This window comes from Rhodococcoides fascians NBRC 12155 = LMG 3623, from assembly GCF_001894785.1.
GTDB lineage: Bacteria > Actinomycetota > Actinomycetes > Mycobacteriales > Mycobacteriaceae > Rhodococcoides > Rhodococcoides fascians.
Genome location: NZ_BCWW01000010.1, coordinates 57,672 through 115,342 on the forward strand (window position 1 = coordinate 57,672; position 57,671 = coordinate 115,342).

Genomic DNA, 57,671 nt, shown 5'->3' on the forward strand with positions numbered 1-57,671 from the left:
GCCGGCAAGGGCGTTCTGGCATACGGCGTAGGCGAGAACGATGGTCGCGATGACGAACATGAAGAGGCCCGTGTTGACGAGGAGGAACATCGGTATCGCGAACACGGCACCGAAGGTGCAGACCGCGATGTAGAGGGGCCGTCGCCCGATCCGGTCGGTGAGAGCGGCCCAACCGGTAGTGGCGAAGATCCCGATGAACGAGGCGATGCACAGAGCGGTGATGGTCTCGGAGGTGCTCGCCAGTTCTTGGGTGTGCAGGTAGGAGATCATGTAGGTGACGGACACTGCGTATCCTGCGGTTTCGGCGATGCGAAGGCCGATGCCACGCAGGATGTTTCGCCAATCGTGCTTGATTGCTTCCTTGATCGGCGACTTGGAGACACCGGCCTCTTTCACGTCGTCGAACACCGGCGACTCGGGCACCTTGGATCGGATGATCAGGCCGACTGCGACCAGCACGATGCTGAAGAGGAAGGGAACTCGCCACGCCCAGTCTCCGCCGAGGTGGACGCTTCCGAGGAATACGAGGTTGGCCAGTAGTAGTCCCACCGGGAAGCCGGCCTGCACGATGCCGGTGAACTTGCCCTTCTTGCGCCACGGCGCGTGCTCGTAACTCATCAGGATCGCGCCACCCCATTCGGCACCGAAGGCGAGACCCTGAATGATGCGCACCACCACGAGCAGGATCGGCGCGACGATGCCGGCCTGGGCGTATGTGGGTAGCAAGCCGATGGCGAAAGTGGCGAGGCCCATCAGGATCAGGGAGCCCACGAGTACCGGTTTGCGGCCCACTCGATCTCCGAGATGGCCTCCGACGATTCCGCCGAGAGGGCGGGCCGCGAACCCGACGCCGAGCGTGGCGAACGCGGCGAGCGTGCCGGTCACCGAGTTGGAGCCGGGGAAGAATGCGGTTCCGAAGTACAGGGCGGCGGCGGTGCCGAAGCCGATGAAGTCGTACGTTTCGATGACGGCACCGACCGATGATCCGACGGCGACGCGCTTGGCGTCCTTCGTGCCGTGAACCGGTCCGCGCATCTGCAGAGCATCTGTGCTCATGGGGACTCTCCTGCTGGGGTGTTGGTTTCAAACTCGTCCAAGTGACCGTCGACTGTCAACAGCATTGAGTGTGACCCAATGCACTGTCACTGTCAACAGTCGACCGGCGACGGTTGACTGTTGAGCAACATCGTGCCTACTGTGGTCCGCATCACGACGACAGGACGGAGGGCGCTGATGTTCGATTCACGCCTGGGTTGCTCGACGATCTCGTTTCGTCACCTACCCCTACGCACCGCACTCGACGTCATTGCCGAGCTCGGATTCGCGGAAATCGACCTGGGTTCGCTTCCCGGGGTGTGCGACCACGTACCCCTCGACCTGGACGATCGTGGTGTCAGCGAGGTTGTGGAGGCCGTGCAGCGCTCAGGCCTGGCCGTCCGTTCGATCAACTGCGATATCGGAGATCTTAACAATCCGGCTACCGACCTCGATGCGTCCATTCACCTCGAACGACTGCTCGAGCTGGCTTCACAGGTGGGGGCTCAGGCACTCGTGCTACCGAACGGTGCCCTCGGGCATGAGCCCATCGAGTCGCTCGACTCCGATCTCGATCGGGTCGCGGCCAACCTGAACTATGCGTCGACACGGGCCCATCGGCACGGCGTGAACGTCTGGACCGAGTCGCTGCATGTGTTCCGGCTCTGCTGCACCACCGACCGTGCAGCCGCGTTGGCCGAGCGCATCGATCCGGCGATCGGCATCGTCATGGACTTCAGCCACATCGTCGCCTCCGGCGGCGACCCGACTCACTTCGCGCATTCGGTGGGCACTCGAATCTCCCACGTGCATGTTCGCGATGCGACGCGGGGCGACGTCCGGCTAGGCGGAGCCGACGGCGTCGACGAGCCGGGCAACATCAATATCAGCGTCGGCCGCGGCGAGGTCGACTTCCGCGGCGGCATCGATGCGCTCCGATCCGTGGGATTCAACGGCCATTTCGCGCTCGAACTCGAAACGAGAGACATCTCCGACGAACAACGTCCGGCGGCGACCACTGCCGCCGGTGACCTGATCACCGAACTGCTACTCGACACACACCAGGAGACATCATGACAACCACCACCCGTACCGCAGTGATCACCGGGGCTACCTCCGACAAGGGAATCGGCCGCGCCACCGCGGAGCGCTACGCCGAGGACGGTTGGGGCGTCGTCATTCTCGACCTCGACGGCGAGAAGTCCGAAAAGGTCGCCACCGAGATCGCCGCGGCCTACAACGTCGCTGCGTTCGGGCACGCCATCGACGTATCGGACGAGGACTCCGTCCAGAAAGCTTATGCAGCAACGAAATCAGAGGTCGACGCAGGGAACTTGCCACCGGTCGGAGCCGTGGCGAACATCGCCGGCATCACGTCCCCGGTCCCGTTCCTCGAGACCACGGTCGAGCTGTGGAACAAGGTCTTCGCGGTCAACGCCACCGGAACCTACCTGGTCACCAAAGCATTCCTGCCGGACATGATCGAGCAGCGGTGGGGTCGCATCATCACCATGTCCTCGGTCTCGGCGCAACGCGGCGGCGGAGTGTTCGGAAAAGTCCCGTACTCCTCGGCCAAGGCCGCTCTGCTCGGCTTCACCAAATCCCTTGCCCGTGAGCTGGAAGATACGGGCGTGACGATCAACGCGGTCACCCCGGGAGCTGTGGACACCAACATCCGCGTCGGCAGCACCGACGAACAGGAAAAGGCCATCGCCCAGGGCATTCCGCTCGGACGCACCGCCACCACCAGAGAAGTCGCCTCCGTCATCACGTTCCTGTCGTCCGAAGACGCCGCGTACCTCACCGGCACCACGATCGACATCAACGGTGGAAGCCACATGCACTGAGAACCCCAGGACGGAACACCATGAAGTACAAGTCACTCGACGTGCAGCTGCCCGCGCCCATCGCCGGCGTGTGGGAATGGCAACTCCGAGCCCGGTGCAGAACGATGCCGATCTCGGTGTTCTACCCGGACAGAGGATTGCGTGGCCCCACCCTCCGTCGCCTCGAGGCCGAGGCAAAGGCCATCTGTCGGCAATGTCCGGTAGTCGAGTCCTGCCTGGCCCACGCCGAGCGATGCGACGAGCCGTACGGAATCTGGGGCGGGCTGACCGAGCGCGAAAGAACTATGAGGGCGCGAAGCTTGTGATGCGAAGGACTGATGCCTGTCGCCTCAGCCTGGAGGAGGTGCCGGGTTGTCGTTACTAGGGCGTTTTGTGGCACTCAATGGGTAGTGGGCGGGTGTCAGAACCAGCTGGATTGATTAAGAATTTGCGCGCGAGGCGCTGCTTTTCGATCTGGGCCCATGCCTCGGCAAGTTCGTTGAGCCCGCGTGCGAGAGGGAATGCGTGGCCGGTGCGTTCTGAGGTGTTGCCGCTGAGTTTCACTGATGCGGCTACGTCCTCGGGGTGCACGATATCGGGCCATGTCGGGACGACCAGAGCCTTGTGTGTTGCCGCGTGCGAATCGAATCGGTCTTGTAGTTGGTCGCGTTCGGCTCGCACGGCGCTGACAGTGGCGTCGACGTCGACTACGCCCGCAATCCGAATCCCTTGTCGTTCTATCAAGTCGGTTGCTGCGCATCGTACGATGAAACGGTCCTTCGTCAGTACCTGGATCTTGTCGGTGTCCTCGCGGTCGAGTACCCAAGCTCCCGACAGTCGCGACAGACCGATGTCGGGTCCGACATCGACGTGCCAGATGCAGATTTTTCCTGCGGGCTCATCGACTACGGCGAGCGGACGGAGATAGGTCGGATGCGAAGTGGTCACGAAACTCCTGAGACGTCGGTCATCATCATGTGGTTGCCTTTTCAGGGATAAGAACCCGTTGAGTGGTGTGAGGAGCGTTGACCGCGGATATCACAGTTTACAACTCGAGCATCCGGAGGCTATGTCGCTCAAGCGTTGGGCGCTGACCCGTTGGCATCTGCGGCATCGAACGTGATGGGGGTCGTGGGGTAGTGAGGGCGCGGTCAGGAGCCCCAGATGCTCGAAGCCGTGCTGGTCGCAGAAGGCCTGAGCGTTCGCGATCGAGATCGGTATGCTCCGGGCCCCTACGTTCTCGTGTACTCGGGTGCTGGTCGCCCATCGTCGCCAGAAGCAGGCTCTGCAGGTCGGTTCATCGTAGGTGTTCTTGTCGAGTGTGTAGGCAAATCTGTAGTGCGCGCGAATTGTGCAGTGGAGGCACTCGGTCAGTTGCCAGTCGTCGGGGTGAGTGAATGATTCGAGCGGTTCGAGACCCCCTGCGTGCTGTTGTTCGATGATATGGCGCTCGCACCATGTGGGTTTGCTTCTTGTCTTGAATGCTCCCGGGTCGGAACAGTGTTCGCTGGTGCAGATCTGGTCCGTCGGGACGGCCGCGCGGCGTAACGGTCTCGGCGGCTCGAGCAGTGCTGGCGGGCGCGGCGGTTGAGGTGGCGGGCGCCGGTCGGGCGGGAGTGATCGGTGTGCAGATGTCGTAGTCGGTGGTAACGAAGCATCGAGCGTTGCTTCGCCGAGGAGTGATTCTGGCTGTTCGAGTGGTGTTCCGCCGAGGCATCGTAGGAAGTCAATTTCGGTCATCACTTCGATGTGCTGGCCGCCTTCCTGCAAGTCGAATGCCTTGCGGGCTTTGCCTGTTATCTCGGAGCCGGGGCGGAGGGATGCCGGGTTGATGTCGCCCACGACGAGGACGTTGGTGCGTTTGGTCGTCGACTTCTCGGCGGTCGCGCCGATGCGTGCGCATTCGTCCCACGCGACCTGGCGGGTCATCGACGTGAGGGTCCCGGTGAAGACGACGACTCGGCCGTAGAGGTACCCGTCAGGGTCAGCATCGGCGTTCGCGTCGGGCTGATTCAGCACTGTTTGGGTGCTCGTTCTCCGAACCGTGCCGCCCGCCGTTGTTCCAGCAGTCATTCGGCCGATGGTGACGCCTACAGAGCTCGCAAGATCCTCGAGATTGTGGCAATCGGATAGGTCGGCAAGCCCGCGCACGATGTCGACGACACCGCGAGCATCGGCCAGGGCGTCGTGGTGATTGAGCGCCGGGCCGCCCAGCGCTTCGACAACGTAGGGAAGGCGGTAACTCGGCAGGGGCAGTGAGCGGCGGGAAAGCACCATTGTGCACAGAAATCTGATGGTCGGCCACTCGATATTGTCGATCGTGCATGCATGGCGCAGAACTCCGATATCGAATCCGGCGTTGTGTGCAACCAGTACATCTTTGCCGACGAAGTCCAGGATGGTTGGCAGGATGTCTTTCCAGCGTGGTTCGTTTTCGACCATCTCTGCAGTGATTTTATGCAAGGCCGTGTTGAACGCTGAGAAGTGGTCAACCGTTTCCGGAGGGCGGATGAGCCAACTCCGTTCGTCGACCGGCCTTCCCCCGCGGACTCGTACGAGTCCGACCGCGCAGGGAGACCCGCGGTTGGAGTTGGCCGTCTCGAAGTCGATTGCGGTGTAGTCGAACATCAGGTCCTGCACCCCAAATTGTGTTTGGCTCCAGCCGAATACGGTGCGCATGTTGCGTCTTCAGCAACCACTGGATCTGGCGCTCCGTTCGGTGGGGTATGTTCTTGTGTGCAAGGTAAGTGATTCGACCGCCGCGTCGGAGACTACTGGTCGGTATTAGTCCGTTTGAATGACTGGCGGGAATCCGGGTTCGATCTTCCGGGTGCAGGTTTGCGACGAATCCGGCGGTCCCCGCCCGAGTGACGAGACGCTCGTTGCGTTTGTATATCGCGTCGCAATATCACAAGAGTTAGCTAGGCGAGGGCGTGTTGAGGACAGGGGTGGAGCAAAGATGCTTTCGTTGGACGGTGATGCACGAGAATTGTCGAAAGTTTACGAACGACGCGTCCTGTGTTGTTCATCTTCATTGCCCTCTGAGGCTTGTAGATTGCACTGTGTCGATCTGAGTCCGATCGGGGTGCACAAGTCTGCCTGAGGCATGGTGAAGGACAAGGAGAGTGTTGGTCGACGTGGCTGCCTGCGTGTCCGACGGTTCCGCTAAATCTTGCCACGCGTCTACAGGTGAGTCCACGATGACTACGCCGGTTTGCAATTGGACATAAAAGTGCTGCGTTGCAACTGGTTTTGGCAGTCCGGCCCAGATCAAGCCCACCCGCCGAGGTCGAAATTCGGTGAGGAAAAATGCATCCCGCACTTTCTATGCCGAAACACCGGTTCAACACAGTTCTCACTCCGCACAGCTGCCGGGGACGTGGGCTACGCTGCATAGAGTTCCGGCCAAGCCGCGCACCTGCGAAAAGATTGCGGGCATTGCCGACGCGGGTAGGCCGGTCACTGTCGAGCCGGAGATCCCGCCGTTACGAAGCGGATCGCGGGCACCGTGCGATCCTCACGGGCCGAGGGAACGCGCAAGACCTAAGTGGCAGCGTGGAGGCCCGTTATCAGCTGGTGCGGGCGAGTGGTTTCACGTGACGATGCCGGCTCACCCGGTTACTGTGGCCGCCTGCCGTGTTGACGCCGCCGACACCCTAACCGAGCCAGGGGAGCGGGCCTACGCGGCCTCCACCTTCGGCACCTGGATCGCCGCAATCAATCACCACCAGCGCGCCACCGGGCACCTTTCCCCGTCAGCGCACGAACTCGTCCGCGGACACTGTAGGTGATACGACGCGAATATGCCGCGGCGAGGAACAGGCCCTGCGGCCCGCGAGGCCCACCCCTTTTCGACGACATCAGGTTGCTCGCGGCGACCGCGTGGGGACGGTGCCGAGAGGCTGGGCCGACGGGGTGCTCGAACGCCTTGATTCAGCGATTCTGCTGCTTGTTCGCTGGGGCAATCCGACGAAGCGAACTTTTCGACCTGGTGCGCGAGGGCCTCGCCGTCTACCGGCACGACGGCCTCTAAGTGCGGCTAACGAAGTCGAAGGCGGACCTGGGGCAAGGTGGCGGTGAAGGTACCGCCATACACCGAGTCCCACGAGACCTGCCCGCCCTGCGCGTGCGCTCGCTGGGTTTAGGTGGTTGCCGCGTTCGACGCTAGTGGTCGACCTTCAGTGATCTGGCTGGTCTGCAAGCGGAAACTAGCGCGGCCCAGAAGCACATTTTTTCCACCACTGCCTCTTAACAACGTTCAAGCCATCTCGTAAGGTGGTAAAAATGAGCCGCGCATCGTCGTCGAGTTACCAGGATCAAAATGGGCTTGAGCGTGCGGTGATCGACCTTGTGCGAGTTGGAACGCGTGGTCATGGCGCGGGGGTTCGTCAGTTAGCCTCGCGTCTGCTTCGCGCAGTTCCGCCCAGCGTAGAGGATGTCGAAGCTTTTCGAGACGCAGTCCACGGTGCAATTGCCTCAGGATCTCAAACAACTGAGCTTCGGTATACCCAGGGCAGCATGCCCACCGAGCGTGACACGACACACCCCCTGGTCGACGTGGACTCGACCCCCGACGCCGCAGGCTTGTGCTTGGCGGACGCTGCAATGAACGCACTCATGGAGATCCTCAAAGAGCGCGAACGAGCTGCCGAATTAACAAAAGCCGGCGTCGGCTTGAGTCGCAGCGTGCTCCTGAGCGGCCCGCCTGGCGTGGGCAAGACGATGGCCGCCAAGTGGCTCGCTCAAAATCTCGACGTCCCCTTAGTTTCGATTGACCTCTCATCCGTCGTATCGAGCTATCTCGGCACGTCCGGGCGCAACATCAAGGCTGTACTCGACTATGCAAAATCTGGACCATGCGTTCTACTCTTAGATGAGTTCGATGCTATAGCCAAGCGTCGTGACGATGAAAGTGATATTGGCGAACTCAAGCGCATCGTAAATGTAATACTCATTGAACTCGATCGCTGGCCCGACACCAACCTTCTAGTTGCAGCAACGAATCATCCACAACTACTCGACTCGGCAGTCGAGAGGCGCTTCGATATAAAGATCGATATACCGCTACCAGGCGTAGCGCAACGACGCTCAATCCTGGCCAGCTTGAGTGGTTCGGCCGGCGACGTGGACTCAAACGTCCTTGACTTGATCGCCTCTCTGACCGCAGGTTTCAGCAGCTCAAATCTCACACGATTGTGGATGCAGTCCCGACGGCGTGCCATTCTCGAAAATATCAACGTCACTGATGTACTGATACGCGAATCACCGTCGCTCGCCCGCGATACCGGTGAAGAGCGCGACAGGCTGTTTCTAACGTTGCATTCCGTTCTCGGACTGTCGAATCGGCAGATTGCTACGTTGACGGCAGTGAGTCATCCGACTGTTGCCGCAGGTATCAGCCGAGCTAAGGGGAAACGCGTTGGCAGACAAGCCAGCAAGCAATAGCGTCAGTCGACCACTGCTGGTCAATGGGGAGGCCCTGCGTCTCGACGTGCGAGCCCCACAGCATGGCGGGGGGACGAAATACGAGCCACGGACTCCGGAGGAGGCCCAAGCACTTCTCATCCCGCAGGTTGAGGCAACCGCTGAGGCTGCCGCCGCCATACCCCGGAATCTGCGCGCCCGTGATCGACTCTACATCGAAGCGAAGTTGCTCCCGAACTATCTAGCTCCTTCATATTTCCCAACCGAGTTGCTCGCGCACGTCGGTGCAATGCCCGTCGGATCTAGAGCTGATGTGGGGGAATACGCCACTAAATCCAAGAGCACCTCGGAACAAACGCGGCGCTTAATTTTCGCGGTCACCGACGAAGGACTCACAGATCTCCGTCAACTGATCGTCGAAGGCGGACGCACGCGGTCGGCCAATCAAGCGTTTGCCCAGATCCGAGAGCTCGATGAGATTTCGTTGCCGAGGCAGTCCGATGTCTTGCGTACATCTCAACACCGGGAGATTGAATCGCCGGACAGCGAGATGTGGGAGGCCGTACTGCACCCTCGGACTTCCCGTCTCGGCGAGCAGCTCCCTCTGGATGACTCCACACTTCTGCTGTGGGAGGAACTGATTGCCTCGGAGGAAGGGTTGTTCCACCGTGACTACGTGCGCAGGGTCGGTGGGCTGACCTTCACTCCTGTCACGCTCAGGTCAGAACGGGTAGGTAACCTTTCTCGCTTCAATCCTCTGCGAGTGCTACGACCGATGCCGTCTATAAGACCCAGGCCTAGGTTCGGGACTAGGAGTCGTAACTCTCTCATTCCGCCGGCGACACAACAGCCGGTCTTGCAGACCGTCTCCGTCGGAGTTTTTGACGGGGGTGTCGACAGCGCCCGTGCAGATCGATCACTCTTTGAAATCGCAACATATGAGTTGACCACCGAGGGACCCGACCAAGAAGATCTTGACCACGGAACCGGCGTGACCGGGGCCGTTCTCTACGGCTTAGTTAGGCCCGGCCAACAGGCTCCACAGCCACCGCTGCCCGTCGAGAGTTACCGAGTCTTACCCGCACCGCATGTCCCCGGCGATCTGGAGGGGTACTGGGTACTTGACCGGATTATCGAAGAAGTCGAGTCCAAGGGCCACAAGCTCGTGAATCTCAGCTTAGGCCCCACACTCGCAGTCGAAGACGATATGGAACCAAATCGATGGACAAGCGAGCTAGACCGGCTCGCGTGGGAGCGAGATGTCCTATTTGTCGTTGCAGCTGGCAACGATGGTGACAAAGACCGCGCAGCAGGTCTCCATCGAGTACAGGTCCCCGCAGATATGGCAAACGGCCTCACAGTGGGAGCATGCGATGTACCAAGCCCTACTAGTCCGTGGGCCCGTGCGCCATATTCGTCTATGGGACCAGGTCGACATGGATCACGTATCCAACCGATGGGAGTTCAATTCGGAGGATCCGACACTAAGATGTTCGACGTTTTGCGCGCCGATGGAACGTTCCTGGAGGCCACGGGGACAAGCTTTGCCGCACCTGTCACCACTCACGCAATCGCCGAGCTGATCACGAAGCTGCCGCGGGTCAACAGCAGCATCCTTCGAGCCTTTGCAACCCATTTTGCGGAGCGACCTCGAAATCACAACGTCCTGCGCGATGAAGTGGGACATGGTCGCCAGCCGCTCAGCTTTGATGAAATGTTGGAGTGCGGCCCAAACAAGACACACGTTTTGTATGTTGATGAAATAGAACGCGGGGACCTGCTGGGCTACGAAATTCCGGTCCCTACGTCTCATTCCGGCGAATTAAAACTGCAGGCCACCATTGCCTACGCGTCACCGGTTGACCCCACGCAGCCCACAGAGTACACGAGCGCATCCCTTGAGATTTTAGTAAGACCACACCACCAAATGCATCAATTTCGCCCCCCGGCCGGACTCGCAGAAAAGTCGGAAACTCTCAACATCGCAAGCCAGGAGGCCCGAAGCCGCCTTACTCAAGGATGGACACCTAGCCAAGAACCGGTAAGTAAAACACTTGCAGCCCACAAAGGGGTATCGGAGAATCGGCTACGTGATAGCGGAAAGTGGGAGACAGTTCGTCATTACCGAGCGACTTTCAAAGCCGGGGAAGTGCAATCTCCGCGGCTTGAGCTTTCCTATATCGCTCGGAGAAGTGGAGCAATTGATAATTCTCCTACCCAAGTTCCATTCGCGGTTCTGCTCTCCCTCGTCGATTCTTCCAGTACTTCAGACTTTTACGACGCCGTAGCACGCCAGTACTCAAATTTGCGCCCCATGCAGCGGGCCAGTGGCCGGTTGCGTACACGGTCGTCGACGAAGCCGCACTGGCGATAGGATAACGAGCTGTTCATGTGTGGTCAACTGTCTTAATGCCCTCTCGAAGTCGCGCCTATAGGGTCCAACGTCGAGCGGGTTCAAACACATGCTTGGAGCACCGGACTGGGCGCGCTAAATGCAGACAGCCGAGTTCTGGTTGAGGCGACGAGTCATCGTCGCGTGCCGCTACCGACTGTGCCGTGACGGTCTGGCATTATCGCACCATGGCCAACAACAACACCGCCCCGACGCACTGGAAGTCTTTCTGGTTCTGGGCGTCTTTACTTGCGGTATTGATCTCTTTCTTGGGGCTTATTTCCCTGATATGGATTGGTGCTGCGAAAGAATGGTTCGCGGAGCGATTCGCAGCTGTATACACACCCACGGGTGCGGTGCTAGTAGCGGCCCTAGCCTCACTCGGCACGGCTCTGAATTACTATCACCAGGCCAAGGATCGATACGAACGTGATACCGAGGAAGCAAACCATAAGCGCGAGGAGGCTTTGTGGGAAAGATTTCACAAAGCCGCTGAGTCATTTGGGACCAAGGATCGTGATCTCGTCGGAATTCGCCAAGCTGGTGTATACGCATTGTGCGGAGTAGGTGACGACTGGATTCGTTACCGACGCGGTCGAGGTGACGACAACACGTTGCTCTGTAGCGAGGCTGAGACTATTTCTGATTTACTTTGCGCTCAGCTACGGCGAAAGGGGCATGTACCGCAAGCCGGGATCACGGCTGGCACGTACCATGAAAATGAAGCGCAGGTCAATGATGCAATTATTAGCCAATTAGCTGTCCGATTTAACAAAATTCACGGCGCTTGGAGGGGACAAGGAATGGTGCTAGATTTGCGCGGAGCAGATCTAAGCGCGTCCCTTTGGTCGGATATGGACTTGAGGAAGGCGGTTTTGGCGAAGGCGGATCTGACCAATATTGACTTGCGTAGATCTCTACTTAGCGATGCCAACTTTACGCGGGCAATACTCGACGAAGCGGATGTATCGAATAGCACGATAACGCCAGATCAAATCGCACAAACCGCTTCTGCGGTAAATGTTACAGGCCAGCCAACTTCGACTGGGCCATAGCCGGGCACAGGGATTGCGTCGATATCCTTGACGGTGCGTTAATTGTCGTTTGCGTACTTCCGGCTTGGTGGTCCGGAGGAGGGCTGTAGGAACGGCCGCGTTAGGCGCGACTGAGGGCTTCGAATCTTTGGCGTATCGGTGAAGCAGGTGCGAGACTTCGTTGACACAGATGTCGGACTCATTAGATGTGCACAGAAGATCGTGGTGTTCTCCAAACCGGGCACCGGGTCCACGTGGATACGGGATGGAACATCCTGGTCCGGGTGGGTCTTATCGGCTGCTCTCGTTGACACAAGAGTGACACAAGTCGGTACGGATCGGCATGGATTGGTGTGGACCGGTGAGCACGAAAACGGTTGCACTGCAGGAAAAGTTGGATTCATTGGGGTCCATCAGAATCCATACTTCCGGACTTAAAATCCGCACAGTGTCGGTTCGAGTCCGACTGGGGGCACTGGAGTCCACATGGATCCACAATCTCGCTGTCGAGCAGCGTATTTCGTTGGTGGTCGTGGACTGCAGTAGACTGTGTTGTATCTGAATGGACAAGTGAGGCAGCGGATTCAAATCCGCCTCGAGGCTCTCTTGGCCGTGCCGGTGGTTATATTTCTGCAGGTCAGGGTGTTGCGCGTCTTGGCTGAAATTCTCGGTGGCACAAGTCTGTCACAACTCGGTACGAACTGCGCCATGGCGTACAGGGAGTGCAACGAATGTAGTTGCTCGACTACGTAATTCGGGATTTTTTAGCCGCATTGCAATGTGTCAAATGCTTCGAGCACGCCACGCTTGGTCACCTGGTCCGATCGGCGTTGTAAATTTCATTTTCCGCGCCGTCTTAGGAGAAAAGCCAGCTCAGCACAGTTTTACTCTGCAGACGTGTCGGTGACCTGCGTTAGGCTGCTCCTATGGACTTCCGGCCTGGCCGCACACCTGCCACAGCTACTTCCGTCGGCATCCCCGAGGACGTTAGGCCCGTAGCCGTCGAGCCGGTGATCCCACCCGCTGTCGCAAGGCGGATCGCGGTCGCCGTGCAATCCTTTCGCTCCGAGGGAACCCGTAAGACCTATGCGGCGGCGTGGAAGTGATTCACCAGTTGGTGCGAAGCGAATGGTCACGTGACGTTGCCAGCGCACCCGGTCACTGTCGCCGCCTACCTCGTCGACGCCGCCGACACCCGCACCGAGACGGGGGAGCGGGCCTACGCTGTCGCCACTTTCGGTACCTGGATCGCGGCGATCAACCACCAGCACCGCACCACCGGACATCTATCGCCGTCTGCTCATGAACTGGTCACCGCGACCCTGTCGGGGATACGACGCGAGTACGCCGCGGCGGGGGACCGACCCCGCGCCCCGCGAGACCCGCTCCTGGTCGACGACATCAAATTACTCGTCGCAACCGCTCGAGAACGTCGCCGAGGCTGGGCCGACGAGGTGCTCGAACGCCGCGATTCGGCGATTCTGCTGCTCGGGTTCGCCGGCGCATTCCGACGAAGCGAACTCTCCGATCTGGTGTGCGGCGACATCACCGTCCACCGGCAGGACGGCCTGCACGTGCGGCTGCGGAAGTCGAAGACCGACCAGGACGGCCGGGGAGCGGCGAAGGCCCTACCGTACACCGACTCTCACGAAACCCGCCCACCATGCGCCTACGTCCGCTGGGTGCAGGTCGTCGCCGCGTTCGATGTCGGTGGACGACCGTCTGTTATCCGACTGCTCAGGAAGCGGGGAGCGTTCGACGCTCACGTGTGTCGTGGGGGATTACCTCGAACCGCCGCCCGTGCACCTCTGTTCCGGGCCATCGCCAAGAACGGCAACCTCGGAGCGACCGCGTTGTCCGGGGCAGCGATCCACCAGAGCGTCCGCCGCCGCGCCGAACACGCCGGCTACGACCCCACCGCGCTCGCCAAACTCGGCGGACACTCCCTCCGCGCCGGCTTCGTCACCCAGGGAACCCGCAATGGTGCCGACGGATCCGCGATCGCCCGCCAGACCGGCCACGCCAGCCTCGACTCCGTCGAGGTGTATCGCCGCGAACACGCACCCCTTGTCGGAAATGCGGTCAACGACATCGGTCTCTAGTCGTCTCGATCGTCACGAGGCAGCACATCTGGAAACCCGTTCTCACCTAGACCTTAGCTAGGCTGACGTGCCGACTCGTCGCCGCTACCGCCGCTATTCTTTCGCGTCGGAGGTACTACTGGCTCAGTACAAGGGGGCAGGAAAGATCCGTCTGTGCGTTTCAAACCCATCGCGTCACTGATCGCGTCGTTCGCCAATCGATCAAGTGCTCGAAAGCGCCGCGCGAGGTCCATTAAGCGACCTGCACTCCACCCCCGTATGTCGTAACCACCGTTCTCCGGTCGCTTTTTGGTCGACTTGCCGCGCAGCATCGTCACGTAGACGCTGCGTCCGCTAGGGGGACGCAGCCACAAGCCATGCACCACGTGATGGCGCAATGGCAGGAGGGCGCGAGCTTCGTCTGCAATCGGCCGCAGAGTCGGATCGCCGATGTCTTCCAAGGCTCTAACAAGGGTCTCTCCGCTTCGCGACCAACGCGGGTCAGGCGCGTCAATTCCGGTACGGAGCACGATCAGTTCCCCCAAAGAGTCCTCTGCGACGGACGCCTCCAGGACAACGTATCCAACGGCACTGGCTAACTCGCTTGCGTCGATACTTTCGGCTCCCTCCGTCACATCGGGGAAGCTACACCAGCTATGGGTGCGACCTATGGCCGCCTGATTTCCTCATTTCGCTCCGTACAGGTACCCGCATGACAAATACGCCTCTGTAACCGCACGTCAGCGGTACGTGAACCGACCCGCAGGTCGCTTTGCGTTCCTGATCACCTCGCCGTCGACGTAGTCCGCCGAGAATGACCTTGATCCGCCCCAAAAACTGAGCCGACAGCAGCTTCTCGGCGTGGGTCGTCGAAAGTACGACGAACAGTGCCATGCTTGCTTCCATGGCATATGACCTCTCGAACCGTCTGGTGATAGGGGTCGCGTCTAGTGCGCTCTTCGACTTGGCTTCCAGCGACGCCGTGTTCAAGGAACAAGGAGAGAGTGAGTACCGCCAGTACCAGGAAGACCACCTGAACGAGCCATTAACCCCTGGAGTGGCTTTCCCGTTTGTGCGACGTCTATTGGGCTTAAACAACCTGTCGCCGAGCGCAACTGACCCGCTGGTCGAAGTGGTGATCATGTCGCGTAATGACCCGGACACTGGTCTCCGGGTCATGAAGTCGGTGGCGCACCACAAACTCGGCATCACACGAGCGATATTTAGAGCCGGACGCTCACCGTACGAATTCATACCCGCACTAAACATCTCACTCTATTTGTCTGCGGATGAAGTCGCGGTGAGAGCGGCGGTCGACGCGGGATTCCCTGCGGGCCTCGTGCTCGACTCCATAGCCGAGGATGAGGACGACGACGACCTGCGAATCGCGTTCGACTTCGACGGAGTGCTCACCGATGACAGTGCCGAGCAGGTGTTCCAGACGCAGGATCTGGCCGCATTTCACGCAAACGAGTCCGATCACGTCGATGAGGTACTGCCCGAGGGTCTCCTTCTGCCGTTCTTGCGTGCGCTGTCTCGGATTCAGCGTGCTGAACAAGCGAGGTCGGCCGAAGACACTAGCTACGGAAAGCGGCTCTTTGTCTCACTCGTGACTGCCAGGAACGCGCCCGCCCACGAGCGCGTCATACGAAGTTTAAAAAAATGGGAAGTCACTGTCGACGACGCATTTTTCTTGGGCGGAATCGAGAAGGGTCTCATCATGGAGGTCCTCAAACCACACATCTTCTTCGACGATCAGAAAATCCACTTGGATCGGACGTCGAAATATGCGCCTTCGGTGCACATCCCGTTTGGCGAACTCAACCGGATGTCGTCAACGGTTGAAGCCGCCGGGGATCAGGCAAATCCGACATGAGTCAGGGTTGATAGCGTCGACAGCTACGAATGTGAACTCGGCCTTATCGAAGCTGTTGGTGTCACAGATGCGAGTTGGATTGGGTGACAGACGGTGGCGGCTCGGACTGACGTCGATGAGGGTGTGGCCAGCCAAGTGACCTGCTGATTGAATGAGCGAGTGTGTCCGGCATTGTGGCGGGCCCAGGGAACCTGGCGCACCGTCGGCCCAATGTCTGGCAATCGAACCGCAGGGAATCGGCTCCTATCCTCACACGACACCCAATCTTCACGCAAGGTCGGTATCCACGTTCATTTCAGCAACTCGTCAAGCTATCTTGACGGTGCGGTAACTGCCGTTTCCGCACTACGTGGTCAGTGGTTGATTCGACGAAGGCGGTCTGTTCAGCGATCACATGGACGACGTCGGGGCCCGGCACGTCCAGTCTGACAGTTGCCATGTTCGCTCACCCCCACAGAGTCGTGAGGACGGCTCGCTTTTTCGCGTTCGGGTAGCGCCTCCGCTGGCCTGCGGAGCAGTAGTCTGGGTTGGAGTTGAGGAGGTGTCGATTGTCGATAGGCCGACCGTCTGTGGATCGTGTACGGGCTATTGATGCTGCTCGTATCAACAGTGCTCTCGAGGGTGCTCGCAGTACCGAGGCGTCTCCTGATTCGGGTCGCGTTTGAGCAAGAGGGAGCTCATCACTTTGAATCGTGGTGGAGTCGAATGTCCATGGCGGTCCGTTTAGACGATGGGGGACCATGAGGGACTGAGATGGACCGGGAGCAGGTCGCCGGTGGTCATCGTTTACTCATCACTTTGAGGCGCACCCGGGTGGATTCGTGTGGACGCCGATGGTCACTCGATTCGCCAAACACCCTGCTCAACGGGCCGATGATGGACGTGAGTGCATCCACTTGAATTGTTATCTCTTGTACAGCGGGTCCGGGGTTCGAATCCCTGATGGCGCACACCGAGTGCCCCTGAACAGCATATTTGCTGCTCAGGGGCACTTTTTGTTGTCCGGGTACGTGTGGGCGACCGCAATCTTGGCAAGAATGGACAACTCTGTGACCTGCGGGTTCGCAAGCGCCGGAGGGCGTTTCGGAGACTTGACTCTTAATCGCGAATACCGGGAGTCAGGTTCCGGCTGCTATGCCGCTGACCTGCGAGTTGTGTGCCGGATTCGCACCGCCGGGTAGCTGATGGACGCCTGTGGACGCTCCAGTCATCACTTACTCATCTTTTTGAGCATCTACAACCGAACGCGGCCAGTATCCGTAGGCATTCCGCGGGAGGTGCTCGAGCAGTATCGGCATTGAGACGACGGACGAGCATGAGACGAAATTGGCAGTTCCTGCGGTGTCGAGACGGTTCTGGTGTTCGGTGGTGCCCACCTCGGGAAGTTCGAGGGTGTTGTTCAGTCCGCAGTCACCACGTGGAAATGATGGCTGCACCGACGGCTCGACGAGCTACATGTCGACAGGTGCCGCCGCGAGAACGACTCCAGGCACCGGGCTTCGAAGATCGAGTGGCGAGGTAGCTGCCGACGTCCGGGGTCAGTGCCCAGGTCAGGAGGAGGTCCGGAGCTCAGCGAGGCCGACCGCCGGGATCGAATCGTGGTTATCGGATCGGATCGGATCGGACTGGCAAGAGGTGCCCTGCTGGTGCACCCCTCGACAGTGACTCCCCGACACGGGGTTTTGGCGATTGACTAGTCGATGTGAGTCGCGCTGAGCGCGAACGATCCGACGCGAGAATAGGACTGTGTGATGACCGATCAACCCAGGCAGGTAAGAGGTGGGCGGTCGATGTTCGGAGATTTCGCTCCGAAGCTCGCTGAGCTCACCGACGACGTACTTTTCGCGGACGTGTGGAACAGGCCCGAGCTCGCCGCCCGTGACAGGAGTCTGGTCACCGTGGCCGTACTCGCGGCGGGAGGCGACACCGCGCAGCTCGAGTTCCACCTCGGCCACGCGATCGAGAACGGCGTGACGCAGAGCGAACTGATCGAGACGTTGACGCACGTGACGCTGTACGCGGGCTGGCCCAAGGGTATGGCGGCAATGGGCGTCGCCAAGAAACTCTTCGATGAGAGTGCCAGCTCGGACGCATCCTGAGGTACAGCCGCTCCCTGGTAGGTATACGACAGAAAGTAGGCCCTCGATGAACATCGAACCCGCAGTTCCCACCACCAAGAACCCCGCCGAGCAATTCGCCGGCGATGTGTGGCTGGACCCGATCGCGATGCCGCACGAAGCGAATCAGACGATGGTCGTTGCGACCGTTCGATTTGCACCCGGCGCTCGCACGGCCTGGCATTCACACGAGAACGGACAATACCTGCGTGTCACGCAGGGAATCGCGCGATTCGGAAGCCGCGACGGCACGATCATCGAGGTTCACTCAGGCCAGACCCTCTACACCCCTCCCGGCGAAGAGCATTGGCACGCAGCAGCTCCCGGCGTGTACATGGAGCACATCGCGATGCTTCAGAACGGTGAGGATCCGTCCACCACGACGACGTGGGCCGAGCACATCACCGATGAGCAGTACGAGGGCCGCTGATCGCAGCGGGCTCCGACAGTCGAATCGGTCTCGTCCAGGACGGGAGGGTTCCCCGACATGGGATCCCACTGTCCGGTTCGTCCGAACACCTCATATCTAATCCAACCGGAAACGCAAAGAGGTAAGCACGGTGAAGAAACTCTTGATCTCCGGGGTCGCAGCAGTCGGACTGTTGATCACGACCGCCGCCTGCTCGCAAGCATCGGACCAGGCAGGTAGTGACGGTCTGACCGGCGAGTGGCGGATGACCTCGCTCGAGGTCGGAACAGAGGGCGATCTGACGCCCACACCGTATTCAGGGCAGGTCATCTTCACGGACGAGACGATGTCGGTACAGGCAATGAACCCGGACACGTCCGCACCGGACACCCCCTTGACGGTCCAGGGATACGAGGCGTACTTCGGTGACCTCACCACCAACGCTGATGCCGGAACCCTCACCGTCACAGTGGAATCAGCGGCAGCGCGGGACCTGATCGGGCAGACGTTCGAGCGAAACTACGAGGTCGACGGTGACACCCTGGTGCTGACACCGAGCGATCCCGCCGAGGGGTTTCGGGTGACCTACGAACGACAGTCCGCGTCGTGACGGCATCGGCCGTGCGAAGCCGAGTCCTTTCCGGTCTGGTCGCGGCGTCCTCGGTTCTCGCGCTGGCGGCCTGTTCCGCCGGAACCGCCTCGGAGTCGACGGCTGAAAGGTCCAGCTCCACCAGGGCGAGCGTCATGATCCCGAATGTCACCAGTGCAAGTGTCCCCGCCACGGTCGACGCTGCGAACGAGCAGGTCGAGAACGGAGAAGCCATGCAGATTGACATCCAGGTCGGTGAACGGATCGTCGTCGGAACGTTGAACGACACCGCGGCCAGCCGTGACCTCGCGGCCCAACTCCCGCTGACGCTGAATCTCTCCGACCACGGTTCGGTCGAGAAGACTGGGCGGCTGCCGGCAGAGTTGTCGACCGACGGAGCGCCGGGCAGTGCAGACCCGAACCCGGGAGACATCGGCTACTACGCACCGGGTAACGACTTCGTCCTCTACTACGGTGATCAAAGCGAGTTCCCAGGCATCGTCATTCTTGGCAGCATGGACCGAACAGGTTCGGACACTGTCGGTTCCATCGACGGCGATGTGACGGTGACCGTTTCCCGTTCGGAGTAGCTCACTGTGCAATCGGCACATATATTCCAACGACCAGACGGCTCCCTCGGCCAGATGGGATATGACGCGTCGGGCCTGGTCCGGATCCAACGAAACGGCTTAGTATTCGGACAGCAAGCTGCTGACCGCCACGCTCATGGCCGCGGTGCCACCCCGCGGTGCACGACGAACGATTCCAGAACGAACTGCTCGCTGCTCTCGCGCAGCACACCGGACTCGACCTGCGGCACAATTGGATCGACCTGAAGGAAAACACCCTCATGACCGTCACGTACGACTTCACCGGCAAGACCGCATTCGTCACCGGTGCCAGCGCCGGAATGGGCGCGGCAACTGCCCGCGCGTTCGCCGAAGCCGGTGCCCAAGTTGCCATTGTCGACCTCGACGGGGACGCTGCACGGCACCTCGCAGACGAGTTGAACGCCAACGGTTCCACGGCGATTGCGTTGCAGTGCAACGTCTCCGACGAGGATCAGGTTGCCGCGGCAGTCCAGGCCACCGTCGAGGCTTTCGGCACTGTGGATATGGCCTTCAACAATGCCGGAATCATGCTGCCGCCCGTCGATTCCGCAGACGAAACTGCCGACGCCTTCGACAAGATCGTTGCCGTGAACCTACGGGGTGTGTGGGCGTCGATGAAGCACGAACTCGTACAGATGCGTGAGCAGGGGTCCGGTGCCATCGTGAACTGTTCCTCTCTCGGTGGTCTGGTCGGCGGAGCTGGTCGTGCCACCTATCACGCAACCAAGCACGGCGTCATCGGTTCCACCAAAAGTGTTGCGCTGCAATACGGACAGCATGGAGTGCGCGTCAACGCGGTGTGTCCCGGAACCATCAGTACGCCGATGGTCGAACGGATGATCGCGGGTGGAGAGCTCGATTCCGACGCTGCCGCGAGTGGTGTGCCGTTGGGACGGCTCGGGCGGCCGGAGGAGATTGCGGCGGCGGTGCTGTGGCTGTGTAGCGATGCCGCGAGTTACGTCACCGGCGTGGCTTTGCCCGTCGATGCGGGGTATACCGCGCAGTAGAGCTCGGCCAGCGTCCACGGACTCGTGAGGTGGTCCACAGACCACTGCTCAGCTCGACCTTTCGGGACCTTTACAAGTCGACCAACCCCGAACGTATCGCGCAGAATTTCGACTGGTTCGATTTCGAGCTCGACGACGAGCTGGCCGCCATGAATGCTCTCGACCGAGGTGTAGGCGGGGACCCGACCCCGACGACGTGGACTCGACAACATTCGACGTCGAGATCACCGAACCCTGACCGACATGCGTGCCGGGGGCTGCGCTCTCACGCCTCTGCGTGTTGCGCCGCCCAAGATCCGAGTAGATGCAAACGTTCGGCGCTCGGCGAGCCTGGCTCCGCGGTGTAGACCATGAGGATGGATCCGGGGTCAGCGGTGACGACGAGCTCCTCGTAGGCGAGGTGAATTTCGCCGACGACCGGGTGGTTGAAACGCTTCTTGCCCGCCCCGTGCGTCCGGACGTTGTGGGCACCCCACAACGTCCGGAATGTCTCGTCGCGCGTGGAAAGTTCACCGACGAGATCCTGGAGGCCTTTGTCGTGAGGGTCGCGTCCGGCCTCGGCGCGCATGATGGATACACACATTGCGGCGAAGGTGTCCCAGTCGGGATAAAACTCCCGGGACAACGGATCGAGGAATTGGAATCGAGCGAGGTTGGGCGTTCGTCCACCGTCTCCGATGATCGGGGCGTAGAACGCCCTACCGAGTTCGTTGGTCGCCAGCAGGTCTTGACGCTGATTGCGAACGAAAGCCACGCCTTCCGTTATCGAGTCCAGCGCCCACTGCAGACTGATTCTCTGGTTGGTCGGGCGCGAGGCCTTGCGACGCGGCCGTCCGGACGTCGGAATTCCGTCAGCGGCTCGTGCGAGGTCGAGTAGATGTGCGTGTTCGGTATCGTCGAGCTGCAGGGCGCGTGAGAGTGCATCGAGCACGGACGCCGACGCACCGCCGATCGCGCCGCGCTCGATGCGTGCGTAGTACTCGACGGAGAGGCCGGCCAAGGACGCGACCTCGCTGCGTCGCAGTCCGGCGACCCGGCGGTTCATTCCGCCTACGATGCCGGCCGCGTCGGGCGTCAGCCGGGCCCGGCGCGTCATGAGGAACTCACGTACCTCGGCTTTGTTGTTCATACATCCAAGGTTAAGGCTGAGCCTGACCTGACGCGAGGCCCTGTCGGGGCACCCTTCGCGACGACGCCGGCAGTGAAGCCCCGGGGGAGTGAGGCTCCTGACGTTCATCGGTGCGTTGGGTTCACGGCGTACGCACCGCGATCGTGTCGAAAGACTCAATGCTGCAGGGATTTCCGCGCAGGCGATCTAGCGCCTGCAGTCACCTCTCGGCCTCGATCTGGATGCGCAGTCGCGGGAAGAAACCGCGGTATCCATTTCGGCGCAGAAAGCCGCCTGTGCACATACATCGTGTGCGTGGACAGGCGGTATTCGTTCTATCGTTGTCCGGGGCCGATCAAGCCAGAGTCGCCGTGTCGATGACGAATCGGTACCGGACGTCGGAGGCGAGCACGCGCTCCCAGGCGTCGTTGATCTTGTCGGCGGAGATGACCTCGATCTCGGCACCGAGATGGTGCTCGGCACAGAAGTCGAGCATTTCCTGGGTCTCGGCGATGGAGCCGATGGCCGATCCTGCGAACGTCCTGCGAGAGGGAATGAGCGAGAAGATTTGCAGCGGAAGTGGTTCCGCAGGAGCCCCCACGTTGACCATCGCGCCGTCGACGGCGAGCAGCGACAGGTGTGCGTTCAGATCGATTGGGGCGCTGACGGTGTTGATGATCAGGTCGAACGTGGACGAGAGTGTCTCGAAGGTGCTGGGGTCGCTGGTGGCGTAGTAGTGGTCTGCTCCCAGCCGAAGTCCGTCTTCCTGCTTTTTCAGCGACTGCGAGAGCACTGTGACCTCGGCACCCATGGCATGGGCGATCTTGACGGCCATGTGGCCGAGTCCGCCCATACCGACGACGGCGACCTTACTGCCGGGTCCGGCACCCCAGTGGCGCAGGGGTGAGTAGGTGGTGATGCCGGCGCACAGCAGGGGTGCGGCGGCGTCGAGTTCGATGCCCTCGGGGATCTTGACGACGAAGTGCTCGGTGACGACGACCTGCTGGGAGTAGCCGCCCTGGGTTGTGGTGCCGTCGCGGTCCGTGCTGCCGTAGGTCTGAATGTTGCCGACGAGGCAGTACTGCTCGAGTCCTTTGACGCACTGGGCGCACTCGCCGCACGAGTTGACCATGCAGCCGACTCCGACGCGATCGCCGACGGCGTGTTTGGTGACCTCGGAGCCGATCTCGCTAACGATGCCGGCGATTTCGTGTCCGACGACCTGGGGGTAGCTGATCGGTCCCCATTCGCCGCGTGCGGTGTGGATGTCCGAGTGGCAGATGCCGGCAAATTTTATGTCGATGCGGACGTCATGAGGTCCGACGTCACGGCGCTCGATCGTGTTGGGGGAAAGTGGCTTGTCGGCTGCGGTGGCGGCGTAGGCCTTTACGGAAGTTGTCATACTTCGATACAACAACAGCGGACCCGATCGAACCAGTGTCTGATGAGAGGTGTACCGAAAGGGCACCCCATGGTTGTCTCAGTCCGGGAACAGAAAGGTCCATGATCCCCGGTGCCGTCATGACGTTGGAGACTACGGCGAGCAGGTCGAGGTGATCCGCGGCATCGTCGGTGACCGACAGCTTCCAGTGTGGTGGAACCATCAACGGGGCAACACAGTTCGAGGGCTAGCTGACGTGCGTCGGGCAGTGAGATTCGTTCGGCGTCGTCATTTCCGCAGAAGTCATCGATGGCCGGGCGGATCTTTGTCGCTGCTGCCGACGCCACGCCTTGTCACGGAAATCCTCGGTATGGAAACGGGGGAAGTCCTGGTCATTGCGTGCAGTCGGATATTCGAAATACACAATGCAGCAAAGATATTGGGGCTCCTCAACGGTCGAATTTGCGGTGATCCACAGCGTCTCGTTCAACTCGACATCGTCAGGGACCAGGGAGGCGAGGTCGCCTTTCTCGCTGCGTATAGGCGCGGTTGAACACCGGTGCCGTCGAGGGATAAGTACTGTGGTCGCACTATTGGCCCTGTCGGGCGGGGGCTGCTGCGTTTCGGGCCCTCTGGAGCACAACGTTGGACGTGGTTCGACACCGACGTCGGACCACGTCCAACCATCCTGAGCTCCGGATCGTCGTCGGCAGTTTCACAGTCCAGACGACCGCCGCGCTGCGACGCGTTCGGTCAGCGAACTTCGACTTCGTGGCCGGCGACCGACTGCGACGGTGCAGACGCAGCATCGCTATCCCGACGTGCCCGGTCGATGATCACGAGCGCGGCCAGCGGAACCACGAGCAACACTGCGAACAGTGCACCTACGACGGGAATCGCGGCGGGTCCGTATTCGCTGATCGCTTGCGCTGTGACCCATGTGCCGACGGCGGTGCCGAGGTTGAACATCGACGTGCACAGCGATGTGGCCAGAGTCGGCGCGCCCTCTGCGAATCGGACGGCCATCGACATGAGCACGGGGTTCGTGCCCAGGCCGGCCATTCCCGCGACAGCGAGAAGGGCGATCGATGGCGTAGCGAAAGATGAAAAGACGCTCAGTAGTCCGAGTGCGATCACGACGATGACGCCACCGTTCAGCGCGGTGACGTAGGGCGCGCGGTCTGCGAACCGACCGCTGTTGAGGGTGCCGGTGACGGCACCGACGCCGAAGATAGTGAGACCCAGGGGGAGGAGTCCGACGGCCAGGCCGGAGCGTTCTGTGAGCAGTGGTGCGATGAACGAGTAGGTGGACATGACGGCCGTCGAGATCAGCACGCACGCTGCCATGACCACCCAGAGTCTTCCGGTGGCGACCGCTGCGAGTTGCGAGCGAAGAGGGATGACCGTCGATACCGAACGACCACTGGGAACGAAGCGGGCGATAGGCACCGATGCGAGTACGGCAAATACCGCGAGGATCCAGAACGGGCCGCGCCAACCTACGAGCTGGCCGGCAACAGAGCCGAGGGGCACCCCGATCACCGTCGCGAGAATGCCTCCACTGAGGACCAGACCAATGGCGCGCGCACTGGCGTTCGGTCCCGCAACGCGGGACGCGACAGATGCGGCGAGCGACCAGAATGCGCCCGTTGCGAGCGCGGTCACGAAGCGAGCCACGAGGATGACGGACAGGTCGTCTGTGAGTGCGACGACGATGTGTCCGGCGGAATAAACAGCGAGCGCGAGCAGAAGTGTCGTTCGTTCGGGCATCTCGAGTGCCGCCACCGCGATCAACGGGGTGGCGATCATGCCGATCGCGAACGCAGTGACCAGGAGTCCGGCCTCGGAGATGCCGATGGCGAGGTTGGAGGCGATATCGGGCAGGAGTCCGGCAACGACGAATTCCGACGTGCCCATGAGGAACGTACCCATTGCGAGGACGTAGACGAGGAACGGCAAGGACTTTCGTTCACTGGTGGAATTGGACACAGCTGAGTTCTTTCGGGTGGGGTTCTGTTGTTTCGAGCTCGTACCGAGCGCAGGCGAGATCGGCGTCCGACTCTGGGTGCGATGCTTACTCATTGCCAGTAGGCGCAAACGTCCTGGATTGATCCGTCTTCGACACTATTGCCCACGACGCGCAGCTAGAAGGCACTGACAGGGAACCCCACCTGTGTCGACCGAGTAGATGGAGCGCAGCGCGGCGGGTGGCGGGGATGCCGAGATTCGAGTTCGCTTCATCCGCTCGGATGATGAGAGCGCAATCTGTTCGCAATCAACAGTTTTGACCGGACAGTGCTTATGATCTTGATGACCGGGAGCAGATCGACGGAAGTCATCTTCTACTCATCACTTTGGGTCGTACTCGCATAAACGCAGACGGACGCAGGTGGTCATTCGATTTGCCGAACACTCAGCTCAACGGGCCGACGATGGACGCCGATACATCCACCTGAATTGTTATCTCTAGTACAGCGGTCCGGGGTTCGAATCCCTGATGGCGCACACCAAGTGCCCCTGAACTGCTTAATTGCTGTCATGCGCACTTTTTGTTGTCTGGGAAGGTCAAGACGTCTGGAAGCAGGACGAGGAGTTTCCGATCGACGCCGACCTCGACATCATCACCGCCCACGGCTCCCTCGATGTGCGCGCTGCGTCGATCGATTGGGATGACGACGCCGCCCTCAGCGCCGGCGATGGTCGATTTCGGGACGGCGGTTTCTGCTCGACGCGGTGGTGATCGTGACCGTCATGAGGAAAGTGCAGTTGTCGGCCAGTGGGCCGGCTTGCTCAGCCCCCGGACGTCGCGGCTGGCCGCTAGCGGCGCGAGGCTGGCGACCAGAAGTGCCGAGCCGATGAACATCGACGCCGGTCCGCCGGCAGCGGCGACCGACAGCCCCGCTGCTGGTGGGGCCAGCGGCGCAAGTCCGAGCGAGAAGACTCCACCGGCGGCGTTGACGCGTGCTTGGAGGTGTGTGGGCGTTACCGACGCGATGAAGGCGGAGATGCCGGCGTTGTTGGCGGGGAGCAGCACGATGCCGGCGGCGAACAGCGCACCGATCAGGACCACATTTGTCGTCAATCCCATCGGGGCGACGATGACGGCCAACGCCAAGCCCGTGGACATCGTCAACCGCCCGGTGCGGAAGGTCGCAACAATTCGCCCCGCCGCAACTGCGCCGATCAGACCTGCGGCGGCGGCTACCGTGTCGATGAGACCGATGGCCACCGGGTTCACGCCATCTCGGATCAGCCGCAAGGTCACAGCGGTGAAGACGTATGCCAAGGCGAAGTTGAACATTCCTCCCCACATCAGGATTGCGCGCACCGAACTGTGTCGCCACACGAAAACGAAGCCGTCGCGTGCGTCGCTCAGAAAGGACCTGCTCGGTTGATCCGACGTTCTCGTCGTCGTCGGCAATCGGCTCGAGAGGAGCCCAAATGTCAGGTAGCTGATCGCGTCGACGATGAACGGCACACTGCGCGCAATCGAGTACAGCGCCCCACCCAACGGTGGGCCGATCAAAGTCGCAAGGTGCTCCCGTACCTGAATGCGTGTGTACGCCAACGGAAGCTGGCCTATCGGAACCGCGTGCCGAATTGCTGCTGATACCGCAGGACCGACGAACGCGTCGGCCACCCCGATCGCCAACCCGGCGAGCACCAGATGGATCAGACTCAGTGCGTGGGTGAGCGAGGCGGCGGCGACGCTCGACATCGACACGGTTGCAGCAACATTGGCGACAGTGAGCGTCCGACGGTGAGGCCACCGGTCGACGAGCGGACCGGACACCAGCCGCCCCAGCAGCTCGCCGGTCAGGACGCCGGTGGCGGCCAGGCCTGCCAAGAACGTCGAGCCGGTCAAGGCAAAGCCGACCAGGGGGAATACCAATGTGCTCATCGACGAACCCACACCGGAGAGCACACCGCCGGTCCACAGGATCAGGAAGGACCGGTTCCGGTGCAGTGCAGACTCGTCGACGCCCTTGCTCGAATCCACCAGGTCTGTCCTCCTGTCGCCAGTGCACCGTATACCGGTATGCCGGCCAGGGCACCGCCGATCACTCGCCCGCGGTACGAAGCCAGGCTCAGACGCTAGTGCGCTCTGTGTCAGGTTCGAGGATTCTGCGCGGCGTGGCCGCACCGCATGCTCGCTCAGGTATCAAGAGGCTCTCAGTTACCAAGAGGCTCAGGCATGGCCCAGGATTGCTGGTTTCTCAGGAGTTGCTGGACGGTGTGGTGTGGACCGTGAATGACCCGAGCCTCGGAAGCATCACTGCCATGAGCACGGACGCGGTCCCGAGTGCGATCAGTGCTCCGGTGAGCCCGCCGAACACGGCACCGAGGGCGACGACGACGAGGGGGCACAGGAATTCGCCGGTGAACATGGCGGCCGTCCACGCTCCGGTGCCGCGGGCTCGCTGAGCGTAGTCGAGGTCGCTGACAACCCAGTGGAGCAACGTCGGAAGCAGCAGTCCACATCCGGCCGAAGCGATGATGCCACCAACCGCGACGAACAGGGGATTCGATGCCAGTCCGACGACGGCCAGGCCGATACCGGATGCACCGAATGCAATGGGCAACAACATCTTCGGACCGGCGTCGGAAAGTCGACCGAAAGTGAGCGCGGCAAGTGCCGTAGCCAGCGCGACTAGCGCACTCACGATGCCGATGGTAGCTGTGTTGTTCACACCGACGGCGTCGAGTTTGATCGGAATCTGCACGATCGGTGTGTAGAACACGGCCCCGCCGAACAGTGTGACGGCCAACGGTTTGAGCAGAGGCCGCCATCGAATCGACGCAACCAGGTCTTGCATCGTGGTCGTGGAACGAGGCTGCCACAGCATGATCGGGGTGAGGATCGCGAAGACGACTCCGACGGTGTAAAGCCAGAACGGAGTTCTCCAGTCGTTCTGTGCAAGTGCGCCGCCGAGACCGATGAAGACCACGGCCGACAAACTCGTGAACACCACCTGCAACCCGAAGTAGCGAGCGCGGTCCTTGCCGGAGAAGTAATCAGCGATCAGTGTGGTGCAAGAGGTCATGATGGCGGCTTCGGCAACGCCGACACCGAGTCTCGACGCCACGATCAACGGGAGTGAGTCCAAAAAGAACGGGGCGATTCCGAACAGCGAGTAGACGACGAGCGCGACAGTCAGCAGTCGGATGCGGCCCACCTTGTCGATCACCCGTCCCGCGCCGAGCGCGAGCAAACCGATCATCAGCGCAGGCGCAGTGATGGTCAGGGGAACCAAGGCTTCGACGCCGGGTGTGTCGGCAAACTCGTCGAGCATCTGCGGTTGAATCGGGGCGAGCAACACCGCACCGAGCACCGGCAGGCAACTCATCGAGACCAACAGAATTCCCTGGGTGCGACCTGGCGTCCTCTGCTGCACACCAGGTTCGGAACCGAGTTGAGTCATGTAGATCTCCCTGAATCGTACGAAGGACCTCGAGTGAGGTGGGTCACGCATCGCCGCTAAGTGTGTGTCGGTGTCGGTGATCAGGGAAATCGAATGTGTTGACACCGCATATCAGTCCGAGTGATACATCTCGAGCCTCCCCACGTCAGCGACGTCGAGGTGGGGTGCGGCGGGTCGGGTGCACAGCTGAGCACCCTTGTTATGATGGACGACATAATCAGAGCCGACCCGAGAGGTGGCACCATGCCGAGACGGTCGACCGCACGCGAAGACATGCTGCGCAGCGCCATCGCGTTGTTCAAACAGAGGGGCGTCGAGGCAACGTCCGTCGCCGACGTCCTGGAACATGCGGGTGCTCCGCGAGGCTCGGTCTACCACCATTTTCCGCAGGGTCGACCACAGCTGGTGGAAGAGGCGACCCGAGCGGCCGGTACCTTCATGGGTTCGATGATCTCGGCAGGATTGACAACCCTCGGTCCGCTGCGGACGGTTGAAGCGATCATTTCCGGATTTCGCGGCGAGTTACTGGCCACCGATTTCGCATCGGGGTGTCCGGTGGCCTCCGTCGCTATCGAAGGGCCTCAGAGTCCGGCCGCACTCGCTGCCGCGGGGGAGTCGTTCACCTCGTGGGAGGACACGATCGCGGCGTCACTGTGGCAGCACGGTATCGATCAGGAACGCGCCCATGGGTTGGCCACCATGGCACTCTCGGCTATCGAGGGCGCCTTGCTGCTGTGCAAGGCACAGCGGAGCACCAGGGCGCTGGACCTTGTAGAGAAAGAAATGGTGCTCTTGTTCAATGGAGTCGTCGACTCGTCACGGTAGCCGAGCGCCAGAGCCTGCGATCACTTGCCGAACCGCATCGGCGACAGGCGTTGTGCCGTCGGTGAGTTCGACGATCGTCCGGGTCAGTGCGGGTTCGGCCAACGCTGCCGCGATGAACGATGCGACGTTGTCGCGCCGTACGTCGCCGTGCTCGATGGCCAATCCGGCGGTGACGGTGCCACCCCCCGGCTCGTCGAGTAGCACTCCGGGCCGGACGATCAGCCAATCCAACTCGGTGTGGGACAGGTAGACATCGGCAGTCTTCTTGGTGGCCATGTAGTGCTCGAATCCTTCGGAAGGCTGTTGGCTGCGGCCCGATTCGGGGAACGCCGAGACCAGTACGAACCGCTTCACGCCCGCACTGTGCGCTGCGTCGGCTGCCTTTTCCAAACCTTTTCCGTCGATCGACGTCGTCTTGTCCATGCCGGTACCGTGTGCGCCTGCACTGAAGACGACGGCGTCGTGGCCGGCGAACGCGGTTGCCAGCGTGGCGGCGTCGCTATCGATGAGGTCACCGAAAACAGCTGTAGCGCCGGTTGATTCGACTCGGTCACGGTGAGCGAGGTTGCGGATCATTCCGGAGACCGTGTCACCGCGAGCGGTCAGAACGGTGCTCAGTCTGGAGCCGATGCCGCCGGCAGCTCCGATGATGAAGATCTTCATATGGTCTCTCCTGGCTGTCGGTGAACACTGTATCGGCCGAGCCTTCCTCGGGCGTTGTGCATGCGCACACCTTCCTGCGTTCGGACGTGTTGTGGCAGCTATCGCGACGACGAACCTTCTCGACCACGATGGTGCAGAGAATACGTCGGCGAAGGGGTGAACACTGTGATCATGACGATCCGCTGGCTCGTTCGCATGCGGTCCACGAGGCGAAAAGCCACGGTAGGGGAGGCTTTGGAAACGCGGTTCCGGGTGCTTCTCGTGGATCTCGACGTCCTGATGCACATGACGAACGGTCGATACCTGTCCGTTCTGGACGCTGCGCGAATTTCGTACTACGCAAGAACAGGTCTCTGGGCGCAGTTTCGCAGCCGCGGGTGGAGCCCGGTGGTGACCGCCCAAACCATCACATATCACCGTTCTCTCACTTTCCCTCGGTCGTACCGCGTGCGAACACGCCTGCTGGGCACCGATGCCAAAAATCTCTACTTCGAGCAGGTATTCCACATCGGCGACATCGACTATGCGACCGCGTTCGTGTCTGTTCGCCTGACGAGCAAGACTCACGGTTCGGTCGGTCCCGCTGAAATCTTGACCCTCGACGGCGCGTTCGCACTGCCCACTGAGTTGCCGGCTTCGGTCACCTCGTGGTCTGAATTCTCCCGAAAGCCTCACTCACAGAACGCGAGAGAATCATGGTGAAAACCGGGTCCGACGCCGATCCCGATCATCACACCCTGGCAGTCATCGGTTCGGGGTTCGCCGGTCTCGGTGCCGCTATCCGGCTGGAAAAATTGCACAGCGGCAGCGTCGTCATCTTCGAGCGGGCGTCGTCGCTGGGGGGAGTGTGGCGCGACAACGATTATCCCGGTGCCGCCTGCGACGTGCAGAGCTTGCTGTACTCGTTTTCGTTCGCCCCGAGCCACACCTGGCGGCACACGTATGCGAGGCAGTCTGAGATTCGCTCGTATCTGCACAATCTCGCGCGCGATCACGGTCTGATCCCGCGTCTCCGAACCGGTTGTGCCGTGCGATCTTTGGCGTGGGACTCGAACACCTCACGATGGATACTCGACACCGCCCGGGGAAGGTCGACTGCCGACCATGTCGTGCTCGCCACCGGATCGCTCGCAGACCCGTCGCTGCCTGCTCTCGAGGGAATAGACACCTTTACCGGCCCCGTCTTCCACTCCTCTCAGTGGCGCCATGAGGTCGATCTCTCGGGGAAGCGAGTGGCCGTCGTCGGTACCGGTGCATCGGCAATTCAATTCGTGCCGAAGATCCAGCCGGTCGTGAAGTCTTTGACGCTGTTCCAACGCACTGCACCGTGGGTTATGCCTCGCAACGATCGGCCGATATCCGAGAGAACCCGTAGGCGTTTGCGGTCGGTTCCGGGTTACCAGCGTGCATCCAGAGCAGTCGTCTACGCCAAACGTGAGATCAAGCTGCTGGCCTTCCGGCACCCGGCACTGATGCGAATCGGAGAAAAGGAAGGACGAGCACATCTCGCGCATGCCGTGAGCGATCCTGCGCTGCGGGCGAAGTTGACGCCCGATTATCGGATGGGCTGCAAGCGAATTCTGCTGTCCGACGAGTACTACCCGGCGTTGGCTCAGCCGAACGTGACCGTCGAGAACGGGGGAGTAGCGAAGGTGACACCCACGGGAGTCGTGGATGCAGCGGGCGGAGTGCACGATGTCGATGCGATCATCTTCGGCACCGGGTTCGATACGCGCCGACTACCGTTGACCGACAGAGTATTCGATGGACAGGGTCGATCGATGGCCGAGAGTTGGGGCGAGAGCCCACGGGCCTATCTCGGTACCTCTGTCTCGGGTTTTCCGAACCTGTACCTGATGCACGGCCCCAATATTGCGCTCGGGCACACCTCGGTCATCATGATGTTCGAGTCGCAGATCCAGTACATCGGGAGGGCCATGAAGCGTGCAATCGATGCCGGTGGCTTCATCGAGCCGACGCCGCAGGCTCAGGCGAAGTACTCGACCGACATCGATGCACTGACCGAAGGAACAGTGTGGACCAGCGGCGGCTGTCGGAGTTGGTATCTCGATCCTTCCGGCCGCAACAGCAACCTGTGGCCCGGCAGCGTTCTCGGTTATCGCTCTCGTGCAGTTCGATTCGATCCCGAGGACCACCTCGTGCGTACCTCCGAGAGGCCACGATGACATCCGAGGCAATCGTTCTGCTGCATGGTCTCGGCGCTTCGGCCGCCACCTGGGATCGCGTGGAACCGCTCCTGGCCGGAAACGTCCTCGTGCCCGACCTGTCGGGAAGCGACACCATCGAGCACGATGCACTTCATGTCGCCCGTGAGATACGAGTAGCAGGTTTCGAGTCCGTCACCGTGGTAGGCCATTCGCGAGGCGGCCTGGTCGCGACATCACTGGCCGAGCAGTACCCCACGCTCGTTCGACGACTGGTGCTCGTCGCGACGACGCCGACCGTGTCGAGTCGACTGACCTCGCGCGGTCTGTCCGAGAGAATTCTCAGGACGCCGCTAGTCGGCAACGCAGTGTGGGCAATGCTTCCCGCGAGAATGCTGCGTGCAGGGCTCGGCTCTGCGTTCGCTCCGAGTGGTCCGGTGCCGGAGTTCGCGGTACAGGACCTATTGGCCACGGGTATTCGACGGTTCCGTACCTCGACCTCCTCGATCGATCACTACCTCGAGGAGCGTTCGCTCTCGGAACGTCTACCTGCACTGAGCTGCCCGGTGTCGGTGGTCTATGGACTCGACGACCGACGAGTGAACTCCAGTGACATGGCGTTGTCGGCGAGTGATCCGAGGATCGACGCCTACCCTTTGCCTCACGAGGGGCACGGTGCGCCCTGGAGTTCGGCGGGTGCCATCGCCGCGGTCGTCAACGGTCAGGCCTCACCGTCGGCGGCCCGTCTTCCGGCGACGACACTCAGTCCGAGTCTGCGGCCCGTCCGGTGGACACCGCCGAAGTCGACTGCCCGTGCGAGAGCGAAGTACAGCGACACCCCGATGGGCTCGATCAGACGCGTCGAACTGCCGGGCCGGGGCCCGGAGGACGTTCGGCTGGATTCCCAGGGACGGATTCTCACCGGACTCGTGGATGGGAGGGTTCTCCGGGTGACACTGATCGACGACAGTACTTCTACTGTCGAGACTCTCGCCGACACAGGGGGTAGGCCGCTGGGCATCACCGTCGTCGACGATTCGACGATTCTGGTGTGCGACAGCGAACGCGGTTTGTTGCGTGTCGATCTCGGCAGTGGCTGTGTCGACGTAGTGTTGGACCGCCTCGACTCCGTCCCGATCACGTTCGCGTCCAACGTCGTTCGGGCACCATCGGGAAATATCTACTTCACCGTGTCCTCGCGTAGGTTTTCGTTCGACGACTTCTTGGCGGATCTGCTCGAGCACTCGGGCACCGGTCATCTGGTGAAACTGACACCGGACGGTGCGGCGCGAATCGTCGTCGATGGCATTCAGTTCGCCAACGGCCTGACTGTGTCGGATAACGAAGAGTTCGCAACGGTTGTGTCGACGGGAGACTTCGAAATCACTCGGTATTCTCTCGTCGATGGGACAGCGGTCCCGCGAACTCTGATCGACAACCTGCCCGCGTTCCCCGACAACATCTCGGTCGACGGCGACCTGACGTGGGTGTCGATGGCGACGCCCCGGAATGCGCTGCACGATCGAGTGGCCCGCTTGCCGGGAATCATCCGCCGAATCTCCTACTCCTTGCCGGAGAAGCTCCGACAAGGAGAACGGACCACGTGGGTCATGGCGATCGACCGAAACGGGTCGATAGTCCATGACTTGCAGTCGCCGACGCCCGACTTTGCCATGGTCACCAGCGTGGTGCGGCGCGGATCGCAACTGATCCTGGGGAGCATTTCGGAATCGGCCCTTGCCGTAGTGGATCTGCCCGACCACCCACAAGGGGTTGTTTCGTGACCGCTTCGCCGCTTTCCGGACAAGTCCTGTTGATCACCGGCGCGGCGGGCGGGCTCGGGTCCGCTACCGCGTTCGAGTGTTCCGCTCGCGGAGGCATTGTCGTTCTCGCTGATGTGGACGCAGCCGGTCTGGCCCGCGTGGCGGCCACCATACCGGGGGAGTGCGACACATACGAGTTGGACGTTCGCGATGCCGAGGCCTGCAACCGAATGGTCGAGCAAATTCTCGCCACCCGTCGCCGGATCGACATCGTCTGGGCGAACGCTGGGGTGTCCGATTACGGTCCGATCGACCTGCTTCCCGAGGGAACGTGGCAGCGCATCATCGATATCAATTTGATCGGCGCGCACAATATCGTCCGAGCAGCCTTGCCCGCTGTCATGAAAGCGGAAGGCTATGTTGCTTTCACCTGTTCGTGGGCTTCGTTCGCTCACCAGCCCGGGCACTCGGCGTACGCAGCGGCCAAGGCGGGTCTCGAAGCCTTCGCCAACTCGCTTCGACTCGAACTGAGCGGAACCGGCGTACGGGTCGGGTCCTTTCACCCGGGGTGGATCGACACGACGCTGGTCACGAACAAAATGAGCCAACCAGCGTTCGTTGCGCTGCTACAAGCTCTCCCCGGGCCTTTCGGTGCTGTCACACACACGGACAGAATCGTCCCTCACTTCGTACGCGCACTCGAAAACCGTTCCTCCAGAATGATCTATCCGCGGGCAGGCAGGCTTCTGCTCGCTCTACGAGCGGTACTGACGACGGCACCTTTCACCGCCCGCAGTCGTGCCATCGCACCCGAAATTCGACGGCTGTCGGCTCGGGATATGACACGATCGTAGCGACGGAAGGTAGCTCGATGCAGGAAGACAGTGACACCACCAGGGAGCGGGCGATCGCGGCACGGATTTCGTCGCTGATCGCCGGTGCCGACGTAGAGCTCGACTCGGTGGCATCGCGATTGACGGATCTGTATCGCCAGCGGATTCCGTTGTACGACTCCGTCGCTCGCGAGGAAGTGGAACGCAATACCAGGGCCGTGCTCGATATAGTGGTGTGGCGCGTGCAAAGCAACTCGCCGTCGGTGGACGAAAGCGACGTGACCGAATTGGTCCGGCGCTGGGCGGATCAGACGATCCCACTCGAATTGGTTGCCCACAGCATCCAATTGGGGGCGCGGGAGCTGTTCAAGATAATCAGGCACAATGCGGCCGAGCAGAATCTGCCCACGGACGCAGTGGACGACATGCAAGACATGATGTGGGAGTGGGCGACGTCCTATTCGGCAGCCGTCAACACCGTGATGCAGGAGCGGGCAGTCACCGGTGCCATCCGCCGCTCGGATCTGATCCGGCAACTCGTCGAGAATTCGTACCTACCCTCTTCCCTGGCCGGCGACGCACAGGAGCACGGCATAGACCTGTCGCATTCGTACCGGGTCGCCTGCATCGTGTGGGACGACACGGTGACAGCGTCGGACGCTCGTGCGTTGCTCCGGATGCGTTGTAGAGGAGAGGTTCTCGATGTGGTCGACGCGGTCATCGACGGTCGATTGATAGCCTTGTTGCCCATCGTCCCGGAACGGCTGGAGTCCGAGATTGCCATCGGGGTGGGTGACGCACGCCAACCCTCCGACGCGCGCTCCTCGTACCAGCAGGCCCAACGCGCGCTCTCGTTGGCCACGATGTTCGGCAGAACCGGGTTGGTGGATCTCGCGGCGCTCGGACCACTTCCTCTGCTGGCCTTCGCCGACGAAGTCGCTGAGCAGATAGCCGGCGTTCACCTGAGCCCTCTATTGGTTCGCGGCGCGACCGGTCGAGAGATCATGGACACTGTCGCAACGTATCTCGACAACGATCGCCGCGTCGACGATACCGCCGCTGCGCTCTTCGTGCACCGCAACACCGTCCGCAACCGCGTCGCCCGTTTCGGCGACCTCACCGGGCTGGACATCGACTCGACCGCGGATTTGGTCTTGGTGTGGTGGTTACTGACCCGTGACCGAGCGCTGCGTGCGGGCCCGAAGAATCCCGTCCTCTAGAGCGGGAACCGTCTTCTTCACCCGCGGACGCAGAATGGCGTCCCACAGACGGCCTGTGAACACTCCGCGCACGGTGTCCACGCCGCGAAGTGCACCGGGTACATAGACCTTTCGACCACGTTCGACGATCGTGTTCACGAATGCCGCTGCGCAGTCGTCGAGTTCTGTCACGACGCTGAACGGCCACGGCATTTCCTCGATACCTGCGCGCACCGCCGCTATGCTGTGCTGCGACTCGAACATCGGTGTGCGCACGAATGCAGGGTGGGCGACGCCGACGCCGACGCCCTTGTGAGCCACTTCGAGCCGTAGCCCGCCACCGAACGCCTCGACACCGGTTTTGGATGCGGCGTAGGCAGATTGGCCCGGGATGTTCTTCAGGGCTGCAGCAGAGGAAACCAGGAGGTAGTAACCTCGCTGGGCCGTCACTGCAGGCAAGGTTGCGTGAACCGTCCGGATGACTCCTATGAGGTTGACTTCGACGATGGCGACCAGCGATTCGACATCGCTGATCGCGACGGTGCCGGCCTCGGCGATGCCGGCGTTGGCGACGACCACGTCCAGGCATCCGTATTCGGTCAAGACAGTGGACACGGCCAGTTCCAGCGACGCGGTGTCGGTGACATCTGCCACGACCGACATGTGTCGACAGTGGCGGGTCGTGTCCAGGGTCTCCAACACCGATGCGGAAATCTCGGACCGATCGACGAGGACCACGTGCGCGCCGAGCGATGCGAGTCGGCGACCTGTTTCGAGGCCTATGCCAGACGCCCCTCCGGTGATGAATGCGACTTTTCCCGCTACGGACGTCATTGTTCACAAGCCCTTCGAATCGGTCGGTCACAGGGGACTCGATAGATTGTGGATGGCAGCAAGGGCCGGGCGGAAGGTGCGAGTGTCCACTCTTGGGCCAGAGACGATGTGCGCGTGCACAACCGGCAAGGGTAGATGGCATTTCCATCGATGTACGCCCAAAGTTGCTATCTACGTTGGCTATTCGTATGTAGTATGACGTTCGGCATAATTGTGGGCTGGAAATCAATGACGGACGGAGTCTCGTGACGTACATCGTGGCCGAACCTTGCGTCGACATTCTCGACAAGGCATGCATCGAGGAGTGCCCGGTGGATTGCATGTATCAGGGCGATCGGATGTTGTACATCCATCCGGACGAATGTGTGGATTGTGGTGCGTGTGAGCCGGTTTGCCCGGTGGAGGCGATCTTCTTCGAGGAGGACGTACCTCCGCAGTGGACTGGCTACGTATCCACCAATGCCGAGTTCTTCGAGGAACTCGGTTTCCCAGGGGGTGCTGCCAAGACTGGACCTACAGGTAAAGACACGATGCTGGTTGCCTCGGTTCAGGCTCGTTCATGAACTCGCCGTTCGCTACGTCCACTGTCGCCTTGCGGTCGGTGGAGGAGCACTCTGCGATGGTTGCCGGTCTGATCGGGATCACTGCGGTCAGGCAGTCCAATCTTGTGGCGGCATCCGGCCTTGTCCTGGCAGAGCCTGTGTTCGCACCGGATCCGCTTCCCCTGTTCGATACGTCCGCAGTCGATGGATACGCGGTGCATGTATCCGATCTCATCGGTGCCTCGGCCGAATCTCCCGTCCTATTGCCTGTTGCACAGCATGTTCCGGTGACATATCGCGCGCCGGTGGTGTCGGCTGTCGGCACGGCTGTCGAAATCTCGGCCGGGGCTCCCGTTCCCGCTGGGTCGACCGGGATAGTGCCCATGGACGAGGTGCGAGTAGATGAGGGCCGGGTGGAATTTCGTGGGAGATGCGCTTTCGGCGCTCACATCCGGCGTAGGGGTGGGGATGTGCGGGAAGGGCAGCGACTTCTCGCGCCGGGAACGGCCCTGTCCCCGGTGCATACAGGTCTTCTGGCCGGAGTCGGCGTTCGAAGCGTGTCGGTCCGAAGGCGATTGCGCGTAGCCGTGATTTCGACTGGTGACGAAATCATTTACCGATCAACAGTTCTCGGCTTCGGTCAGATTCACGACTGCAACTCGGTGATGCTCGCCGCCGCCGTGGTGGCCTGCGGTGCCGACGTGACCATGTGCGTTTCGGTGGCGGACTCGGTGGACGAATTTCGGGCCGTTCTGGCGACGGCGTGCGCCGGAGCCGACGTCGTCATCACATCCGGGGGAATCGATGCGGGCCGTGACGGAGTAGTCGACACAGCTCTGCGCGCAGAGGACATGGGATTCGTGGACGTCGCTATGTGGCCGGACCGACCAGAAGGTGCCGGCCGCATGTTGGGCACTGCGGTGCTCAGCTTTCCCGGTAATCCACTGGCCGCGTACGAATCCTTCGAGTTGTTCGCCCGCCCCAATTTTCGGTTGGCCATGGGGTTGAGCGCCGAGGAGCGTCGACAGGTGTCTGTGCCGCTTGCTCACGGCGTCGACCCGCGGCCTGGACATCCTTCGTTTCATCTCGCACACCTGAATACGAACGGAACGGTCACCTTGCTGACCGGGGTGGAACGGCATGGCCTCGAATCGGCAGCCGGCGCAGATTGTTTCGTGCGTCTGGACGATACGAGTGCGTCACTGGCGGCGGGACACCTGGTGGCAGCCGTCGCTCTGCGGTAGTCATCGTCCGCCCGCAACATATCGGTCCATGGCCTAGGCCATGGACCGATCTGCGTGCTATGCCGATGCTTCCGAGTACTGCCGGGCGGTCATCTGCTCGACCCCTGTGCCGAGTTCTGGATCGGCTCGATTCGAACCGGCACGTTCTTGTGCCAGGGAGTGCCGAAGAACTTGTCCCGACGAGTGATCGATGTCAACGTGTTGAGAGGCACCCCGACGACTGTCTCGTTGCCGTCACCCGTGGGGTAGGTGACGCCCATTCCGTTCGGAAGCGACACATGGCCGGCTTGCATCATGTCGCTGACTTCCACCACGGTCGAGGCGCTACCTGTCTCCGTGATCAGCCGAACGGTGTCACCTGTGGCCACCCCCATCGATTCCGCATCGGAGGGACACATCCGCAACGCTCCCTCTTTGTCCCGTCGTCTCCATTCGGGATCACGGATAATGACGTTGGCGGTGAAAGCTCGTCGCTCACCCGCGGACAGGATGAAGGGGTAGTCGTCGCTGGTGTAGCCCGGTTCTTCTCGGTCGAGCAGCCGCAATTCCGCGAGCAGCTCCGGTATGGCGGCGTGGATCTTGCCGTCGGGGTGGCGGATGTAGCGCCATGCGTCCTCGTACCGGTCTTCGGTGAAGGTCACGCCCTGCGGATCGGCGAGAATGGCGTCGAAGAGTTGATCTCCTTGCGCGGCACCGTCTCGGTCGAATCCGGCCCGCCGCGCGGCATCCGGGTTGGCGATGCAGGCGAGCTGTGCAAGGCCCCAGATCAGCGCCGTGGATTCCTTGCCTACGTCGAGCGTGGCTCCGAGTGTGCGGTACAGGATGTACGGCAGGAGCCCGGCCAATTCCGGCTTCTGCTCGATGGTCGAGAAGAGTGCCAGGTTGAACGTCGCCGAACCCGTACGTGCCGCCGCACCGAGGGCCGACAGCACGTTGTCGTCCACGACGCCGAGTCTGTCGATGATCTCGGCGTAGATGTCGGGCTCGGATCGAGTGCCTGCCATCGGCTGCATGAGCGGCACCCGTAGCTGGAACACGTTGTGCGGGAAGTGAAGAGTGAACAGTGACGCTTCGTACTTCTCGAATTGGCTCGAGGCAGGGAGAACGTAATCGGCCTCCCGCGCTGTCTCGGTGAGTGCGACGTCGACCACGACCGTCAGTTCGAGACTGCGCATCGCGCGACGGAATCGGTCGCTGTCCGCCAGGGAGTGCAGAGGATTGGACGAGTCGATCCACATGGCGCGCAGTCGATCAGGGTGATCGTTCAGTATCTCGTCGGCGATCGAGTTCCCCGGTATGAGGCCGGAGACGATGCGAGCGCCGGTGACCGGTGTGAAGCCCGTCTGATACGGATTACCCATCGTGCGTGCTATCGGATCGGCCACGGCTACCGACACGGAGGAGAAAAAGTTGTTCAGGGCGAGCTGCGCCGCGCGCTCGACGATGCTGCGAGTCCTGCGATGGCCTCCCATCCGAGTCGTCAACGACCGCACCGCACCTGCACCTGCGCGCATGGCGCGTAGTGCGGCGATTCGACGTGCCGCATCGAGCGGCGGTCTGTTCTCGCGCGGGATGGGGAACCAGGCACCGGCGAGAGGGAAGACCCACGAATGCATGTGCATACCACCGGGCTTGGCGAAGTTCCCAGTGAGCACCCACATCAATTTCTGCAGATACGCGCACACCGTGCTGTTGGGGGACTGCTGAATTCCCAGGTCCTCGTACGTCGCGACGCTGCTTGCCCGTCCGATGCGACGTGCGGCCGCACGAATGTCGTTTTCCGGCACACCGCACCGACGAGCGTAGTCGGTGATGTCCACACTGCGGAGTAGCTCGAGGACGTCGTGCACCCCCACGGTGTGGGTCGCGAGCCACTCGTGGGCGATCAGATTCTCCTGCACGAGAGTGGCATCGAGAGCTGCGAGGCACCACGCGTCCGTCCCGGGCTTCACTTGCAGGTGGTGGTCCGCCAGCTCCGCTGTCTCGCTTCTGCGCGGGTCGATCACGATGATCGACCGCTCCGGATCACGGGCGATCTCTTTGAGTGTGGGCCGTGCTCGAGCCAGTCCGTGGGACTGCCACGGGTTCTTGCCGACGAACACGGCCACTTCGGAATTCTCGAAGTCGCCTGCGGTGTGACTGCCGTAGAGCTCACCGTCGACGAACGCTTCACCCGTCTTCTCCTGCGCCAGAGCATTCGACGTGTATTTCGCTCCGACTGCGTGAAACAGGGATCGACCGTAGGCAGCGCCGAGATGATTGCCCTGTCCGCCGCCACCGTAGAAGAAGATGCGTTCGCCTCCGTGTCGTTCACGAACTGCCCGCAGACGTTCAGCGATCTCGTCGAGCGCGGTAGTCCAGTCGATCTCCTCGTAGGTGCCGTCCGCACGGCGTCGCAGAGGCGAGTCGATGCGGTGAGCGCCGTTTTGATAACGGTCCAACCGGAGCGGCTTCTCGCAGGTGTAGCCCTGCGATCCGGGATGATCCTTGTCGCCTCGGATCTTGAGAAGCGCCCTGTCCTCGACCTTCACCTCGATACCGCAATTGCACTCGCACAGAATGCATGCCGTCTTCTGCCAGTCGCCGGTGGCGCCGTTCTCGACCATGGAGCTCTCTTTTCACTCGTTACATGTCATCGGATGTGATCGCGCGGGTCAGAGCACTGTCGCCGTGACCGTCTCGCCGGCGTCGAGGGAAGGAACTGCACCGTTCAATTCCACGAGATAGCCCGCCTCTCGCGCCGCGCTGAGCCCGTGCTTTCCCGAGCCGGTGAGCATGGCGATCGACCCGTCGGGGCGTCCGATCGCGAGGTCCAGGGTGTGTCTTCCACACTTCCTGGGTAGTGGATGTGCCAACGGCACCCGCAGGGTAGGACGGTTGTCCGGAACCAGGCCCATAGCGCGTCGGAGAATCGGACGCGCGAGAAGCTCGAATGAAGCGTAGGCGGCAAGGGGGTTTCCAGGAAAGGTCAATAACGTTGTGCCGAAAGCGGTTCCGGCACCTTGGGGTCGCCCGGGCGACATCGCGACGCCGGCGAAGCGCACGCCGTAGGGCATCAGCGTTTGCTTGACCACCTCGTGATCCCCGGCGCTGACTCCGCCCGATGTGATGACGACGTCTGCACACGCTCCGAGCTCTGCTAGGTGCGATCTGAGTTGGTTCACCGAGTCCGGCAAGGCAATACACGCCACGAGTTCGGCACCGCAGTCTTCGACCGCGGCCGACAGGAGTGCCGAGTTGGAGTCGTGAATACGACCGTGACGCAGAAGAGTGGCAGCGTCGACGATCTCGGCGCCGGTCGACACCACGGCGACCCGGATCCGACGGTGTACGAGAACCCGTCCCAGACCGGATGCAGCCAGTAGTCCGATACGCGACGGCGTCAGGACCGTTCCCGCATCGAAGAGGCGCTCCGGAGGCATGACGTCCTCCCCGGTTCTCCGCATATTCGCGCCGGCCCTGCTCGGGCTACCGAACACCGCCTCTGTTCCGTCGTACCGGGCATCCTCGACCGGAACCACGGCGTCGGCCCCTGCAGGTATCGGGGCACCGGTCATGATGCGGGCAACCGTTCCCGCACGTAATTTTTCTCGTGTTCCATCACCTGCGGCTATCACGCGTGCAACAGGGAGGTGTACGACCGCGTCGGGTCCGGCACCGACCAGGTCGGCGACGTGCACCGCGTACCCGTCGACTGCGGAGTTGTCGAAGGGCGGAAGTGGGATCGGAGCATCGACCTCCGCGCCGAGGGCGCGTCCTGCTGCCTGCGACAGGGGCGTCATCACCGTGGGGGTGCGCGAGATCAAGCCGTCGATGAGCGCACGATGTTCTTCCACCGTCCGCAGGCCGGGTACCGACCGCATCATGAGCGCAGGAAGTCGATGACGACCGCAGTCGAAAGATGGATGTCATCGATGTACGTCACGAGCCCCAAGTCCTATGCATTCCGTCATAGTACAGAGGATCGTCTGCGGCGCAACGAACTTCGGTAGAACGGCCGAAATGCCGTGTGAAGTGTGCGCGTGCACAATGATTCCGGCGGAGGTATGTACTCCCGTACCTTGTCGTCGATACCCGATCGCGCGACACTCGCCATCACGGCCGATCGCAGTCGAGGCATCGAAATCGTTTCATCACCTCCTCATTCGACTGCACACCGACTCGATTGTGCAGCAGGCGTACTATGCAGTTCCACATACAATTACTGGAGACGAATGTGACGGACGAGAGCAGTGTGGACTGGAAGAAGACCGCCTGCATTCTGTGCGAAAACAACTGTGGTATCACCGTTTCCACGGAAGGTCGGAGGATCGCCAAGATTCGTGGCGACAAGGACCACCCCAAGTCGCTCGGATACACCTGCAACAAAGCGCTCAGGCTGGACCACTACCAGAACGGCGGGTCGCGACTGGATACTCCGATGCGACGCGAGGCCGACGGCACGTACATGCCGGTCGACTGGGATACGGCGATCGCAGAGATCGCACGGCGTCTGGGCTCCGTTCGTGACAAGCACGGCGGTGAGAGCATCTTCTTCTGTGGCGGCGGCGGACAGGGAAATCATCTGGGCGGTGCCTACGCCGGTGCGCTGATGCGCGGACTGGGTGCGCGGTATCGATCGAACGCCATCGCGCAGGAGAAGACCGGAGAGGCGTGGGTCGACGCGCACCTCACAGGTAGCCACACTGTGGGTGATTTCGACCGTGCGCAGGTCAGTGTGTTTCTCGGCAAGAATCCGTGGCAGTCGCACGGTGTCGCCCGAGCTCGTACCGTGCTGCAGGAGATCGGCAAAGACCCCCTCAGGTCGATGATCGTCCTGGATCCGGTGCGAACGGAAACTGCAGAGCGCGCCGACATACATCTACAGATCAAGCCGGGAACCGACGCGTGGTGCCTTGCAGCCATTTTGGCGATCATCGTCGATAACGGGATGATGGACCACGCCTTCCTGCACGAGAACACAGCTGGTGTCGAACAGGTAGTGGCCGCAGTTCACGGACTCGACGTTTCGGCCTACGCAGGTGTGTGCGGAGTGGACGAGTCCGCGATCAGGCGCGCGGCGCATCTCATCGGGACAGCGGACAGCGTCTCGATCTACGAGGATCTCGGAGTCCAGCAGAGCCCCAACAGCACCTTGGTCTCCTACCTCGAGAAGCTCATCTGGCTCGTCACCGGAAATTTCGCGAAAAGTGGTGCCATGCATAATCACTCGTGGCTCGCACCATTGTTGAACTACTCACTCGACGTCAAAAGCACACCGGTTCACGGTACGCCGATGTTCGGTGGGTTGGTTCCGGGTAACGCCATCGCAGAGGAGGTGTCGAACAACCACCCCGCGAGGTTCCGGGCAATGGTGATCGAGTCGTCCAACCCTGCGCATTCGATGGCCGACTCTGCAAGCTTTCGCACAGCGATGGACGAACTCGAATTCAGCCTGGTGATCGACGTTGCGATGACCGAGACTGCACGACGCGCCGATTACGTGCTTCCCGCGTCCAGTCAGTTCGAGAAATGGGAGGCGACGTTCTTCTGTCTCGAATACCCGCGCAACAGCTTTCAGTTGCGGGCACCGATACTCGACCCATTGCCGGGAACGTTGCCCGAACCCGAGATCTATGCACGATTGATCAACGAATTGGGCTTGGTGAAACCCCGCTGGATCATCTTGCTGCGTGGGGCGCTCAAGCTGGGCCACAAGGTGTACGCAGCAACGTTTCTTGCCTTGCTCGGGCTCGACAAGAAGTCCGTCCCGGTCGCCGCGTACCTGCTCTACGCAACGCTCGGCCCCACGCTCCCGAACGGCGCGACATCGGCTGCGGCGCTGTGGGCGCTGTCCCACAAGATCTACCGCGAGCACCCCCGATCGGTCCGCGCAGCGGGCCATCGCAATGCCGAAGCCTTGTTCGCCGCAATTCTGGAGAACCGATCAGGCGTCGAGATGACCGTCGACGACCTCGACGGCGGAGCGTGGGACTATGTTCCCGCCGCCAACAGACCTATACAGCTGGCCATCGCACCCCTGCTGGGCTCCTTGAGAAACCTGAAGAACAGCGATCCGTCTCACACCAGCGATGACTTCCCTTTCGTACTCTCCGCAGGCGAACGTCGCGCGTTCACTGCGAACACCATTTTTCGGGACGACACCTGGCGCAAACGGGGCGGGAACGGTGCATTGCGTATCTGCCCGGTCGACGCCGAGGCGCTCGGACTGTCCGAAGGCTGCAGTGCCAAGATCACGACCGCCAAGGGGTCGGCCGTGGCACAGGTCGAGATCACGAACACGATGCAACCCGGCCATATCTCCCTTCCCAACGGCTTCGGACTCGACCTTCCCGGTTCCGCGGCCCGCGTCGGAGTTGCACCCAACGAATTGACCGATGCCGCTCGCCGCGACGAGTTTTCCGCGACTCCGTGGCACAAGCACGTGCCCGCGCGCGTGGACGCAATGCCCGCCCTGGAGTGAGCAGGGGGGCTCGGCAGTGCGGGTCGGACAGCACCGAAGAATGCAGACGCTGTGTGGCACCTCCAGTATCGTTCGCTTCGCTCGACCATTCATGAACTACTTTTCACATGGAGGAACCATCGTGCGACTGTCCACCCGCAATCAGCTCGTCGGCACCATCACCGAGGTCACGCTCGGCAGTGTGATGGCGACGGTGAAGGTTCGTCTCGACGGCAGCGACCAGACAGTCACCTCCTCGATCACCCGCGAGGCCGCCGAGGAGCTCGGGCTCGCGGTGGGGCAGCAGGCAACCGCGTTCGTCAAATCCACCGAGGTGACGATCGGCGTCGAGTGAGAAGTCCAGCGGGTCAGTCCATCTTGTCGGTCGCAGTGTTCGACGCCATCTCGGCGGCGAATTCCTTAGCCATGGCCCGGGAGAGTGCCTGTGCCGCCGACAGCGGACGCACCATGACGGTGAAGTCGTCGATCAGGCCGTCGGAATCGAGGTGCAGGATGTCGCAGCCATGGACGGTCACATCGTCGATGCGGGCCTCGAAGAACAGGACGTGATCGCGACCGCCGATGTCTTCGACAGTTCGGACGTATCGCAAGTCGCGGAACACCCGCGTGACGGCCCGCAGGATCGCCGCGGTCATCGGTTTGCCGTGGTACGGCTTGAACGCAACTGGCGAGCTGAAGACGACGTCGTCAGCAAGGGTGGAGGCCATGGCGTCGTGGTCGTTCGCCTCGACGGCTTGTCGGAACCGCTGCACGCGTCATCTCCTGAGTAGGGTCGGACCCGGGTTCGGGTGTTATCGCGAACGATACACAACTTTGTGACTATTGATCGGGTAATGGCGGTCAGCGTCGACCAGCGCGGACCTCGAGTACGTCGAGAATCCGGGCACCCCAGCGGAGAGATTCTTCCTCGAACATTCGTCCTCGCATCAGGGTGAGGTATGGGCCGATGCGATCTGCGGTCGTCAGGAAGTCGGTCTCGGTGCGTCCGTCGAGCAGGCGGTGCGCCATCCGGTCGTACCTGGCCAGTTTGTCGCGTGAGAGCTGCATCCGTTCGCGGATCGCGGCAGTCATCGGCTCGAGGTCGCCGGCCTCCAGTGCGTGCACTGCCAACAGGTGCTCGTCGCGAATCGCGGGAAGCTTCGGGCGGCGGTGGCTGACCTGGCGCAGCGCCGCACGACCCTTGTCGGTCAGGCTGAACAGCTTCTTGTTGGGGCGACCGTCCTGCTCTACCAGTCTCGCGGTGATCACCTCGTCTCGATCCATTCGATCGAGCTCGCGGTAGAGCTGTTGAGGAGTGGCAGTCCAGAAGTTGGCGACCGTTGCATCGAACGCCTTGGACAAGTCGTAGCCGGACAGCTCCCCGTCGACCAGTGCGGCGAGCACGGCATCACGTAGGGACATGATCCGGCACAGTACCCGTCGCGCAGGAAAAGCGTCTTCATGCACAACTTGTTGTATATTTCTGCTCGACGAAGGAGCGGTGATGGAGAACCGAGAAGGTCAGTTGCGGTACGTAGCTCTCGGTGACAGTCAGACGGAGGGGCTGAACGACGGCGACGACATGGCGGGCTTTCGTGGCTGGGCCGATCGGCTCGCCGAGCACATGGCCGAGAGCGACGACACGGTCGTGTACGCGAACCTCGCGGTGCGTGGTCGCAAAGCTGCTGAGGTCAGAGCAGAGCAATTGCCCGCCGCCGTGGCGTTGCGACCCACCGTCGCGTCCGTCGCTGCCGGCGTCAACGACATCTTGCGACCCCATTTCGATGCGCGCACTGTGGCCGGTGAGCTGGGCACAATGTTCGGCGCGCTGCGAGCGGCCGACTGCACCGTGATCACCATGACGTTTCCCCGCCTCGCACACCCCGTCCCCGGTCGAGCGATCATCGCGAAGCGTATGACCGAGCTGAACGCCGAGATTCGGACGGCTGCAGAAGAATTCGGTGTCATAGTAATTGATCTTGAGAAGCATGACGTGGCATCGGATCCGCGTCTGTGGAGCTGGGACCGCTTGCATCTGAACGAGAAAGGACACGCGCGGCTCGCCGCGGCCGCCGCATTCGCTCTCGGCCTGCCGGGTGCCACCGACGCATGGGATCGTCCTCTGGCCCCACTCGGGCGCCCACATCTGGTCTCCCGGGTTCGCGGCGACCTGAACTGGGCCGGAATGTTCCTTGCGCCGTGGTTGACTCGCCGCGTCCGTAGGCGCTCCTCGGGCGACAGTCGGACGGCAAAACGGCCCCAGCTGCTGTCGGTAGGCGGGTAGGGATGTCGACTTGCGGGCACCGCAAGGTCAGGGCGACAGTTGTCCGAGCTTCACGCTGCACAAACAGTGAGCAGATCTTCAGGTAAGACGCCGGACCGCCGATATTCCCGCGCCACTCACCGCGAGACCGAATGCGAGCATGAGGCCGGTTTCGATCGCTTGAAAACGCCAGAACTCGTCGTCGGCAAAGTATCTGATATCGAAGCGGGCGACGCCTTGGTCGCGTAAGCAGTCGTCGAATCGTGCTGCTCGGTCCACGGTTTCGAGTCGAGTTCGCTCCGAACGCTGTTCGTTCGTCTCCCCGGCAGGTGGATTCCCGTCCCGGTACGGCTGCGCGCACCGCGCTGTGTCGGGTCCGACCTCCGCCCCGCTGCTGTCGACGTACCCGGCGTCGACGACCCACGTTCCGTCGGTGGTGTAGTACGGGTTGGGTGGATATTCCGATTCGCGATACAAGCCGCTGATCGGCTCACTGTCGATGCTGGGCGATCCGTAGTGCTCGCGCGCAATCCAGGTGAACGCCACCGGTGCAAAGAAGAGAAAGACGACGAGGGTAGCGAGCATGGAGACGATCCCGCGTCGGAACACCAGTGCCAGAGTGCTGCCGACGAGAAGCATCAGCAAGGTGTATGCACCGAGAGCGACGCCGGCCGTCTCGAAGTGAGGAAAATCGAACCACGAGAAACCGACGGACGGGCCGTGGTCGGCACTCGAAGAATCGCGCGACCGGCCCGTGGCCCAAAGCAATGCCAGGCCGAGGCACGTCATAGCAGCCGAAATGGGCAGGAAGACAACGATTACGGGTGCGAAGTACCACCGCAGTCGACTCCGCGACTGCGTCAGCGCCAACACATGGGTACGAGAGTCCACGTCACGAGAAAAAGCGGGTACCCCGACGAACATTCCGAGCAGCAACGGTAGAAGCAGTGCACCCAGCGTCGACAGGGTCAGTGCGGTCTCCGGTCTGCACGGTCCCACATCGTTCCATCGAGAACACATTCGAGGGAACGACCACGACGTCTGCGGATAACGCGGAACGTAGGCTCCGGCCGTCGACGTCGCCGTGATCAGGATTGCGATGGTGATCAGCGAGATCAGCAGAGGTGCCCGGTTCGACCGCCACGCGAGCCAGATCACGGCTGGGCGGACCGCTCGGTGTTCGCCAGCGCATCGAGATATGTCGTGCTCGCCGCGTCGGATACGACAATCATGGATCCACCACCGGATGGCATCGGGACGGTGAAATCCCCTGAATGTGGCTCGAACGCGCCAGAAGTGAAGTGCAGCAGAATCACTCGACTTTCACTTCTCCGGCCGTTCTCTCCGGAGCCCGAGATTGCGCGGACGGGCGGCGCAACTGCCGACCCCGCGACGACTGCCGATCTCGTGAAAGCTCGTGCCGTCATGACCGGGGACACTACAGGCCCGACTATTCGGGCGGCCGAATCTTCGCGATGCCGGCCGGTGTCGGGACCGTGGTGCATGATCGCGGTACATCGGTTGCTTCGGTCGAAAGGACCTGTCATGCCAGTCGAACCCGGCGTCACCGTCGTCGTAACTCATAAGACTCTGCCGAATCGACGCGACGCCGTCCGGGCTCTGTGGGAAAAGCGCCTGGCACCGGCCGTGCTCGACAACCCTGGGCATCTCGCCTACTACTACTGCCTCGATTCCGACGATCCGGATGGCATCACAGCGTTTCAGCACTACAGAACCGCTGAGGACGCAGTCGGGTTTCTTCGGCATCCTGCATATCTGGCGTACGAACGCGAAGTCGCCCCACTACTGGCCTCTGCACCACAGGTACGCAGGCTTTCCCCGGCGTGGATCAAGTCGGCAAAGTAGGGGAGAGCTCGCGCTACACCGCTACCGCACAGCCTGTGGCGGAATGCGAATTGTCACGTTGAGCCGCATACTTACTCGCGAGATGAGACTCCATTCCGTCACGTGCGCCGCGCTGGTCCTTGTCGTGTCCTGCGTTCTGTCGATTGCACCCGCTTCGGCAGCACCCGCTTCGGCAGCACCTGCGACAGCCGATTTCTACGGTGCTCCCGTCGCCGATCTCGAAGCCTTTGCGCCCGGGGCCGTCGTGCGGCGAGAAGCCGTGCCGCAGCTCGATTTTCTGGGCTCACGCACCGAGCGCATCCTGTATCGATCAGTGGATCCCCGTGATCGTGCGGTGGCGGTGTCGGGGCTTTTGATCACACCTGATCGCGCATGGAAGGGTCGAGGGCCACGGCCCGTGATCGCCTATGCGCCAGGCAGTTACGGCATATCTGATCGTTGCTCGGGTTCGTCCGAGCTCGGACTGACAACTACGATGCCGGCTTTACTGCCTCTACTGGCCCAGGGATATCAGGTGGTCACCACCGATTATCAGGGGCTCGGAACCCCCGGCGAGTACGAATTCCTGGGCCGAGTCGCGGGCGCGCGTGCGCTGTTGGACTCGGCTCGTGCCGCGGCGAGCCAGACCGGTGCGCCGATCGTGCTCTACGGATACTCTGCGGGCGGCGTTGCCTCGGCCGCCGCCGCCGAACTCGCCTCTACCTATGCGCCCGACCTGTCCGTGGTCGGTGCCTTCGTCGGTGCCGCACCGACCGATCCTGTGCTGCGTGTCGAGGGCCAGGACGGAACCGAGTGGGCCGCAACAATGCTGTACACGGTCGACGGCTGGATCGGAGCGCATCCCGAGCGTGCCGGCGAGATACGTGCCCTCTTCAACGAACGCGGGCGAACGGCCCTGGATGCGGCACTGAACTTTTGCAATACCGACGCGCTCGCACATGGGTCGCTGCGGTCCGAGGACTTGACGGCCGACGGCGCATCGCTGGGCTCACTCATGAGGGGTCCCGTATTGGGTCCACTCACGGATGCGAACACCATCGGGTTCACCCCGCCCGCGCTGCCCGTCATGATCGTGCAGGGCATCAACGACCGCTCCGTCGACATCGAGCAGAGCCGGCTCCTGACACAGCGCTGGGGTGCCGTCGGTTTCACGGACATCACAGTCCGGGAGCTCGACTTCGGAACCGAGCTGGTTCCGGCAATCGACCATCCGGCTGCCAACGCCGTTGCCTACCCCGAAGTGATCGGATGGATCTATCGACTCGTCGAGGGGCGGTAGCTCGGGAGCCGGCACGCGGTCCGTGACGTAGATCACGCCTGACCGATGTGTGCTTGCTCGTTCCCGATTCGACTTATTCGGCGCAGTCAGTACGTACCCGGCGTACCGCCTGGATCGGCTGCCGACGAGAAAGGGAACCGAACCGACATGACCATCACCGAACACGAGGACACCGTATGAGCGGCCGCAGGAGTCTTTCCAGTCGACTCTTCGAGGGACTCGGACGCATCACCTGGGGGTACGGCAAGAAAAAGCTCGACGAACGACGCGCTCGCAAACGCGGACGGCGTTAGGGGATTCATCGAGCGCACTTCTGACGATGCTCGTCGGTGATAGTCGGTAGATGGACTTCACGGGGAAGAATCGAGACGCGGAGTCGAATAGTATTCGACTGCTTTCTCATCCGGAATAATTGAAGCTTCACCTACGCTGACGACTACGTCCACCACCGATCGAGAGGTCCCATCGTGCATCTGGGCGTCGACAGTTTCGTTTCTTCCGTGACCGACCCGACCGACGGTCGCGTGATCGCTCCGGAGGAGCGCATGAGTCACCTGCTCGAAGAGATCGCTCTCGCCGATCAGGTGGGGCTCTACTCGTTCGGCATCGGTGAGCATCATCGCAGCGAGTACTACGACTCGGCCCCGTCCATCATTCTGGCCGCCGCGGCTGCGCGAACCGAGAACATCAGGCTCGGTAGCGCGGTCAAGGTACTCAGTGCGGACGATCCGGTACGGGTGTTCCAAGAGTTCGCCACCCTGGATCTGATCTCGAAGGGACGGATCGACCTGGTTGTCGGTCGCGGCTCCTTCACCGAGTCGTTCCCACTCTTCGGCCTGGATCTGGCCGATTACGACTCACTCTTCGCCGAAAAGCTGGACCTGCTGCTGCAGATCCGGGACAACGAGGAGGTCACCTGGTCGGGTCGTCACCGGCCGGCGCTGAACCGGCAGGGGATCTATCCGCGTCCGCTGCAGGATCCGCTGCCCATTTGGGTCGGTGTCGGTGGAACGCCCGAATCGTTCGCTCGCGCAGGACTTCTGGGACTCCCGCTCATGATCGCGATCATCGGCGGCGAGCCACGCCAATTCGCCCCGCTCGTCGACCTGTACCGGCGTGCCGGAGCCCAAGCGGGCCACCCGCCGGAACGATTGAAGGTGGGTCTGCACGTGTTCGGCTTCGTCGCCGAGACGACGGAGATCGCCGCAGACACGATCTATCCCGGCTGGAACGAGATGTTCACCAAGATCTCTCGTGAGCGTGGATTCGCCCGCCCGAGCAGGCAGCAGTTCGACGCCACCTCCGGTCCGAACGGTGCGTTCTTCATGGGCGATCCCCAGACGGTGGCAGACAAAATTCTGCGAGTCGGCGAGCAACTGGGCGGTGTGGATCGACTCTCGCTTCAGATGACGAATCCACGCCTGGCGCACAGCGATCTGCTGCGCGGCATCGAATTGCTCGGTACCGAGGTGGCACCCCTCGTAGCGGGGAAGTAGGGCTCAGCTCAGTTCGAGGCCCATTCCATTTCGTCGACACCGGCAACCGGGGTAAGCAGTGACCGAATCTCGGGTGCGTACATGGTTCGCTTGATCTCGCCCAAGACGTCGCCTCGCGTTCCGGCGAGTTCGCCGGCGCGTGCGACAGCGGTGTCGAGGAGCGAATCTGCGGCCGAGACGTCGTGGACCAGGCCGAGTGCCATAGCGTCGTCTCCGCCGTAGCGGCGTCCGGTGGTGAGTGCCTCGTGAAAGGCGTTCGGTGCCATCTTCGCTCTCACCATGTCCACGGTTCCGGGGCTGTAGGTAGCGCCGATGTTGACACCGGGGAAGCACAGGAAACCGCGATCGGATCGCATGATCCGGTAGTCGTGCGCCATTGCGAAGAATGCGGCACCGCCGAAAGTGTGCCCCTGCATGGCTGCGACTGTCTGCATCGGAAGCGTGAGAAAGCGCACCAGCATCTCTTGCACGGTGCCGATGAACCGATTGATCTGGTCGAGGTTTTCCGCGCCCCACGACAAGTCGACTCCAGTGGAGAAGTACTTGCCTGTCGCTGTTGTGACGAGCGCAGCAGAACCGGAGCCGGCCTGGACCTCGTCGAGCAGGGTGTTGATCTCGGCAACCCAGTTCGGGCTGATGCGGTTCTCGGTGTCGTCGACCCCGCGGCTTCCGAGGTTGAGAACGAAGACATCAGCGGTGCGTTCCAGGTATGGCATTTCCCGAACGTACCCACATCTTGTTGTTCTCACTCACAACTGCGGTCCGGTTCGTTCCGAATCAGGACGACGGCGTCGCCGATTGCCGTCGAATCAGCTCGCGGTGACCGTACGTGGCACCGAGGATGTCCTCGCGGTCTGCGACCGAGGACCCGACGGCACCCGCCACCGTACCCAGCGAAGCTGCGAGCCACGCCAACGAGAAGTAGTCGCCGAGGGTTGCGGTGCGGTCTATCTGCACAGCGAGAAAGACCGGTGAGATCACGACCGCCGCCGAGAGCAAAACGACAGCGAACAGCAGGGCGTACATGCACAGTGCACCGGTCAGCACTGTTCCCAGAGTGGCCGCGTTGTACATCCAACGGTCGATCGTCGAGCTTCGGAACGACCGTTTCTCCCACAGCCCGTTGGGGAAGATGACCCACACCGTCATGGCCATCACCGCGGCAACTCCGATCATCGCCAAGCGCATCACACTCATCGACGCCGCCATCTGACAGATGCTCGCGTAGAACACGCCGAAGGCGGACGCCGCACTCGCAGCTGCGAGCGCGCCCGACAGTGTGGGAACCAACCGCCACGGGCGAATACAACGAATCATTCCCGATATCAACCTGATTCGGCCGAGGATGCTCGACGTCACCAGTACTTCGTCGCCTTCCCCGGAATCGCTCGGAATCCAGCTCGACTTGAAATATCGTCTCGGCGGTCGAGACGAATCGTCGGCCTCGATCAACTCGTGCAACACAGCGAGAGCAGCGGTGGTGGCACGGCGACGTACAGCCAGTGTTCCGAAGGACGGCACGTACACCGCGCCTGTCGTACCGTCGCGAAGCTCGGCGATCACCGGACGCGACCCGAGCCGGCGAGGAACCTCCGACACACACAACACGATGTCGTAGTCGTCGGTAGCTCGCACCGCTGCCAGCCATTGACCGAGTGGGGCGGAGCCGGTTGCTGTGGGCGGCAGCGGAACGGATGCTCCGGAGACCCGGAGTTCCCGCCGCTGCCCGTCGATCATCGCGTGATCGGGCAGATTTTCGATGATGGACGACGCAACGGTAGACGCGAAGCCGTCGTCACTGACCACTCCCACCGAGAGTGGGGCCTCTTCTTCTCTGTTGTCCTGGTTGTCGGTGACGTCTCCCGCCACTTCGTGTGATCCATCCGAATGCATCCAGTTCGGTTACCCGATGATGCTCGACGCACACCATTCCTAGGTGTCGGAACGAGGTTTGTCGTCATGCAGACCGGGTAGCGCTGTCATTGACCGAGTCAGCCCAGTGCGAGGGGATCACGATGCCGGCGAAGAACGACAACACAGACCAGCCGCAGTTGAAAGACCAGGGCTTGTACGAGAAGCTCCGGGAGGAGGGCAACTCGAAAGAGAAGTCTGCCCGCATCTCGAATGCGGCCGCGAACAAGGGTCGGGACGAGGTGGGTAAGAAGGGTGGTGAGTCCGGATCCTACGAGGACTGGACGGTGGACGAACTCACCGACCGAGCCAAGGAACTGGGCCTCGAGGGGTACTCGAAATTGAACAAGCACGAGCTCATCGACGCGCTGCGTAACCATTGACTCACAGCGGGCGCAGCGACGCATAGTACGTCTGCTGTGATGGGAAGTAGTCGTCGAGCGTCCGCACGGCCAGCCGGCTCGGCGGCTCGCACGCTTCGATGGCCATATCCGAGGCCGGTGCGCCCTCCTCGAAACTCATGGTGATCCGAATGGAGTCGTCCGAAATCCGTTCCCACGGACCGAACCATTGCGCGGTGAGGGACGATTCGGTGAGTCTTGCCCACACGTCCTCACGTGGAAGCTGAAGCGTTCTGCTCAATTCGAGCGCGAAGCCGCTATCGGTACCACGCAGTGTGCCGGTGGGGATCGGTTCCATCGAGTGATTATGCTACTTCGGCACTGATGCCGTCGAGTACCGGATCGGCGCGCGTCCATTTTCGAGTCAGTCGCTGAAGTCGACGCGCACCGAGATCGGATCGGTTTGCAGCGCGCGGAAGCCCGCTCCGATGACCCGCCCGAGTACCGGATTGTCCGAGAACGACCGCGCACGGAGGGCGACGTCATCACCGGGCACAAAAGTGGCGGTCCCGCTGCGCCATCGGCTACCCACCCGAATACGAACGGCGGGCTCGTCGGTGATATTGGCGCCCCAGCCGGATCGGCTTCCGTGCTGTGAGATCAGCCACGCTCCGGTGGTGTCGAACGATGCGGATACCGGCACCCGACGGCGCAGGCCGGACTTGCGGCCGACGGTCTCGATATCGGTGATCAGGGACGTTCTGACACCGACCGCCGTGAGCGCGTCGACGATCGGATTCGCAACGTATCTACCGATCCACCGTTCACGGCGAAATTTCTCGATCGCTGAGGATGGGTTCGTCGACGCGGCCGTTCTGCGATTGCGAAACGCGTCCCAGCCGTTGCGCTGCACCATCGTCGCGGCGGTTCTCCATGCCGGGCGGCTCGAGTTCGGTTGCCGGCCGGCACCGATGAGCTGGAGCTGGTCGGTGTGCCACTGCAGGTCCAGAGCTCCGTTGATCTGTTTGAAGGCGTTCGCCTTCGATGGGAGCCGGAGGGCTACCTGCGGCGACTCGACGCGGTCCAGTGTGCCGTCGACCAGCGGACCGGCGACACCGGGGGTCAGAGCGGTCGGCCGCCCGAGACCCACCATGTCGCATTCGCCCGACCGGACCGCCGAGCTCATCACCGATCGGGTGCGGAAGCCTCCGGTCACGGCCAATGGAACCGGTCCCGCGGCGTAACGGACCGTGCGTGCGTACTCCAGGAAGTAGGCCTCGCGCTCGCGGGTGCTCGCCGTTCCCATCATTGCGGGTGATTCGTAACTGCCACCGCTGATTTCGATGAGATCGATCGATTCCCGGACAAGGTGCTCGACGGTGATCCGTGATTCCTCTTCACTGAATCCGCCGCGCTGGAAGTCTGCCGAATTGAGTTTGATTCCCACCGCGAAGCTGGGGGAGACCGCCGACCTGATGGCTCGGACCACCTCGAGAACGAATCGCATTCGCCCGTCGAGGTCGCCGCCCCAGTCGTCGTCGCGTCGGTTGGACAAGGGCGACAGGAATTGAGACACCAGGTATCCGTGCGCGCCGTGGATCTGAACACCGTCGAAGCCTGCCGTTTCGGCCACCGCCGCTGCCGTCGCAAACCGGCCGATGACGTCGCGGATCTCGTTCTCGCTCAACGCCCGCGGTGCCGGGATCCCCGGGATGTTGGGAGCAACGGCGGACGGTGCGACGGGCTTGGTGCGCGTCACGATCGGATTGGCTTGGCGGCCCGGGTGATTGAGCTGCATCCAAATGGGTGCACCGCCGTCGGATGTCGCTTTTGCCCATCGAGCAAGTACATCGTGGTCGCGATCGTCTTCGATGACGACGTTGCCCGGCTCGCCGAGGTGGGATCGGTCGACCATGACATTTCCGGTCACCACGAGTCCGTAACCGCCCGCACCCCACTGGCGGTACAGCGTTTCGAGACGAGAGTCGGGTGCATGATCGACGGTGGCCAAACCTTCGCTCAACGCCGACTTCATCACGCGGTTCGGCAGGATCTGCCCACAAGCAAGTAAAAGTGGGCTGCTCAGATCGACGACGTCTGTGTCAGGGGACATGGCGTTGCTCCGATTCCGAAGAGTGGCGGCAGGGTATGCCAGACACCATAGTCTGCACAGCTGTCGCCGTCCCGTCCCGGATGGATAGTGAAGTGGTCAGCCTGCTGGAGGGGCGCAACGCGCGTCGTCGTCGAGTCTGTTCCGTGCGACGCGGTTGCTATAACGGCCAGTTGCAGATACTTTCCTTTCAGGAACTATGCCGTCCGGCATAGTTGAAGGGATCCTCATGTCGCTGCCCACGCTCGCCCTTCATCGACCAGGTGCGCCGCCGTTCCGTCGGCGATACCTCGCGCTGCTCGTCATCTGCATCGCCGAGTTGCTCGTCGTTCTGGACAACACGGTTGTCAACGTGGCGCTGCCGTCCATCGGGTTGCAGCTGAGAGCGGACATCAGTGGGCTTCAGTGGGTGGTCGATGCCTACACGCTGACGTTCGCGGGTCTATTGCTGGCGTTCGGTCACCTCGGAGACCGCTACGGGCGCAAGAAGGTCATGATGTTCGGTTTGGCAGGCATCGCAGTGATGTCTGTGGGCGGGGCTGTCGCCGCCGACCTCGGGCAGGTGGTGGCGGCCCGCGCTGCCATGGGAGTGTGTGCCGCCGCGGTGTTCCCGGCCACGTTGGCGCTCATCATCAACATCTTCACCGACGCCAAGGAACGGGCACTGGCCATCGCCGCATGGACGGCGATGGCAGGCTTCGCTATCGCCATAGGCCCCACAGCAGGCGGCTTTCTGCTCGAACACTTCTCGTGGCACTCGGTGTTCTGGATCAATGTTCCGGTCGCTCTGCTCGTTCTGATCGCAGCCTTTGCCTGCGTGCCGGAATCGAAGGCGGAGCACGTCGGAAAATACGATCCACTGGGGATCGTGCTCTCCTTGGCCGGTATCACCGTGCTGGTCTGGGCGATCATCGAAGCGCCGCACAACGGGTGGCTGTCGCCGTTGAGCCTCGGGGGCTACATCGTCGGATGTATGGCATTGGGCGCGTTCGTGTGGTGGGAGCTTCGCGCGCCGTCACCGGTACTCGACTTGCAGCTGTTCCGAAACCCACGTTTCTCGTTGCCCGCACTGGCTATTGCAGTGGCGTATTTCAGCATGTTCGGTTTCCTGTTCATGATCACCCAGTATTTTCAGGGTGTCATGGAACTGACGCCGTTGCAGTTCGGCGTTCATTCACTGCCGTTCGCGGTATCCATCGCGGTCGGGGCACCACTGGCCACACTGATCGCGCAGCGAATAGGAACGACAGCCGTCATCGTCTTCGGACTCGTCGTGATGAGCATCGGCATGTTCATTGCGGGCCAGGTCGAGGTCGAAACGCCGTACCTGGGACCGGTCGTCGTCTCGATGATCTTGATGGGCCTCGGGTTGGCGATCGTGCAAGGCCCGGCCACCGAATCCATCATGTCGTCGGTGACGCTCGACGAAGCAGGTGCAGGCTCGGCGGTGAACGACACCACCCGTGAGGTGGGTGGAACACTCGGCGTCGCGGTGCTGGGCTCGATCGTCGCGTCGATCTACACCACGAAAGTGGGCCCCCGAATCGACGCCATTCCCGAGGCAATCATGGAGCCCTACCAG

At 61.8% G+C, this 57,671-nt stretch carries 49 protein-coding genes and 2 pseudogenes (2 of these 51 cut by a window edge); 30 read left to right on the forward strand and 21 right to left on the reverse strand.

Annotated elements, in window-relative coordinates; genetic code table 11:
• A protein-coding gene (locus RFA01S_RS20255) for an MFS transporter (RefSeq protein WP_032389297.1) crosses the window boundary here: on the reverse strand, positions 1 to 1,056 show its 5' portion. It extends 303 nt beyond the left edge of the window; the window shows 1,056 of its 1,359 coding nt (coding positions 1-1,056); it begins with the start codon at positions 1,054 to 1,056; the stop codon falls past the left edge of the window.
• Between the two features lie 177 nt (positions 1,057 to 1,233).
• Here RFA01S_RS20255 and RFA01S_RS20260 point away from each other — a divergent pair, with 177 nt between their 5' ends.
• From RFA01S_RS20260 to RFA01S_RS20270, 3 genes are read left to right on the forward strand one after another with little or no spacing between them, the layout of a single operon-like run.
• Entirely contained in the window at positions 1,234 to 2,112 is an 879-nt protein-coding gene (locus RFA01S_RS20260; RefSeq protein WP_032389296.1) for a sugar phosphate isomerase/epimerase family protein, read from the forward strand.
• Positions 2,109 to 2,882: an SDR family NAD(P)-dependent oxidoreductase gene (locus tag RFA01S_RS20265; protein ID WP_032389295.1), complete on the forward strand. Its 774-nt coding sequence runs from the start codon at positions 2,109 to 2,111 to the stop codon at positions 2,880 to 2,882. The genes RFA01S_RS20260 and RFA01S_RS20265 overlap by 4 nt, the downstream gene beginning before the upstream one ends.
• A gap of 20 nt (positions 2,883 to 2,902) precedes the next feature.
• Entirely contained in the window at positions 2,903 to 3,187 is a 285-nt protein-coding gene (locus RFA01S_RS20270; RefSeq protein ID WP_032389294.1) for a WhiB family transcriptional regulator, read from the forward strand.
• A 55-nt stretch (positions 3,188 to 3,242) separates the two neighbouring features.
• Here RFA01S_RS20270 and RFA01S_RS20275 read toward each other — a convergent pair whose 3' ends face one another.
• Entirely contained in the window at positions 3,243 to 3,809 is a 567-nt protein-coding gene (locus tag RFA01S_RS20275; protein ID WP_032389293.1) for a hypothetical protein, read from the reverse strand.
• Between the two features lie 90 nt (positions 3,810 to 3,899).
• Positions 3,900 to 5,540, reverse strand: coding sequence for an exonuclease domain-containing protein (locus RFA01S_RS20280; RefSeq protein WP_202902196.1), 1,641 nt, complete (start codon positions 5,538 to 5,540; stop codon positions 3,900 to 3,902).
• Between the two features lie 1,605 nt (positions 5,541 to 7,145).
• On the opposite strand from RFA01S_RS20280, the gene RFA01S_RS20285 reads away from it, so the two are divergent.
• The 5 genes and pseudogenes from RFA01S_RS20285 to RFA01S_RS20310 all read left to right on the forward strand — a co-directional run bounded on the left by RFA01S_RS20285 (position 7,146) and on the right by RFA01S_RS20310 (position 15,668).
• Positions 7,146 to 8,306 (forward strand): AAA family ATPase, encoded by a 1,161-nt coding sequence (locus RFA01S_RS20285; protein ID WP_139278481.1) that lies wholly within the window; start codon positions 7,146 to 7,148, stop codon positions 8,304 to 8,306.
• A 754-nt stretch (positions 8,307 to 9,060) separates the two neighbouring features.
• Entirely contained in the window at positions 9,061 to 10,659 is a 1,599-nt protein-coding gene (locus RFA01S_RS20290) for a S8 family peptidase (RefSeq protein WP_230597427.1), read from the forward strand.
• A 206-nt stretch (positions 10,660 to 10,865) separates the two neighbouring features.
• Positions 10,866 to 11,732: a pentapeptide repeat-containing protein gene (locus RFA01S_RS20295; RefSeq protein WP_080731103.1), complete on the forward strand. Its 867-nt coding sequence runs from the start codon at positions 10,866 to 10,868 to the stop codon at positions 11,730 to 11,732.
• 905 nt (positions 11,733 to 12,637) lie between these two features.
• Positions 12,638 to 13,813, forward strand: a pseudogene (locus tag RFA01S_RS20305) (site-specific integrase).
• 883 nt (positions 13,814 to 14,696) lie between these two features.
• Positions 14,697 to 15,668, forward strand: a complete 972-nt coding sequence (locus tag RFA01S_RS20310; protein WP_052060605.1) for a 5'-nucleotidase — start codon at positions 14,697 to 14,699, stop codon at positions 15,666 to 15,668.
• Positions 15,669 to 15,775: 107 nt separating this feature from the next.
• On the opposite strand, the pseudogene RFA01S_RS28220 reads toward RFA01S_RS20310, so the two are convergent.
• Positions 15,776 to 15,880, reverse strand: a pseudogene (locus RFA01S_RS28220) (helix-turn-helix domain-containing protein); the annotation flags it as partial.
• Between the two features lie 1,539 nt (positions 15,881 to 17,419).
• Between RFA01S_RS28220 and RFA01S_RS20325 the strand changes: the two are divergent.
• The 5 genes from RFA01S_RS20325 to RFA01S_RS20345 all read left to right on the forward strand — a co-directional run bounded on the left by RFA01S_RS20325 (position 17,420) and on the right by RFA01S_RS20345 (position 20,401).
• Positions 17,420 to 17,767: a carboxymuconolactone decarboxylase family protein gene (locus tag RFA01S_RS20325; RefSeq protein ID WP_032406808.1), complete on the forward strand. Its 348-nt coding sequence runs from the start codon at positions 17,420 to 17,422 to the stop codon at positions 17,765 to 17,767.
• A 46-nt stretch (positions 17,768 to 17,813) separates the two neighbouring features.
• Entirely contained in the window at positions 17,814 to 18,215 is a 402-nt protein-coding gene (locus tag RFA01S_RS20330) for a (R)-mandelonitrile lyase (protein WP_032406807.1), read from the forward strand.
• A 130-nt stretch (positions 18,216 to 18,345) separates the two neighbouring features.
• Positions 18,346 to 18,804 carry a lipocalin-like domain-containing protein gene (locus tag RFA01S_RS20335; RefSeq protein WP_032406806.1) on the forward strand — a complete coding sequence of 153 codons (459 nt, stop codon included), beginning with the start codon at positions 18,346 to 18,348 and terminating at the stop codon, positions 18,802 to 18,804.
• Positions 18,801 to 19,373, forward strand: a complete 573-nt coding sequence (locus RFA01S_RS20340) for a cyclophilin-like fold protein (protein ID WP_032406805.1) — start codon at positions 18,801 to 18,803, stop codon at positions 19,371 to 19,373. The genes RFA01S_RS20335 and RFA01S_RS20340 overlap by 4 nt, the downstream gene beginning before the upstream one ends.
• 158 nt (positions 19,374 to 19,531) lie before the next feature.
• Positions 19,532 to 20,401: an SDR family NAD(P)-dependent oxidoreductase gene (locus RFA01S_RS20345; RefSeq protein ID WP_238325070.1), complete on the forward strand. Its 870-nt coding sequence runs from the start codon at positions 19,532 to 19,534 to the stop codon at positions 20,399 to 20,401.
• Between the two features lie 265 nt (positions 20,402 to 20,666).
• On the opposite strand, the gene RFA01S_RS20350 is transcribed toward RFA01S_RS20345, so the two are convergent.
• The 3 genes from RFA01S_RS20350 to RFA01S_RS20365 all read right to left on the reverse strand — a co-directional run bounded on the left by RFA01S_RS20350 (position 20,667) and on the right by RFA01S_RS20365 (position 24,972).
• Entirely contained in the window at positions 20,667 to 21,530 is an 864-nt protein-coding gene (locus RFA01S_RS20350; protein ID WP_032406804.1) for a helix-turn-helix transcriptional regulator, read from the reverse strand.
• Between the two features lie 334 nt (positions 21,531 to 21,864).
• The gene (locus RFA01S_RS20355) at positions 21,865 to 22,911 is read right to left on the reverse strand and encodes an NAD(P)-dependent alcohol dehydrogenase (protein WP_032406803.1); all 1,047 of its coding nucleotides are present in this window, start codon (positions 22,909 to 22,911) and stop codon (positions 21,865 to 21,867) included.
• A 732-nt stretch (positions 22,912 to 23,643) separates the two neighbouring features.
• Positions 23,644 to 24,972: an MFS transporter gene (locus tag RFA01S_RS20365; protein WP_072692163.1), complete on the reverse strand. Its 1,329-nt coding sequence runs from the start codon at positions 24,970 to 24,972 to the stop codon at positions 23,644 to 23,646.
• A 448-nt stretch (positions 24,973 to 25,420) separates the two neighbouring features.
• On the opposite strand from RFA01S_RS20365, the gene RFA01S_RS20370 reads away from it, so the two are divergent.
• A complete protein-coding gene (locus tag RFA01S_RS20370) occupies positions 25,421 to 25,630 on the forward strand; it encodes a hypothetical protein (protein ID WP_032406800.1) in 210 nt (69 codons plus the stop codon).
• 9 nt (positions 25,631 to 25,639) lie between these two features.
• On the opposite strand, the gene RFA01S_RS20375 is transcribed toward RFA01S_RS20370, so the two are convergent.
• Together RFA01S_RS20375 and RFA01S_RS20380 are read right to left on the reverse strand one after the other, a co-directional pair.
• A complete protein-coding gene (locus tag RFA01S_RS20375) occupies positions 25,640 to 26,890 on the reverse strand; it encodes an MFS transporter (protein ID WP_032406799.1) in 1,251 nt (416 codons plus the stop codon).
• A gap of 217 nt (positions 26,891 to 27,107) precedes the next feature.
• Positions 27,108 to 28,313 (reverse strand): MFS transporter, encoded by a 1,206-nt coding sequence (locus RFA01S_RS20380; protein WP_052060582.1) that lies wholly within the window; start codon positions 28,311 to 28,313, stop codon positions 27,108 to 27,110.
• A 243-nt stretch (positions 28,314 to 28,556) separates the two neighbouring features.
• On the opposite strand from RFA01S_RS20380, the gene RFA01S_RS20385 reads away from it, so the two are divergent.
• On the forward strand, positions 28,557 to 29,138 hold the full coding sequence (locus RFA01S_RS20385; protein ID WP_235581851.1) for a TetR/AcrR family transcriptional regulator: 582 nt from the start codon (positions 28,557 to 28,559) through the stop codon (positions 29,136 to 29,138).
• On the opposite strand, the gene RFA01S_RS20390 is transcribed toward RFA01S_RS20385, so the two are convergent.
• The gene (locus RFA01S_RS20390) at positions 29,130 to 29,801 is read right to left on the reverse strand and encodes an SDR family oxidoreductase (protein WP_032406798.1); all 672 of its coding nucleotides are present in this window, start codon (positions 29,799 to 29,801) and stop codon (positions 29,130 to 29,132) included. The genes RFA01S_RS20385 and RFA01S_RS20390 overlap by 9 nt on opposite strands.
• 195 nt (positions 29,802 to 29,996) lie before the next feature.
• Here RFA01S_RS20390 and RFA01S_RS28560 point away from each other — a divergent pair, with 195 nt between their 5' ends.
• From RFA01S_RS28560 to RFA01S_RS27315, 5 genes are read left to right on the forward strand one after another with little or no spacing between them, the layout of a single operon-like run.
• A complete protein-coding gene (locus RFA01S_RS28560) occupies positions 29,997 to 30,503 on the forward strand; it encodes a thioesterase family protein (protein ID WP_371829110.1) in 507 nt (168 codons plus the stop codon).
• Positions 30,497 to 31,987, forward strand: coding sequence for a flavin-containing monooxygenase (locus RFA01S_RS20400; protein ID WP_032406797.1), 1,491 nt, complete (start codon positions 30,497 to 30,499; stop codon positions 31,985 to 31,987). Before RFA01S_RS28560 ends, RFA01S_RS20400 begins: the two co-directional genes overlap by 7 nt.
• Positions 31,984 to 33,750: an alpha/beta fold hydrolase gene (locus RFA01S_RS27310; protein ID WP_052060580.1), complete on the forward strand. Its 1,767-nt coding sequence runs from the start codon at positions 31,984 to 31,986 to the stop codon at positions 33,748 to 33,750. Before RFA01S_RS20400 ends, RFA01S_RS27310 begins: the two co-directional genes overlap by 4 nt.
• The gene (locus tag RFA01S_RS20415; protein WP_052060579.1) at positions 33,747 to 34,583 is read left to right on the forward strand and encodes an SDR family NAD(P)-dependent oxidoreductase; all 837 of its coding nucleotides are present in this window, start codon (positions 33,747 to 33,749) and stop codon (positions 34,581 to 34,583) included. The genes RFA01S_RS27310 and RFA01S_RS20415 overlap by 4 nt, the downstream gene beginning before the upstream one ends.
• Positions 34,584 to 34,600: 17 nt before the next feature.
• A complete protein-coding gene (locus RFA01S_RS27315) occupies positions 34,601 to 35,782 on the forward strand; it encodes a PucR family transcriptional regulator (protein WP_052060578.1) in 1,182 nt (393 codons plus the stop codon).
• Here RFA01S_RS27315 and RFA01S_RS20425 read toward each other — a convergent pair.
• Complete coding sequence (locus RFA01S_RS20425; protein ID WP_052060577.1) at positions 35,729 to 36,595, reverse strand: SDR family NAD(P)-dependent oxidoreductase; 867 nt, start codon at positions 36,593 to 36,595, stop codon at positions 35,729 to 35,731. The genes RFA01S_RS27315 and RFA01S_RS20425 overlap by 54 nt on opposite strands.
• A 245-nt stretch (positions 36,596 to 36,840) precedes the next feature.
• Between RFA01S_RS20425 and fdxA the strand changes: the two genes are divergently transcribed.
• Entirely contained in the window at positions 36,841 to 37,158 is a 318-nt protein-coding gene (gene fdxA, locus RFA01S_RS20430) for a ferredoxin (protein WP_032406796.1), read from the forward strand.
• Positions 37,155 to 38,381 carry a molybdopterin molybdotransferase MoeA gene (locus RFA01S_RS20435; RefSeq protein ID WP_052060576.1) on the forward strand — a complete coding sequence of 409 codons (1,227 nt, stop codon included), beginning with the start codon at positions 37,155 to 37,157 and terminating at the stop codon, positions 38,379 to 38,381. Before fdxA ends, RFA01S_RS20435 begins: the two co-directional genes overlap by 4 nt.
• Before the next feature lie 89 nt (positions 38,382 to 38,470).
• On the opposite strand, the gene RFA01S_RS20440 is transcribed toward RFA01S_RS20435, so the two are convergent.
• On the reverse strand, positions 38,471 to 40,987 hold the full coding sequence (locus RFA01S_RS20440; protein ID WP_032406795.1) for a molybdopterin-dependent oxidoreductase: 2,517 nt from the start codon (positions 40,985 to 40,987) through the stop codon (positions 38,471 to 38,473).
• 48 nt (positions 40,988 to 41,035) lie between these two features.
• Entirely contained in the window at positions 41,036 to 42,247 is a 1,212-nt protein-coding gene (locus RFA01S_RS20445) for a molybdopterin molybdotransferase MoeA (protein WP_052060575.1), read from the reverse strand.
• A gap of 350 nt (positions 42,248 to 42,597) precedes the next feature.
• Between RFA01S_RS20445 and RFA01S_RS20450 the strand changes: the two genes are divergently transcribed.
• Both RFA01S_RS20450 and RFA01S_RS20455 read left to right on the forward strand, forming a co-directional pair.
• Positions 42,598 to 44,844 (forward strand): molybdopterin-dependent oxidoreductase, encoded by a 2,247-nt coding sequence (locus RFA01S_RS20450; RefSeq protein ID WP_032406864.1) that lies wholly within the window; start codon positions 42,598 to 42,600, stop codon positions 44,842 to 44,844.
• 121 nt (positions 44,845 to 44,965) lie between these two features.
• A complete protein-coding gene (locus tag RFA01S_RS20455) occupies positions 44,966 to 45,178 on the forward strand; it encodes a TOBE domain-containing protein (protein ID WP_032406863.1) in 213 nt (70 codons plus the stop codon).
• 13 nt (positions 45,179 to 45,191) lie between these two features.
• Here the strand turns inward: RFA01S_RS20455 and RFA01S_RS20460 are convergent, their stop codons facing one another.
• Positions 45,192 to 45,596, reverse strand: coding sequence for a nuclear transport factor 2 family protein (locus RFA01S_RS20460; protein ID WP_032406794.1), 405 nt, complete (start codon positions 45,594 to 45,596; stop codon positions 45,192 to 45,194).
• 88 nt (positions 45,597 to 45,684) lie between these two features.
• Complete coding sequence (locus tag RFA01S_RS20465) at positions 45,685 to 46,245, reverse strand: PadR family transcriptional regulator (protein WP_032406793.1); 561 nt, start codon at positions 46,243 to 46,245, stop codon at positions 45,685 to 45,687.
• An 82-nt stretch (positions 46,246 to 46,327) separates the two neighbouring features.
• Here RFA01S_RS20465 and RFA01S_RS20470 point away from each other — a divergent pair, with 82 nt between their 5' ends.
• On the forward strand, positions 46,328 to 47,107 hold the full coding sequence (locus RFA01S_RS20470; RefSeq protein ID WP_032406792.1) for an SGNH/GDSL hydrolase family protein: 780 nt from the start codon (positions 46,328 to 46,330) through the stop codon (positions 47,105 to 47,107).
• A gap of 78 nt (positions 47,108 to 47,185) precedes the next feature.
• Here RFA01S_RS20470 and RFA01S_RS20475 read toward each other — a convergent pair whose 3' ends face one another.
• Positions 47,186 to 48,244 (reverse strand): ABC-2 membrane transporter-related protein, encoded by a 1,059-nt coding sequence (locus RFA01S_RS20475; RefSeq protein ID WP_032406791.1) that lies wholly within the window; start codon positions 48,242 to 48,244, stop codon positions 47,186 to 47,188.
• Complete coding sequence (locus tag RFA01S_RS20480; RefSeq protein ID WP_139278484.1) at positions 48,241 to 48,513, reverse strand: hypothetical protein; 273 nt, start codon at positions 48,511 to 48,513, stop codon at positions 48,241 to 48,243. Before RFA01S_RS20480 ends, RFA01S_RS20475 begins: the two co-directional genes overlap by 4 nt.
• 118 nt (positions 48,514 to 48,631) lie before the next feature.
• Here RFA01S_RS20480 and RFA01S_RS20485 point away from each other — a divergent pair, with 118 nt between their 5' ends.
• The 3 genes from RFA01S_RS20485 to RFA01S_RS20495 all read left to right on the forward strand — a co-directional run bounded on the left by RFA01S_RS20485 (position 48,632) and on the right by RFA01S_RS20495 (position 51,727).
• A complete protein-coding gene (locus RFA01S_RS20485; RefSeq protein ID WP_032406790.1) occupies positions 48,632 to 48,952 on the forward strand; it encodes a putative quinol monooxygenase in 321 nt (106 codons plus the stop codon).
• An 82-nt stretch (positions 48,953 to 49,034) separates the two neighbouring features.
• A complete protein-coding gene (locus RFA01S_RS20490; RefSeq protein WP_052060572.1) occupies positions 49,035 to 50,231 on the forward strand; it encodes an alpha/beta fold hydrolase in 1,197 nt (398 codons plus the stop codon).
• 467 nt (positions 50,232 to 50,698) lie between these two features.
• Complete coding sequence (locus tag RFA01S_RS20495; protein WP_032406789.1) at positions 50,699 to 51,727, forward strand: LLM class flavin-dependent oxidoreductase; 1,029 nt, start codon at positions 50,699 to 50,701, stop codon at positions 51,725 to 51,727.
• An 8-nt stretch (positions 51,728 to 51,735) separates the two neighbouring features.
• Here RFA01S_RS20495 and RFA01S_RS20500 read toward each other — a convergent pair whose 3' ends face one another.
• Entirely contained in the window at positions 51,736 to 52,443 is a 708-nt protein-coding gene (locus tag RFA01S_RS20500) for an enoyl-CoA hydratase-related protein (RefSeq protein ID WP_032406788.1), read from the reverse strand.
• Positions 52,444 to 52,504: 61 nt separating this feature from the next.
• Positions 52,505 to 53,596, reverse strand: coding sequence for a hypothetical protein (locus RFA01S_RS20505; protein WP_052060571.1), 1,092 nt, complete (start codon positions 53,594 to 53,596; stop codon positions 52,505 to 52,507).
• 146 nt (positions 53,597 to 53,742) lie between these two features.
• Between RFA01S_RS20505 and RFA01S_RS20510 the strand changes: the two genes are divergently transcribed.
• Positions 53,743 to 54,021 (forward strand): DUF7218 family protein, encoded by a 279-nt coding sequence (locus RFA01S_RS20510; RefSeq protein ID WP_032406787.1) that lies wholly within the window; start codon positions 53,743 to 53,745, stop codon positions 54,019 to 54,021.
• A 1-nt stretch (position 54,022) separates the two neighbouring features.
• On the opposite strand, the gene RFA01S_RS20515 is transcribed toward RFA01S_RS20510, so the two are convergent.
• Both RFA01S_RS20515 and RFA01S_RS20520 read right to left on the reverse strand, forming a co-directional pair.
• Entirely contained in the window at positions 54,023 to 54,337 is a 315-nt protein-coding gene (locus RFA01S_RS20515; RefSeq protein WP_072692165.1) for an SRPBCC family protein, read from the reverse strand.
• 66 nt (positions 54,338 to 54,403) lie between these two features.
• A complete protein-coding gene (locus tag RFA01S_RS20520) occupies positions 54,404 to 56,092 on the reverse strand; it encodes a nitroreductase family deazaflavin-dependent oxidoreductase (protein ID WP_032406786.1) in 1,689 nt (562 codons plus the stop codon).
• A gap of 226 nt (positions 56,093 to 56,318) precedes the next feature.
• On the opposite strand from RFA01S_RS20520, the gene RFA01S_RS20525 reads away from it, so the two are divergent.
• A protein-coding gene (locus RFA01S_RS20525) for an MFS transporter (RefSeq protein WP_052060570.1) crosses the window boundary here: on the forward strand, positions 56,319 to 57,671 show its 5' portion. Its footprint extends 270 nt past the window's final position; 1,353 of the gene's 1,623 nt are visible here — the first part of the coding sequence; its start codon is at positions 56,319 to 56,321; its stop codon lies beyond the right edge, outside the window.

What these genes read in the sequence shown, in the direction of transcription:
- RFA01S_RS20295 (WP_080731103.1), top strand. Translation starts at nt 10,866, where the DNA reads ATGGCCAACAACAACACCGCCCCGACGCACTGGAAGTCTTTCTGGTTC.
- RFA01S_RS20485 (WP_032406790.1), top strand. Translation starts at nt 48,632, where the DNA reads ATGCCAGTCGAACCCGGCGTCACCGTCGTCGTAACTCATAAGACTCTG.
- RFA01S_RS20470 (WP_032406792.1), top strand. Translation starts at nt 46,328, where the DNA reads ATGGAGAACCGAGAAGGTCAGTTGCGGTACGTAGCTCTCGGTGACAGT.
- RFA01S_RS20270 (WP_032389294.1), top strand. Translation starts at nt 2,903, where the DNA reads ATGAAGTACAAGTCACTCGACGTGCAGCTGCCCGCGCCCATCGCCGGC.
- RFA01S_RS20465 (WP_032406793.1), bottom strand. Translation starts at nt 46,245, where the DNA reads ATGTCCCTACGTGATGCCGTGCTCGCCGCACTGGTCGACGGGGAGCTG.
- RFA01S_RS20380 (WP_052060582.1), bottom strand. Translation starts at nt 28,313, where the DNA reads ATGACTCAACTCGGTTCCGAACCTGGTGTGCAGCAGAGGACGCCAGGT.
- RFA01S_RS20310 (WP_052060605.1), top strand. Translation starts at nt 14,697, where the DNA reads ATGGCATATGACCTCTCGAACCGTCTGGTGATAGGGGTCGCGTCTAGT.
- RFA01S_RS20425 (WP_052060577.1), bottom strand. Translation starts at nt 36,595, where the DNA reads ATGACGTCCGTAGCGGGAAAAGTCGCATTCATCACCGGAGGGGCGTCT.
- RFA01S_RS20520 (WP_032406786.1), bottom strand. Translation starts at nt 56,092, where the DNA reads ATGTCCCCTGACACAGACGTCGTCGATCTGAGCAGCCCACTTTTACTT.
- RFA01S_RS20330 (WP_032406807.1), top strand. Translation starts at nt 17,814, where the DNA reads ATGAACATCGAACCCGCAGTTCCCACCACCAAGAACCCCGCCGAGCAA.
- RFA01S_RS20325 (WP_032406808.1), top strand. Translation starts at nt 17,420, where the DNA reads ATGACCGATCAACCCAGGCAGGTAAGAGGTGGGCGGTCGATGTTCGGA.
- RFA01S_RS20365 (WP_072692163.1), bottom strand. Translation starts at nt 24,972, where the DNA reads ATGAGTAAGCATCGCACCCAGAGTCGGACGCCGATCTCGCCTGCGCTC.
- RFA01S_RS27310 (WP_052060580.1), top strand. Translation starts at nt 31,984, where the DNA reads ATGACATCCGAGGCAATCGTTCTGCTGCATGGTCTCGGCGCTTCGGCC.
- RFA01S_RS20510 (WP_032406787.1), top strand. Translation starts at nt 53,743, where the DNA reads ATGCCGGCGAAGAACGACAACACAGACCAGCCGCAGTTGAAAGACCAG.
- RFA01S_RS20280 (WP_202902196.1), bottom strand. Translation starts at nt 5,540, where the DNA reads ATGCGCACCGTATTCGGCTGGAGCCAAACACAATTTGGGGTGCAGGAC.
- RFA01S_RS20260 (WP_032389296.1), top strand. Translation starts at nt 1,234, where the DNA reads ATGTTCGATTCACGCCTGGGTTGCTCGACGATCTCGTTTCGTCACCTA.
- RFA01S_RS27315 (WP_052060578.1), top strand. Translation starts at nt 34,601, where the DNA reads ATGCAGGAAGACAGTGACACCACCAGGGAGCGGGCGATCGCGGCACGG.
- RFA01S_RS20265 (WP_032389295.1), top strand. Translation starts at nt 2,109, where the DNA reads ATGACAACCACCACCCGTACCGCAGTGATCACCGGGGCTACCTCCGAC.
- RFA01S_RS20355 (WP_032406803.1), bottom strand. Translation starts at nt 22,911, where the DNA reads ATGACAACTTCCGTAAAGGCCTACGCCGCCACCGCAGCCGACAAGCCA.
- RFA01S_RS20445 (WP_052060575.1), bottom strand. Translation starts at nt 42,247, where the DNA reads ATGATGCGGTCGGTACCCGGCCTGCGGACGGTGGAAGAACATCGTGCG.
- RFA01S_RS20500 (WP_032406788.1), bottom strand. Translation starts at nt 52,443, where the DNA reads ATGCCATACCTGGAACGCACCGCTGATGTCTTCGTTCTCAACCTCGGA.
- RFA01S_RS28560 (WP_371829110.1), top strand. Translation starts at nt 29,997, where the DNA reads ATGCGGTCCACGAGGCGAAAAGCCACGGTAGGGGAGGCTTTGGAAACG.
- RFA01S_RS20385 (WP_235581851.1), top strand. Translation starts at nt 28,557, where the DNA reads ATGCCGAGACGGTCGACCGCACGCGAAGACATGCTGCGCAGCGCCATC.
- RFA01S_RS20400 (WP_032406797.1), top strand. Translation starts at nt 30,497, where the DNA reads ATGGTGAAAACCGGGTCCGACGCCGATCCCGATCATCACACCCTGGCA.
- RFA01S_RS20290 (WP_230597427.1), top strand. Translation starts at nt 9,061, where the DNA reads ATGCCGTCTATAAGACCCAGGCCTAGGTTCGGGACTAGGAGTCGTAAC.
- RFA01S_RS20435 (WP_052060576.1), top strand. Translation starts at nt 37,155, where the DNA reads ATGAACTCGCCGTTCGCTACGTCCACTGTCGCCTTGCGGTCGGTGGAG.
- RFA01S_RS20285 (WP_139278481.1), top strand. Translation starts at nt 7,146, where the DNA reads ATGAGCCGCGCATCGTCGTCGAGTTACCAGGATCAAAATGGGCTTGAG.
- RFA01S_RS20490 (WP_052060572.1), top strand. Translation starts at nt 49,035, where the DNA reads ATGAGACTCCATTCCGTCACGTGCGCCGCGCTGGTCCTTGTCGTGTCC.
- RFA01S_RS20390 (WP_032406798.1), bottom strand. Translation starts at nt 29,801, where the DNA reads ATGAAGATCTTCATCATCGGAGCTGCCGGCGGCATCGGCTCCAGACTG.
- RFA01S_RS20350 (WP_032406804.1), bottom strand. Translation starts at nt 21,530, where the DNA reads ATGAACAACAAAGCCGAGGTACGTGAGTTCCTCATGACGCGCCGGGCC.
- RFA01S_RS20480 (WP_139278484.1), bottom strand. Translation starts at nt 48,513, where the DNA reads ATGACGGCACGAGCTTTCACGAGATCGGCAGTCGTCGCGGGGTCGGCA.
- RFA01S_RS20515 (WP_072692165.1), bottom strand. Translation starts at nt 54,337, where the DNA reads ATGGAACCGATCCCCACCGGCACACTGCGTGGTACCGATAGCGGCTTC.
- RFA01S_RS20440 (WP_032406795.1), bottom strand. Translation starts at nt 40,987, where the DNA reads ATGGTCGAGAACGGCGCCACCGGCGACTGGCAGAAGACGGCATGCATT.